Source organism: Paenibacillus camerounensis, assembly GCF_000723885.1.
Classification (GTDB): Bacteria; Bacillota; Bacilli; order Paenibacillales; family Paenibacillaceae; genus Paenibacillus_AQ; species Paenibacillus_AQ camerounensis.
This window is the reverse complement of the sequence record NZ_CCDG010000007.1, coordinates 1-57671: the sequence shown is the minus strand read 5'-3', so window position 1 is coordinate 57671 and position 57671 is coordinate 1. Positions and strand designations below refer to the sequence as shown.

General features: G+C 53.8%; 44 protein-coding genes and 1 riboswitch (1 of these 45 running past the window's edge). Of the genes, 24 read left to right on the top strand and 20 right to left on the bottom strand.

The features are described from left to right. On the top strand, nt 1–320 hold the final stretch of the coding sequence (locus BN3772_RS03050) for a histidine kinase N-terminal 7TM domain-containing diguanylate cyclase (protein ID WP_042196537.1). 1339 nt of this gene lie to the left of the window's left edge; the window shows 320 of its 1659 coding nt (coding positions 1340–1659); its start codon lies off the left edge, out of view; its stop codon occupies nt 318–320. Between the two features lie 82 nt (nt 321–402). On the opposite strand, the gene dhaK is transcribed toward BN3772_RS03050, so the two are convergent. Both dhaK and BN3772_RS03040 read right to left on the bottom strand, forming a co-directional pair. Beyond that, nucleotides 403–2163 (bottom strand): dihydroxyacetone kinase subunit DhaK, encoded by a 1761-nt coding sequence (gene dhaK / locus BN3772_RS03045; protein WP_042196536.1) that lies wholly within the window; start codon nt 2161–2163, stop codon nt 403–405. Nucleotide 2164: 1 nt separating this feature from the next. Beyond that, a complete protein-coding gene (locus BN3772_RS03040; protein ID WP_042196534.1) occupies nt 2165–3301 on the bottom strand; it encodes a glycerol dehydrogenase in 1137 nt (378 codons plus the stop codon). 177 nt (nt 3302–3478) lie between these two features. On the opposite strand from BN3772_RS03040, the gene BN3772_RS03035 reads away from it, so the two are divergent. After that, entirely contained in the window at nt 3479–4522 is a 1044-nt protein-coding gene (locus tag BN3772_RS03035) for a PocR ligand-binding domain-containing protein (protein WP_042196532.1), read from the top strand. An 824-nt stretch (nt 4523–5346) separates the two neighbouring features. On the opposite strand, the gene BN3772_RS03030 is transcribed toward BN3772_RS03035, so the two are convergent. The 3 genes from BN3772_RS03030 to BN3772_RS03020 form a co-directional block, all read right to left on the bottom strand. Continuing rightward, nucleotides 5347–5775: a hypothetical protein gene (locus BN3772_RS03030; protein ID WP_157643531.1), complete on the bottom strand. Its 429-nt coding sequence runs from the start codon at nt 5773–5775 to the stop codon at nt 5347–5349. 62 nt (nt 5776–5837) lie between these two features. Beyond that, nucleotides 5838–7349 carry a malate dehydrogenase (quinone) gene (mqo, locus tag BN3772_RS03025; RefSeq protein ID WP_042196529.1) on the bottom strand — a complete coding sequence of 504 codons (1512 nt, stop codon included), beginning with the start codon at nt 7347–7349 and terminating at the stop codon, nt 5838–5840. A 185-nt stretch (nt 7350–7534) separates the two neighbouring features. Further along, nucleotides 7535–9409: an Imm51 family immunity protein gene (locus BN3772_RS03020; protein WP_042196527.1), complete on the bottom strand. Its 1875-nt coding sequence runs from the start codon at nt 9407–9409 to the stop codon at nt 7535–7537. 188 nt (nt 9410–9597) lie between these two features. On the opposite strand from BN3772_RS03020, the gene BN3772_RS03015 reads away from it, so the two are divergent. The 3 genes from BN3772_RS03015 to BN3772_RS03005 all read left to right on the top strand — a co-directional run bounded on the left by BN3772_RS03015 (nt 9598) and on the right by BN3772_RS03005 (nt 12424). Then, nucleotides 9598–10389, top strand: a complete 792-nt coding sequence (locus BN3772_RS03015; protein ID WP_042196525.1) for an AIM24 family protein — start codon at nt 9598–9600, stop codon at nt 10387–10389. Between the two features lie 59 nt (nt 10390–10448). Beyond that, the gene (locus BN3772_RS03010) at nt 10449–11279 is read left to right on the top strand and encodes a helix-turn-helix transcriptional regulator (RefSeq protein WP_042196523.1); all 831 of its coding nucleotides are present in this window, start codon (nt 10449–10451) and stop codon (nt 11277–11279) included. Between the two features lie 113 nt (nt 11280–11392). Then, nucleotides 11393–12424, top strand: coding sequence for an ABC transporter substrate-binding protein (locus BN3772_RS03005; protein ID WP_042196521.1), 1032 nt, complete (start codon nt 11393–11395; stop codon nt 12422–12424). Between the two features lie 85 nt (nt 12425–12509). On the opposite strand, the gene BN3772_RS03000 is transcribed toward BN3772_RS03005, so the two are convergent. From BN3772_RS03000 to BN3772_RS02990, 3 genes are all read right to left on the bottom strand, one after another. Then, nucleotides 12510–12962 carry a helix-turn-helix domain-containing protein gene (locus BN3772_RS03000; RefSeq protein ID WP_042196519.1) on the bottom strand — a complete coding sequence of 151 codons (453 nt, stop codon included), beginning with the start codon at nt 12960–12962 and terminating at the stop codon, nt 12510–12512. 100 nt (nt 12963–13062) lie between these two features. Next, nucleotides 13063–13854, bottom strand: coding sequence for a GNAT family N-acetyltransferase (locus BN3772_RS02995; protein WP_244444669.1), 792 nt, complete (start codon nt 13852–13854; stop codon nt 13063–13065). Between the two features lie 142 nt (nt 13855–13996). Next, complete coding sequence (locus BN3772_RS02990) at nt 13997–16591, bottom strand: S-layer homology domain-containing protein (protein WP_042196597.1); 2595 nt, start codon at nt 16589–16591, stop codon at nt 13997–13999. Between the two features lie 189 nt (nt 16592–16780). Here BN3772_RS02990 and BN3772_RS02985 point away from each other — a divergent pair, with 189 nt between their 5' ends. Together BN3772_RS02985 and BN3772_RS02980 are read left to right on the top strand one after the other, a co-directional pair. Further along, nucleotides 16781–19087, top strand: coding sequence for an AraC family transcriptional regulator (locus BN3772_RS02985; RefSeq protein ID WP_042196515.1), 2307 nt, complete (start codon nt 16781–16783; stop codon nt 19085–19087). A 41-nt stretch (nt 19088–19128) separates the two neighbouring features. After that, nucleotides 19129–20766, top strand: a complete 1638-nt coding sequence (locus tag BN3772_RS02980) for an extracellular solute-binding protein (protein ID WP_042196513.1) — start codon at nt 19129–19131, stop codon at nt 20764–20766. Here BN3772_RS02980 and BN3772_RS02975 read toward each other — a convergent pair. Next, nucleotides 20744–22849 (bottom strand): TerD family protein, encoded by a 2106-nt coding sequence (locus BN3772_RS02975; RefSeq protein ID WP_042196511.1) that lies wholly within the window; start codon nt 22847–22849, stop codon nt 20744–20746. The genes BN3772_RS02980 and BN3772_RS02975 overlap by 23 nt on opposite strands. 342 nt (nt 22850–23191) lie before the next feature. Here BN3772_RS02975 and BN3772_RS02970 point away from each other — a divergent pair, with 342 nt between their 5' ends. From BN3772_RS02970 to BN3772_RS02945, 6 genes are all read left to right on the top strand, one after another. Next, nucleotides 23192–23908: a lantibiotic protection ABC transporter ATP-binding protein gene (locus BN3772_RS02970; protein ID WP_042196509.1), complete on the top strand. Its 717-nt coding sequence runs from the start codon at nt 23192–23194 to the stop codon at nt 23906–23908. Then, nucleotides 23901–24629 carry a lantibiotic immunity ABC transporter MutE/EpiE family permease subunit gene (locus tag BN3772_RS02965; protein WP_042196507.1) on the top strand — a complete coding sequence of 243 codons (729 nt, stop codon included), beginning with the start codon at nt 23901–23903 and terminating at the stop codon, nt 24627–24629. Before BN3772_RS02970 ends, BN3772_RS02965 begins: the two co-directional genes overlap by 8 nt. A 1-nt stretch (nt 24630) precedes the next feature. After that, nucleotides 24631–25389 carry a lantibiotic immunity ABC transporter MutG family permease subunit gene (locus tag BN3772_RS02960; RefSeq protein WP_042196505.1) on the top strand — a complete coding sequence of 253 codons (759 nt, stop codon included), beginning with the start codon at nt 24631–24633 and terminating at the stop codon, nt 25387–25389. 51 nt (nt 25390–25440) lie between these two features. Next, a complete protein-coding gene (locus BN3772_RS02955; RefSeq protein WP_042196503.1) occupies nt 25441–26103 on the top strand; it encodes a response regulator transcription factor in 663 nt (220 codons plus the stop codon). After that, a complete protein-coding gene (locus BN3772_RS02950) occupies nt 26091–27485 on the top strand; it encodes a HAMP domain-containing sensor histidine kinase (protein WP_042196502.1) in 1395 nt (464 codons plus the stop codon). Before BN3772_RS02955 ends, BN3772_RS02950 begins: the two co-directional genes overlap by 13 nt. A gap of 478 nt (nt 27486–27963) precedes the next feature. Beyond that, entirely contained in the window at nt 27964–28203 is a 240-nt protein-coding gene (locus BN3772_RS02945; RefSeq protein ID WP_042196500.1) for a hypothetical protein, read from the top strand. Between the two features lie 79 nt (nt 28204–28282). Here the strand turns inward: BN3772_RS02945 and BN3772_RS02940 are convergent, their stop codons facing one another. Beyond that, nucleotides 28283–29008, bottom strand: coding sequence for a 3-ketoacyl-ACP reductase (locus tag BN3772_RS02940; protein WP_042196498.1), 726 nt, complete (start codon nt 29006–29008; stop codon nt 28283–28285). Nucleotides 29009–29249: 241 nt separating this feature from the next. Here BN3772_RS02940 and BN3772_RS02935 point away from each other — a divergent pair, with 241 nt between their 5' ends. From BN3772_RS02935 to BN3772_RS02920, 4 genes are read left to right on the top strand one after another with little or no spacing between them, the layout of a single operon-like run. Beyond that, nucleotides 29250–30347: an iron-siderophore ABC transporter substrate-binding protein gene (locus BN3772_RS02935; RefSeq protein ID WP_425280407.1), complete on the top strand. Its 1098-nt coding sequence runs from the start codon at nt 29250–29252 to the stop codon at nt 30345–30347. Beyond that, a complete protein-coding gene (locus BN3772_RS02930) occupies nt 30340–31380 on the top strand; it encodes a FecCD family ABC transporter permease (protein WP_042196497.1) in 1041 nt (346 codons plus the stop codon). Before BN3772_RS02935 ends, BN3772_RS02930 begins: the two co-directional genes overlap by 8 nt. Continuing rightward, nucleotides 31377–32414 (top strand): FecCD family ABC transporter permease, encoded by a 1038-nt coding sequence (locus BN3772_RS02925; protein ID WP_042196495.1) that lies wholly within the window; start codon nt 31377–31379, stop codon nt 32412–32414. The genes BN3772_RS02930 and BN3772_RS02925 overlap by 4 nt, the downstream gene beginning before the upstream one ends. Beyond that, complete coding sequence (locus BN3772_RS02920) at nt 32414–33229, top strand: ABC transporter ATP-binding protein (protein ID WP_042196493.1); 816 nt, start codon at nt 32414–32416, stop codon at nt 33227–33229. The genes BN3772_RS02925 and BN3772_RS02920 overlap by 1 nt, the downstream gene beginning before the upstream one ends. A gap of 77 nt (nt 33230–33306) precedes the next feature. Here the strand turns inward: BN3772_RS02920 and BN3772_RS02915 are convergent, their stop codons facing one another. The 5 genes from BN3772_RS02915 to BN3772_RS02895 form a co-directional block, all read right to left on the bottom strand. Next, a complete protein-coding gene (locus BN3772_RS02915; RefSeq protein ID WP_042196491.1) occupies nt 33307–34692 on the bottom strand; it encodes an amino acid permease in 1386 nt (461 codons plus the stop codon). A 140-nt stretch (nt 34693–34832) separates the two neighbouring features. Next, nucleotides 34833–34912: riboswitch (glycine riboswitch) on the bottom strand. A 149-nt stretch (nt 34913–35061) separates the two neighbouring features. Continuing rightward, nucleotides 35062–36282, bottom strand: coding sequence for an MFS transporter (locus BN3772_RS02910; protein ID WP_042196489.1), 1221 nt, complete (start codon nt 36280–36282; stop codon nt 35062–35064). A gap of 377 nt (nt 36283–36659) precedes the next feature. Beyond that, nucleotides 36660–38084, bottom strand: coding sequence for an L-arabinose isomerase (gene araA / locus BN3772_RS02905; protein ID WP_042196487.1), 1425 nt, complete (start codon nt 38082–38084; stop codon nt 36660–36662). Between the two features lie 54 nt (nt 38085–38138). Next, nucleotides 38139–38834, bottom strand: coding sequence for an L-ribulose-5-phosphate 4-epimerase (locus BN3772_RS02900; RefSeq protein ID WP_042196485.1), 696 nt, complete (start codon nt 38832–38834; stop codon nt 38139–38141). A 1-nt stretch (nt 38835) separates the two neighbouring features. Continuing rightward, nucleotides 38836–40449 carry a xylulokinase gene (locus tag BN3772_RS02895; RefSeq protein ID WP_042196483.1) on the bottom strand — a complete coding sequence of 538 codons (1614 nt, stop codon included), beginning with the start codon at nt 40447–40449 and terminating at the stop codon, nt 38836–38838. 260 nt (nt 40450–40709) lie between these two features. Between BN3772_RS02895 and BN3772_RS02890 the strand changes: the two genes are divergently transcribed. Then, entirely contained in the window at nt 40710–41795 is a 1086-nt protein-coding gene (locus BN3772_RS02890; protein ID WP_042196481.1) for a GntR family transcriptional regulator, read from the top strand. Nucleotides 41796–42274: 479 nt separating this feature from the next. Here the strand turns inward: BN3772_RS02890 and BN3772_RS02885 are convergent, their stop codons facing one another. After that, a complete protein-coding gene (locus BN3772_RS02885; RefSeq protein WP_042196479.1) occupies nt 42275–43018 on the bottom strand; it encodes a glycoside hydrolase family 16 protein in 744 nt (247 codons plus the stop codon). Nucleotides 43019–43194: 176 nt separating this feature from the next. Between BN3772_RS02885 and BN3772_RS02880 the strand changes: the two genes are divergently transcribed. The 5 genes from BN3772_RS02880 (at nt 43195) to BN3772_RS02860 (ending at nt 50233) form a co-directional block, all read left to right on the top strand. Continuing rightward, nucleotides 43195–44091, top strand: coding sequence for an ABC transporter permease (locus tag BN3772_RS02880; RefSeq protein ID WP_244444667.1), 897 nt, complete (start codon nt 43195–43197; stop codon nt 44089–44091). Nucleotides 44092–44106: 15 nt separating this feature from the next. After that, on the top strand, nt 44107–44991 hold the full coding sequence (locus BN3772_RS02875; protein WP_042196475.1) for a carbohydrate ABC transporter permease: 885 nt from the start codon (nt 44107–44109) through the stop codon (nt 44989–44991). 24 nt (nt 44992–45015) lie between these two features. Continuing rightward, nucleotides 45016–46686: an extracellular solute-binding protein gene (locus tag BN3772_RS02870; protein WP_042196473.1), complete on the top strand. Its 1671-nt coding sequence runs from the start codon at nt 45016–45018 to the stop codon at nt 46684–46686. A gap of 163 nt (nt 46687–46849) precedes the next feature. Continuing rightward, complete coding sequence (locus BN3772_RS02865) at nt 46850–48688, top strand: sensor histidine kinase (protein ID WP_042196471.1); 1839 nt, start codon at nt 46850–46852, stop codon at nt 48686–48688. A 6-nt stretch (nt 48689–48694) separates the two neighbouring features. Beyond that, nucleotides 48695–50233 carry a response regulator gene (locus tag BN3772_RS02860; protein ID WP_042196470.1) on the top strand — a complete coding sequence of 513 codons (1539 nt, stop codon included), beginning with the start codon at nt 48695–48697 and terminating at the stop codon, nt 50231–50233. Between the two features lie 64 nt (nt 50234–50297). Here the strand turns inward: BN3772_RS02860 and BN3772_RS02855 are convergent, their stop codons facing one another. Beyond that, complete coding sequence (locus BN3772_RS02855; protein ID WP_042196467.1) at nt 50298–51467, bottom strand: cobalamin-independent methionine synthase II family protein; 1170 nt, start codon at nt 51465–51467, stop codon at nt 50298–50300. 463 nt (nt 51468–51930) lie between these two features. On the opposite strand from BN3772_RS02855, the gene BN3772_RS02850 reads away from it, so the two are divergent. Beyond that, nucleotides 51931–54564, top strand: a complete 2634-nt coding sequence (locus tag BN3772_RS02850; protein ID WP_042196465.1) for a family 16 glycosylhydrolase — start codon at nt 51931–51933, stop codon at nt 54562–54564. Between the two features lie 135 nt (nt 54565–54699). Here the strand turns inward: BN3772_RS02850 and BN3772_RS02845 are convergent, their stop codons facing one another. The 3 genes from BN3772_RS02845 to BN3772_RS02835 all read right to left on the bottom strand — a co-directional run. Beyond that, nucleotides 54700–56364 (bottom strand): copper amine oxidase N-terminal domain-containing protein, encoded by a 1665-nt coding sequence (locus BN3772_RS02845; protein WP_052380353.1) that lies wholly within the window; start codon nt 56362–56364, stop codon nt 54700–54702. Nucleotides 56365–56401: 37 nt separating this feature from the next. Continuing rightward, nucleotides 56402–56935 carry a P-loop nucleotide/nucleoside kinase family protein gene (locus tag BN3772_RS02840; protein ID WP_042196463.1) on the bottom strand — a complete coding sequence of 178 codons (534 nt, stop codon included), beginning with the start codon at nt 56933–56935 and terminating at the stop codon, nt 56402–56404. A gap of 13 nt (nt 56936–56948) precedes the next feature. After that, on the bottom strand, nt 56949–57671 hold a 723-nt coding region (locus BN3772_RS02835; RefSeq protein ID WP_042196461.1), incomplete at its 5' end, for a hypothetical protein.

Genomic DNA, 57671 nt, shown 5'->3' with positions numbered 1-57671 from the left:
CACTGCGTGAGCATGATATCTTGGCCCGCTATGGCGGCGAGGAATTTATTATTTATTTGCCCGATACCGGAGAAGCAGAAGCGCTTGCCATTGCCAAGCAGCTGAAGGCCGCCGTCGCCTCCAATAAAGTAAGCATCGATAATGTCGCCCATCCGGTATGGGTGACCATCAGCATGGGAGTGCTCAGCATCAATGAGTTCAGCCCCGAACAGCCGGGGGATGCTTCAGCTTACCTGAACGACCTGCTCAAAACCGTAGACAAGGCACTCTATGCCGCCAAGCACCAGGGCCGCAACCGGATCGTCTCGGTACGGCGCTAATCCTGGCGCACAGCAAAAGACCGTTACCGGACAAGCATTCCCGGTAACGGTCTTTTGCACTGCATTCCTAAGCTGCTTCTTCTTATTGCATGGCTTCCGACAGCCCGGTAAAAATAACCCCCAGCGCATAAGCACCTGCATCGGGATAACCGAGGCTCCGCTCGCCGACGGTGCCAGCCCGGCCCATACGGGCTACGATATCGCCGGTCTGCCGCGCTCCCTCAACCGCAGCCGCTGCCGCCTTCGCCGAGGCGGTGCTGAAGCCGTCGCCCTGTGCGGCGCTGTCCTTCCACGACTGCGCGTATGGAACCAGCGCGTCGATCAGCGTTTTGTCGCCGGCAACCGCGCCTCTTCCGAAGGCCCGCTCACCTGTATCCTGGATGCCCTTAACCACAGCCTCCAGCATTTCAGCCAGCTCGGCCATGCTCAGGCCGCTCCGGTCACCGGCATATTTGCCGGCCGCCCGGAAGGCAGAGCCCCAGATCGGGCCGGATGCCCCGCCGCAGTGCTCCATAATAATCAGCGAGCACGCATCCAGGAAGCTGCCTGTGTCAGCTGCATGATTCTGCGTAATATCCTTCCATTCGGTTTTGAGCTGCTTGAACCCCTTGGCCACGCTCATACCGAAGTCACCGTCCCCCGCATGGGCATCAAGCTCACAGAACGGAACCTCATTCTCGATGATGATTTCGCTCATTTTATCAATGGCATAGATAAGATTATTCAGAGTAAAGGTATCTCCTGTAACCTTGGCATACGCTGCATCTGTATCGCACTTAAACGAAACTTCCTGCTCCGTCTCAGGCTGCTGGATAACCTCGGTGTACTGCACCGGCTCGAACGGACCTTGAAGAACTAGGGCAGGGGTGTGGCACTCATCGGCAAGCAGCGACTTCAGCTCATCATCCAGCTTCATCAGCGACAGTGAAGCCCCGGCCATATCAATGCTCGTCATGAAATTTCCGACCAGTACGTTATGCACGGTAACCTGTTTCGCATCCAGCTCACGGATAACCGAGTTGCCGAGCAGATAGAGCTCCTGAAGCGGGGTTGCCCCGAAGCCGTTGACCAGCACCGTTACCTCGCGTGCGGCAGTGCCGTCTGCGCCCAGGCTTTCCAGCAGGGCGGCTACCATTCTCGCTGCCAGCTCATCCGCGGTTACAACCGGCTCCCTGCGGATACCGGGCTCACCGTGAATGCCTACCCCGTACTCCATTTCGTTATCCTCAAGCTGGAAGGTTGGTGTTCCCTTTGCAGGTACTGTACAGGAAGTGAAGGCGAACCCGATGCTGCGGATATTGGCAATGGCCTTTTCCGCCGCCTTCTTCACCTCTGCCAGAGGCAGACCGCGCTCGGCCGCCGCGCCGGCAATCTTATGCACCAGCACTGTTCCGGCCACCCCTCTTTTCCCTACGGTATAGAGGCTGTCTTCAACGGCGATGTCATCGTCTACCTTGACATAATCGACCTCAATACCGTCTTCTCCGGCGAGGAACGCCGCATTCTTGAAGTTCATCATATCGCCGCTGTAATTCTTGATAACCAGCAGCGTTCCCTTTTGGCCCGCAGTGGAGCGGATTGCCTGGTAGATTTGAATCTGGGAAGGCGAAGCAAAAATATCCCCGCAAACCGCCGCATCCAGCATCCCTTTGCCGACAAAGCCGGCATGGGCAGGCTCATGCCCGCTGCCGCCGCCGCTGATCAAAGTTACCTTATCGGGATTCAGCTGCTTTTTCTGAATCACCTTATGCTTGCTGTTGAATTCCAGGGACGGATGGGCCAGCACCAGCCCGCTGCACATTTCCCTCACTAGCGTCTCCGGTGCATTAATAATCTTCTTCATCTTATGCCCCCTTGCTCTGCTTGTAGTTGCGTCCGAGCTGATCCGCTACCCGGATTGCCGCTGCTACAGCTTCTACCGTAATAGGGAAAGGCATGGAATGGATCGACTCTTCTGCAATACAGGCCTTCCGCGCAACTTCCAGCAGCTCTTCCTGCGAAATACTGTCTACTCCGATATCCTCAAGGCAGACCGGCAGGCCGATGGACAGGCAGAAGCCGAATACCTCGTTCAGCTCGCTGGACGGGGCATTTTCAAGCACCAGCTGGGCAATTGTGCTGAAGGCTACCTTTTCACCGTGATAGTAGTGATGCGTGCCTTCCAGAGAGGTCAGACCGTTATGGATCGCATGGGCTGCAGCCAGACCGCCGCTCTCAAAGCCGAGTCCGGACAGCAGAATGTTAGCCTCGATGATATTTTCCAGCGCAGGCGTCACCTGATTGCAATCGCTGGCTACCTTCGCATGCAATCCGTCCTTAAGCAGCGTTTCATAGCAGAATTTCGCCATCATCAGGGCCGTATTTGTTCCCTTGGCCGGTCCGCATACGCCTTCACGTACTCCGCTCGGCAGGCCGGCGTTGACATTGGAATAGGAATTGGACGTCGATCTCGCTTCAAAATAAGTGGAAAGCGCATCCCCCATCCCGGATACCAGAAACCGGGTCGGTGCGTTGGCAATTACTGTTGTATCAATCATAACCACACTAGGGCTTTGTTTAAAATATGCATAATCATCAAACTGTCCGTCCGGAGTATAGAGAACCGCCGAGTGGCTTGTCGGTGCGTCAGTCGCAGCAATCGTCGGCACAATAATCAGGGCTTCGCCCTCGGCTACACATTTAGCTGTATCAATGGCTTTACCTCCGCCGAGTCCGATGGTACAGGAGCAGGAATGCTCACGGGCCAGCTCCTTCAGGCGGGCAACCTCCTCACGCGAGCATTCGCCGCGGAAGTTGCTTTCGACGAGAGTGATTTTAAACTTTTCAATGGTGGAATCCAGCTTAGCCTGCACACGCTTTACATCATCCGGATGGGCAATAAGCAGCGCAGACTGGCCGAAGGTCTGTACAAAGTAACCCAGATTGAGCAGTTCGTCCTCACCCTGCACGTATTTGGTCGGGCTGATAAAGGCTTTTCTCATCTTAATTCCTCCTAAAAATGTCGTGAGCTTCTTACGTCAAGTATAGTCTGCCCATTCTTTTTAAGCATTGTACTCTGCCTGCTACATTAAGCGTTTTCAGATTGTGTTTTCTTGTTGTATACTTATTGAATAGTATTATCTTGCACTTTATTGCCCGGATAGGAGGATCTTACACCCATGAGCAATCCGCTGTTCAAGCTGGAGAACATTATTGACCTCGAGAAATGGGATGCGCTTCAGGACTCACTCGCACGGGTTACCAAGATGGCGATCATCACCGTCAATTACAAAGGGGTTCCCGTCAGCAAGCACAGCCACTGTCAACCCTTCTGCCAGGGCGTAAGGAAGGATGACATGCTGTCCCCGTTCTGCCAGAAATGTGATGCCCGGGGCGGCCTTGAAGCCGTCCGTCTAAATGCGCCCTATATCTACAAATGCCACTTTAATATTATTGATATTGCGATTCCGATCATTATAGACAATCAATACATAGGCGCGGTTATGGCCGGACAGATCCGGCTCCGCGACTCCGACCAGCAGCAGCTGGAGCAGCTCGTCTCCCGGCCGCCAAGCGACGCTACCGAGCTTAAATTCCAGGCCCTTGAAGCGGAATATGCCTCACTGCCGACGCTGTCCTATGATGAGGTTTCAACCATTGCCGGCATGCTGTATGATCTGTGCAACTATATTGTTGAAGAAGCGATCACCAAGAATGCCACCATCCAGCTGTACAAAAAAACACTGCTCTCCGAAGCGCCGCAAGGCCCCGATGCTGAATATGCTGCCTCTCCCGTGCCGGCTGTCGGCAGCCTCCAGGCGATTCAAAACGAGCTTTCTAGCGCGCTGGTCGAGCATTCCATCAAAGAGCTGAGCGTAATGCAGTACCGCGCGGCGAACCCGCTGCTGCAGCCTGCCTTTGATTATCTCTACCAGCATAAGAACAAGAACTTCACCCTGGCTGAACTGGCCAGACAATGCCACATCAGCCCCAGCTATTTCAGCCGGATTTTTACCAGAGAGACCGGTGAGAACTTCTCCACCTTCGCTCCGCGCCTGAAGATCGAATGGGCCAAGCAGCTTCTTGTGGCAACGGAACAGCCCGTCAACCTGATCAGCGATGTGCTGGGCTTCTGCGATGCCGGCTACTTCATCAAGACCTTTAAGAAGTTTGAGCATCTTACCCCCGCAGTATACAGAAGCAGGCTGCGGGAGACGCATTAGCGCGCTTCTTGCAGATGCCTGGAGGTGAGTGGAGGTGTCTGGATGAACCGCACATTGTTAATTTAACCGCAGGTACGGGTAGTCAGCTTAGTTGCTCGCAGGCACTCGCAGTTACTTGCAGTCACTCGCAGTCACTCGCAGTTACTTGCAGTCACTCACAGTTACTTGCAGGCACTCGCAGGTACTCGCAGGCAATCGCTGTCACTCGCAGACACTCGCAGTCACTCGCAGTTACTCGCAGGCACTTGCAGGTACTCGCAGGCAATCGCAGTCACTCGCAGTCACTCGCAGTCACTCGCAGTCACTTGCAGTCACTTGCGGTTACTCGCTGTCACTTACAGACACTCGCAGGCACTTGCAGCACTCGCAGTTACTCGCAGTCACTTGCAGTTACTCGCTGTCACTCACAGTTACTCGCTGTCACTTACAGATACTTGCAGTCACTCGCAGTTACTCGCAGTTACTTGCAGTCACTCGCAGGCACTCGCAGCGCTCACGCCCATCAGATTAAGTGGAAATTCGCCACCTAATTCCCTCCAGAATCGCGAACTGAAGACATTAGTGGGAAAACGTCCATCTAATTCACTGATTTCACCTCCAAAGAGGAAAAACGCCCGGATTAAGTGACGTTTTTCCAACTAAATTTCATAAATTCCTGATTAGCCTAGAATTAAGTGATCAAAATCAAACTAATTTCCTAATCTCCCTTTGCGTCTCATATCCGGCTGAGTTAGGACTCTGACGTTGCCCGCTTCTGCCGAAATCAAAGGCATGTTTGCCCTTTATTCTGTCCGTTTGCCCGCTTCTGCCAGAATCAAAGGTATTTATTCCTTCAGTCCGCCCATTCTTCCGCTTCCGCCCAAATCAAAGGCCTCTCTGCTCTTCATTCTGTCCGTTCTCTGGGCAGCCACGGCCAGGGGATGTCTGACTATCCCAGACTCCCTAGACTCCCTAGACTCCCTAGACTCCCTAGACTCCCTAAACTCCCTAGACTCCCCAGACTCCCCAGACTCCCCAGACTTCCCAGACTCCCTAGACTCCCCAGACTTCTCCCAAGCCTTCCCAGACTCCCTAGACTCCCCAGACTTCCCAGACTCCCTAGACCCCCTAGACTCCCTAGACTTCCCAGACTCCCTAGACTCCCCAGACTTCCCGGACTCCCTAGACTCCCCGACTCCCCGCGCTATCCCGAACATCCCCGGACTTTCCCTGTCATTTCCCGAATTTCCTGCATCCTGCATCACCTTTATCACCTTTCCCCCTATCATGCAACAAAGGCAGACCCCCGCCGGACGGGGACCTGCCTTCTAATGTATTAACGGATGTTAGCCTGCTTCTGCGGCTTTTCTTCACTTAGCCCCAGCGTCTTGGTGTCCGACGCCAGAACCTCCTTCAGCAGCTCCGGCCGGGAAGCCAGCGGTGCGCCGTAAGAAGGAATCATCTCCTTAATCTTCGGCTCCCAGGCCTTGAAGTGCTGCGGGAAGCACTTCTCCAGCACCTCCAGCATGACATGCACAGCCGTAGATGCACCTGGAGACGCACCAAGCAGGGCGGCTACCGAGCCGTCGGAGGCGCTGACCACCTCGGTCCCGAACTGGAGCGTGCCTCTGCCATCCGGCGTATCCTTAATGACCTGAACACGCTGGCCGGCTACGACGATCTTCCAGTCAGCGGTTTTGGCGTTCGGAATGAACTCTCGCAGCTCATTCATCCGCTGCTCGTTCGAGAGCATCAGCTGCTGGATCAGATATTTGGTCAGAGCCATTTCCTTGGCACCCGCGGCCAGCATCGTGAACAGATTGTTCGGCTTCACCGAGCCGATCAGGTCGAGGTTGGAGCCGGTTTTGAGAAACTTCGGCGAGAAGCCGGCAAACGGCCCGAACAGCAGCGCCTTTTTATTGTTGATATAACGGGTATCCAGATGCGGAACCGACATCGGCGGGGCACCAAGCTTAGCTTTGCCGTATACCTTGGCATGATGCCGCTCGACAATCTCGGGGTTATCGCAGACCATGAACAGCCCGCTTACCGGGAAGCCGCCGATATGCCTTGACTCGGGAATCCCTGTCTTCTGCAGCAGTGCCAGACTGCCGCCGCCCGCCCCGATAAACACGAATTTGGCAGCGTGTGATTCCATCTGTCGGCTGTTCAGATTATGCACCCGAACTCGCCAATCACCGTCTGCTGCGCGCCGGATGTCTTTTATCGCATGCCTGTAATGAACCTCGACCTTGCGGCTCTGCAGATGATCGAACAGCAGCCGGGTCAGCGAACCGAAGTTAACATCCGTACCTGAAGTAATCCGGGTTGCGGCAACCGGCTCACTGGAGCTGCGGCCCTCCATCATCAGCGGAAGCCATTCCTTCAGCTTCTTGGGATCATCTGAGAACTCCATGCCCTGGAACAGCGGATTCTGTGAGAGCGCTTTAAATCGCTTATTCAGAAAAGCTACATTCTTCTCTCCCTCAACCCAGCTCATATGGGGAATCGGCATAATGAAATCCTGCGGGCGGCGGATCAGCTGATTCCGGACAAGATAGGACCAGAACTGCCGGGACAGCTGAAACTGCTCATTGATTTTGACAGCCTTGCTGATATCGACTGATCCGTCCGGCTTCTCCGACGTATAATTCAGCTCGCACAGCGCCGCATGTCCGGTACCGGCATTATTCCACTCGTTGGAGCTCTCTTCACCCGCGCCTGCAAGCTTCTCAAACACTTTAATGTTCCAGTCCGGCGCCAGCTCTTTCAGCAGGGCTCCCAAAGTCGCACTCATGACTCCTGCACCAATCAAGATAACGTCTGTTTTTTTGTGTACGCTGCTCATAAAAAACCTTCCTTATCTCTTTGAATTTGCCAAAAGAGCCGGGCCGCTGTACAAGCTGCTTGAGGCCAGGCTCTCCTAAGGAATACTATTAAAATGTTAATTAGCTGTTATCAGATAATTATATACAATTTGAAGGAAATAAAAAATCAAAAGTTCACGTGAAATGAAGGGAATTTGGACATCCTTTAATCCAGCTCTGCCCGTGAGAAAAGATCATGGATCAGCTGCTCATTCTCACAGGCCTGCTTGAAGCCGAGAATGAAGTCTTGCAGCGCCGCCCGGTCAGAGGAATAGGCACAGAACATATCGGCTTCCGGGTCAAAATGCACAAGCTCCAGCAGCTGCGGCATCCGCTCTTCAAGAAATACTGACGCAAGCGAAGCCCAATCGTACCCGTTACCCTCGAAGCCCTCATCTGCCCGTGCAGCAAACAGCTCATGCTTGTAGCTCCCGACAACCAGAATGACGGACATTCCGCCGTTAGCCTGCTCAACCAGCTTAAACGGAGCCACCGCTGCTTCCGTTACTGCAGGCCTTGCAGTCCCTGCCTCAGTCTCAGCTCCCACCTTTGCCAACCCAGCCTTAGTATCAGCGGCTATCTCTGCTGTCCCTCTGCTATCCCCAGTCCCAGCTGCCACCGCTGCTTCACCTGCTTCTGTCACCTTCACAGTCTCTTCGGATTCATCCGCTACGAGAGACGCAGCCTCCAGCTCCTGCAGTGCACGGCCAGACGCCTCGGCTGTAAAAGCCAGCTTCCCGTGGGACTTCACAATCTGCCCCTCCCTGATCCGCCGGTCCAGCCAGTCGGTGATGAAGCCGGGAGCGTAGCCGCCCTGTCCAAAAGCTCCGCCGAAAGCGATCATCTTGGGATACGCTTCAAGATATTCCTCCCGGCTTGGCTGCGGATAAGCACTCGTATACAGCGCGAACTGTACATCGTACATCAGCAGAGACAGCTCATCGGCATGGAACGAGAAATAGCCTTTCTCGCGGACAACACGGCGGCATACAGCCCTGATCTGATCCTCCAGCTGCTCTGCTTCAGGCATCCGGCTGCACAGCTCAGCGAGCAGAGGCGAGAATTCGCCCTCCTGCACCTTGCGCAAATCCTCCTCCCTGTCCTCTGCTGAGGTATCATATAAGTCCTCATGCACAAGGCCGCGGATAAAGGTCTCAAAATCCGGTGCCAGGTACGTAATTTCATAATCTGCCTCCTGATCCACATGGATTACCTCAGGCTCTCCATCCTTGCCGCAGTGCCGGTAATCCAGCATGATTACATCATGACCGGCTGACGGACAGTCGCAGATGACCACTCCGATATCAGGGTAGCCCCATTCCTCAATCATGAACGGGCTGCCGAGATCGCCGCACAGCGAATAGGATTTATCCCGCCCGATTCCCATGATTCCTGTAATCGCGGCATGATCATCCGCCCAGGAGGTCGGCACCTTTGTAGGGAAGCAGGTGTTGTGCGGAACACCGCCGTTATGCTGCTTCATCAGCGTAATATAAGAAGCGGGCAGCTTGTAGCCAAGCTCCTGCTCAACAGATGCAATCAATTCATCATCCGGCGGATCGCTGACATAGGACTCCAAGGCATAATTGCTGTCATCCCAGAAAGCCTTAAGGTCCATTCCTTCAAAAGGTATCCCTGTACGCTCCTGTGTCCTGCTCTGCTCGCGGTTAGCCGCAATTATCCGCTCCTGCTCCAGCTTCCTCCGGCTCCAGTCCAGCAGCATCGCCGAATGCTCATCGCCCGGATTAAGGGCAAGCGCAGCACGGAAGGCCTGCACAGCCTCCTCGTGTCGGTCCAGATAATAATAGGAGTACCCGGTACGGAAATGCCATAGCGGGTCCTTCTGCCCTTCTTCCGCTATCAAATGAAACTGCTCCAGACCTTCCTCATACAAGTCCAGGTTGTTGTATGCCCTGCCTAGGCTGCTAATCATCCCGTAATCACGTTCTGAAGCGGGAATTTCCAGTATCACATCCACAATCCTCTGATGCTCGTCATTCTCATGCCACTGTGCCAATTGTGAGGTTAGATTCATATTCATAGTCTGCGGACTTCCTCTCTGTAAATATAGGATTCTCTTATTTTACCAGAGAGAGGGCAGTGAATGAAAACGGGAGGCTGCCCCGCCGAAAGGATAATGGGCTTTTTTGTCGAATAGATAGGCCTTGAACGGAGATTTGGCAATACGCACTACCTACACTGTTAACATGACGGGAGGAAGAACTCACTATGGCTTTTACCATTAATAATCTCAAAGATAACAGCAACGTTATTATCAAGGAACAGCTTGGCGGATTCACAGTAATTGAATATAAAGAGGATCTGAGCAGCACCACCATGATGGAGGCGCAATTAAACTACTTCATGAGCAGAAGTAATATGCGCAACAAGCAGCTGATGATTGAGCTGAATAACAGCGAGGTTGTGCTTAGCGCAGGCGCTATGCAGTATATGGTCGGTAACATTGAAATGACCTCAGGTGTTAAGGGTGTCGGCGGGCTGATGCGTAATATCATGTCCAGTGCGGTAACCGGAACTACAGCCATCAGGCCGCAGTACAAAGGAACCGGGACAATTCTGCTGGAGACCACTTACAAATATCTATGGCTGATTGATGTCGACAACGATCATATTGTTATGGATGACGGCATGTTCCTGGCCTGTGAGAGCTCACTGGAGCTGTCTGTTTCTGCCCGCAAAAACCTGTCCTCTGCCGCACTCGGCGGAGAAGGCCTGTTCAACTTAAGCGCCCGCGGCAAAGGAATTCTCGCGCTCGAAGCACCGATTCCTTCCGAAGAAGCCGTTGTGGTAGAGCTTAACAATGATGTACTGAAAGTGGACGGAAATTTCGCGCTGATGTGGTCGAGTAGCCTGGACTTCACGGTCGAGAAATCCGGCAAAACCAAGCTTGGCTCCGCCGTCTCCGGCGAAGGCCTGGTCAACGTCTACCGCGGAACCGGCATGGTCTGGCTGGCGCCGCTGATGCAATACAAGAACAGCATATTCACACCTAACGCCTAAAGTTACGATAGCTCCCTGCTAAGTCTGATAAGTATTTTATATGGAGGGAGGTTGCATAAATGCCGCGGACCTATGAAGAGCTTGCCCAATATTTTACTGCTACGCCCGTCCAGCTGTACGGTGTGTATCAGACCTGGCTGGAGGGCAGCCGGATTTATGGCGGGCATGTCCACAAGCCGACTACAAAATGTGCGGTGATCATTGCGCTTAAGGGAGAAGCCCTGTTTGCCTTCGATGGCGGGGAGCATTACCAGCTGAAGCCCGGCCATATTCTGATTGGAGGTGCACACAGGCATCTCGAAATCACTACGGGTACAGATGGCTTTCAGTATTTCCTGGCCCATTTCCTGCCTGATGAACCGGCTGGTGCAGAGGGACAACGCCGCAAGGAGGATATTTCCCGTCTGGAAGCTGCGCTGAACCCGGAGCTGCTGCCTCTGATGGAGCAGCTGCTGGATTCAGCCTCTGCCCCTGATGTGCTCGGACGGCTGAATCAGCGGTCACTGTTCTACCAGCTGATTACGCGGGCTCTGCAAGCCGAGCGCCATCACCAGAATAAGGACAGCTATCTCCTGATTGAGGACGCGATGAAGTATATTCAGACCCATTACACGGAGCCGCTGACGCTGTCCAAGCTTGCCGGGCTCTATCAGCTGAAGCCCAAATACTTCTCCTATTTATTCACCAAGTATACAGGCACCGGGCCGATTGACTATCTGATTCACTACCGGATGAACAAAGCGCATGAATGGCTGCTGACCAAGCAGTTCTCCGTAGCTGCGGTCGCCAAGAGCATCGGCTACTCCGACCCTTACTATTTCAGCCGGCTGTTCAAAAAATATAAAGGGATCGCGCCCAGCCAGGTCGACTTTGACAGCAAGGAAGGCTGAGGCGAAATTGTCCATCATTCGATCAGGAATCTCTTCATTCTCATTTGCGCAGGATGGTGGTACTATTGGAAATGCAATTGATAATCATTTTCAATAGAGGAGCCATCTAACCTATGAAAGCACAACGAGCCACATCGTGGTCTGCCCTTCTTGCAGGAATGTTCAGCCTGCTTCTGCTGCTGAGCGCCTGCTCAAGCAATGCCAATTCCGGTACAAGCGGGGCTGCTGTCAGCCCTTCACCGGCTGCGCCACAGCAGGAAGCTGCTGCTGCCGAAGACCCGGCCTTCCCGCGGACAATAGAAGCGGCTAACGGAAGCATTACTATTGACGCGAAGCCGGAACGGGTTGCTGTAGTCCACTGGGGTTACGTCGATTCCCTTCTGCTGTTCGATCTGCCGTCTGCCGGTCTCGCGCTGCCGTTCACGGAAGACACCTCATCGCTCGGAACGGATACGTACAAGCCCTATGTAGACCGGATCGGCGAGCTGGTGATTGTCGGCGAGAACACCACCGTCAATATGGAGGCGCTGCTGGCTTACGGGCCGGATCTGATCATCGCGGGCAACACCGTGAACGCAGAGGTAACGGAGCAGCTGGAGAAAATTGCAGCCACTGTTGTGATTGATGAAGCAGCAACCGATGTATGGAGCAACTGGCCTGCCCTTGTTACAGCGTTCGGCCAAATCCTGGGCCAGGAAGAAACTGCAGAGCATTTCATCAGCGGCTATCAGGCCAAGGTGGCGGAGGCCAAAGAGAAGCTGGCCGGCGTGGAGGGCAATATAGCCTTCCTGCAGGTGCGCAACAACGTTGCCTATCTGGGCGGCATCAAATATCTGACTCCTTACTATGATCAGGGAATCGGCCTGACCCCGCCGGATGATCCTGCCATGGCAGACGGGGCCGAGATGTCGCTGGAGACGCTGGCTGCACTCAATCCCGATCATCTGATTCTCGGCTACTTCAACTACGACAGCCCGGAAACAGCCTCCATTACGGATGAATGGGAGCAGACGGAGGTCTGGAAGAAGCTGAAAGCCGTAGAGAGCGGACAGACCTACGCGGTTAACGGCGCTCTCGCCATGGGTTACGGCCCGCTGGCCAATACTTACGGTGTAGAAGCGGTACTTGAAGCTTTGGATAAATAAAGCGCATCAGGCGCATAGACAAAGGGCAGCCCCGCAGGCCGGAAACGGCTTGACAGGCTGCCCTCTTTTTTAGATAAAACCTGCTTCAAATATACTTGTCCTTCAGCTGATCGCTCCCGACTCCGCCGCCTACCATCAGAACCAGCGGCAAAAAGTTGGTAACCGCCTTTGGCAGACCCTCAAGAATCTGAATGTCAGCATTTGTGAAATGGTTCAGCCCAATAATCACGATTTTGACAACCAGCAGAAATCCCCCCAGCAAAAACACACTGTCAAACAGCGCCTTCCACTTCGGGTACGCCAGCTGCCTGCTGTCCTGGATAACCTTCTCCTTCAACCCGTCATCCCCCCTCAACAGCTCATCTATCGTAATACCGAACAGATCGCTCAGATCTATAATGACCTCGATACTCGGATAGTTTTTGCCTGTCTCCCACTTGGATACGGACTGGCGGCTAACATGCAGCTTTTCAGCAAGCTCTGCCTGGGACCAGCCCAGCTTTTCCCGTTCGCGTTTTAATTGTTCACTGAAAATCACCGGTTGCACGCCCTCTCCTGACAGTTAGATTATTGGGGGTTCTTCAGCTTGAAGTAAAGCTAGTTGTAGGCGCATCAAGGGGCAACCTTAGGTTGCAGCCTCATTTCAGGCCTGATCTGGCGGCTGTCCAGTACGTGTTCAGAAAAGCTGTCCTGAATCCGGCCCGCTCCATATTGGCATGGCTGGCTGAGCCGAATTCCACATCGGTATACACTCTCTTGATGCCAAGTCCGGCGGCCTCAGCCAGCCGCTTGTTAATCAGTGAGGTCTGGCAGCCCCTGCCCCGGTACTCCGGAAAAGTATAGTCATTGGCCAGATAGCCCTCTTCCCCGCTAACGAACATAGAGCCCATCGAGGCAGGCTTTCCGCCGATACTTAACATATAATTCAGGAAATCTTCTCTGTAAAAATACTCCCTGGACCGCGCAATCATCTCCCCGGTGACTCTAAGCCCGCCCGCTGATTTCCTGATCCATTCGATGAACGTTTCAGCCGTCTGCTCCGTTACCCGCTCAATCTGAAACTCCGCAGACGTTACCGCAGAACGCTCATCCAAGTGCACATACAGAAAAGCGAGCTGCTCAGCAGGCAGGTAGCCTTTGCCGCATAACGCCCGGGTTACCTCTTCTGTCATATGATCCGGAGACAGATCAAAGCACGGGGCAGCATCCGGATAATGGCTCAGCAAGGTATCGAGCTGGTTCAGATCATCCGGGCCAAAGCCTTTGATGCGGTTATAGTAAGCCGATGCCGAATCCGTGTGGTCACGCAGCAGGGTAGTCCGGCCTGAAGACGTGATCTCCAGCCTCCGCGGTACATTAACCAGAGAACGTGCGGCATTCAGCCGGGTAAGCTCAATTTCAATTTGCTCGATATGATTCACATAATCCATCGGTTTCACAGGTTCAGCATCCCCTCTCTGCTACATTATATAGCCCATACTTGCAGATTTACATACAAGAAAGCAGCACCGCCCCTGTAAAAGAGGAAGTGCTGCTCTCTGCCGCGCGCGGTATTATCCGGTACTATACCTGTTACAAATTCTCAATCAGCGCCTTGATCGAGCTGTCTGTCTCAAGCGCACGGATAATGAGCGTTACCGCTTCGGCGCGTGTCGCATTGTGGGCCGGTGCGAAGGACGAAGCGGATACGCCTTGAACCAGATTGGCTGAGGCTGCCTGCTTAATTGCCGCTGCTGCCCAATAATTACTGCTTACGTCTGTAAAATTAGCTGAGCCGCCGCTTTCCAGCACGCCGAAATTCAGCACACGGGAGAGAATGGTGACCATCTCGGCGCGGGTGATGGTAGCTCCAGGCTTAAAGCTGCCGTCCGCATAGCCGGTTACAATCCCCTTATCCGCCAGGGCGCCGATATAGCCAGCCGCCCAGCTTGAGCCGGTATCCGTGAAATCAGCTGCTGCCGGACTTGCAGCCAATCCGAAGGCGCGGGCGATCATAGCTGCGAACTCGGCTCTGGTAACCTGGGCATTCGGACGGAATGAGCCGTTCTCATAGCCGCTGATAACCTGCAGCTTCACTGCAGCCGTAATGGCGCTGCTGCCCCAGTGCCCGGCAGTATCACTAAATGACGTATTCACGTTCTTCGTAGCGGCGATGGCATCGTTCACCGTCTTCAGAACAGACTCCTGGCTGATTACAGCCGACTGGAACGGATTCACGGCTGCTACCGGATTGGCAGTGCCCGGCTGTTCAACCGGAGTTACAGGATTAGTCACTCCTGCATTCCCTCCAGTAGTACCGCCTGTGTTATTGTTCGTGCCGCCGGGAGCAGTGCCTCCGTTACCCGGATTGCTGGCTGTTGTGTCTGTAACAATCAGGGCAATGCTGTTGTTCTGGTATATAAGCTGGGCGCTGCGTGTGCTTGGCAGCCCGTTAATCTCAACCGAGGCGAACTGGCCGGTCCGCTGGCTGTCTGCATAGGTAATCAGCGGAAGTACACCGCCGGCAGGCACATAGCTGTTCTCAAAATCCACCTGCAGCTTTCCGTCTGCTGCTACTTTTCCCTTAACCTCAAGCACATCACCGGAGCCCGTAACATTCAGTTCCAGTGTGCCGCCGGCAGCCTGCGTGAAATCTCCGCCGATGGTCATTTTACCGTACACGTTCTCCACTACGGTACCGTGGGTATTCACGACATCGCCGCTGCCGAAGGCTGTAGCTGAATCCCCTTCCAGCGTACCGCCGTTAACCTCAGTACCGCCAGTATAGGAGTTGCTGCCGGCCAGCGTCAACGTACCGCTGCCTTCCTTAGTCAGCGCGCCGGAGCCGGAAATGTCGTTCCGCCAGCGGTCTGCTGCATGGAAGCCGCCTTTGCCGGCATCCAGAGTCACCGTCACATCAGAATTGAATGCGCCGTAGCCGTCAGCTGCGGCGAACAGGTTCAGACGGCCCCAGCCCTCAGGATCATCCAGCAGTGGGTAGCCGGACTGAATCGCGGTTGTTGCCAATACCCCGCGGCGCTGCTCTGCGCTCAGATAAGGCAGGCGGGTCTCCAGCAATACTTCTGCGCCCTTGGGAACCACTGCAGGCTCAGCTGCAGAACCGATCTGCTGGAAGCTGTACGTCAATCTCTGGTTGAACTCCGCTTTATTCTTGGCATAATCACTGAACCGGTCCTCTGCTGTTCCGGTTTCCTTCAGCAGAACCTCATGGGCCTGATCGTAAGCCTTCTGCTTAAGCCCGGCATTCTCAGGATCGGCAAGCGTTGCTGCTGCCAGCGCCGTCGCCATTACCCGGCCGCCCATCACATCGAACGGCGAGTGCATCCCGGCTACAATCCGGTTGTTGCCCATTTCCGAAGCGCGTGTCAGCAGCTCCTGGAACCGCTCCGGAACAGCATAGGCCAGCGACAGGGCAGCGAGATAAGAGGCATTAGTATGGCCGCTCGGGAATCCGCCGTCCGTAGCAGGCGTACTGCTCATCGCCGGAACCAGCGTCGGCACAATTACCGAGGTATCGAGCCAGCGGAACGGGCGCATGTAATTATAGAACGCTTTTGACGGATTACTTGAAGCATAATTGCCGCGGAGCTTCCCGATCAGATCAACCATTGCACCCAGCTCGGAGTCGGAGTTTCCGCCTTTATTAGAACCTTTTTCATCGTTGTATTTCACTTTGGTGGCGTCAGCCGGAATCTCAGTAATCGAGGTGTATGTTTCCGATATCGTGCGGTAGACTTCAGACAAAGAACCAAGCCCGTCGACGGCACCGTAGGTCTGGCCTCTCCGGTCATCGAAGTAAGCCATATCTTCCTCTGCTTTGGTCCGCTTGGCTGCAACATCTGCTACATATTGAATGTTGGCATTCAGCACGCTGCTGTTCAGCTTGGTGCCGTTATCCCAGGAGGTGCCCGGTGTCCACAGCTTCAGGAAGCCGGAAAGAACACCGATAACGGGGTTGGAGTAAACCGCCATATTAACGGAAGTGCTGTTCTTGTAGTTGTCAACGAAATGTCCCCACTCCGGGGCAGCCGGGACCGGGACTGAAGAATCCGCGGGAGCAGCCGATGCAGGCGGCAAGGCAACAGAGCTGGAGAGGATGGCGAAACCGGCGGCAACAGATAATAGCTTTTTGGCAGTCTTTGTGTTCAAGTGGTTAGCTCCTATCATCATTTGTAGTCGATTCGAATCGGTCTCAATGTAGCATCAGGCCGCACAAACCGGCAATAAGACGATTTCTCCTTTCTATCACTTTGGGAGCATTAAGGGCGATCCGGCTGATTTAATATTCTGTTAACACAAATCGTGAATAAGCTTGTCAGAGGGTAGTGTATAATCCGCCTGGGAGGAGAATACACCGTGAAAAAATGGAACTCAGCATTTACCAGCCTGGCCGTGTCCTATCTGTTTGTCGTTCTGGTTATTGTTCTTTTGCTCTGTTCAGTGTTCTCGATTTATTTCTCCGGCCGCTATAAAGAGGAGCTGCGCAACAGCAGCCGGCTGATTCTGGAGAACACCGCAGGTACAGTTGAGGCCTCGGTGCTTCAGCGCGTGCAGCAGATCTACCTTGAGCTGTCCCTGGACCGGACATCTGCCCTTCGTCTGTTCAGCGATGCTTCTTTTCAGCATAATCTCAGTAAGGTAAGCGAGCTGCAGAATCTGCTGAAAGCCGAGGTAGCCGGCAACTCGGATATTGTCCAGGCCGTACATCTGTACGCACCCAAGCAGCAGGTGATGCTCTCATCGCTTCATGGCCTGATATACGATGCGGATCAGGGGGAGGGCGCCGCCTATTTTGCCGGCTGGATCGGCGGTATGCGCAATAACCCGCACAGCAGCCTGTGGACTCCTGCCCGCGAGGTGCCAGAGGATATCTACTCCAGCGTGCCGGGCGGCAAGCACAGCACCCTGATTACCTATGCCCGCAGCTATCCCTTCCAGTCTTCAGGCGCTGACAGTGATCTGATTCTGGCCATAGATATCAAACAAAGCGCGATCAGCGCTATTATCGGGAATATGATGCCTTTACAATATGAAGATACTTATATCATTGACCCTTCCGGCGCCCTCATTGCCGGAGAGGTTCTGGCGCACGCCGGCAGCCCCGGCTTCAGTGCAAACGGGCTGCCTGCAGCTGCGGGAGAAGCCGGGAGCTTCAGCAGCATGATCGGGGAGACCTCTTATGTCATCTCCCATCAGCCCTTGCCCTCTGCCGGCTGGACGATCGTCAGCGCTGTGCCTGCGAGCTTCTTCTATGCACCGTCTAACGTCATGCAGCAGCTGATCCTTGGCCTGTGCCTGCTGGCCCTCCTGCTGGGCTTCTTATTGTCAGGCGTTCTGGCTAAAGTTAACTACAAGCCGGTTAAGCGCCTCACCGCCAAGATCAGGGATCTGTCCGGCCCTGTTCCGGAGCCGGCGGCCAATGAGTACAGGCTGATTGACACGGCCTTCACCCGGCTAAGCCAGCAGGTCAGCAGCCTGGAGGAGAGCCTGCAGGCGAGCGCTCCGGCCATCAAGCGCAATGCCGTTCTGAGCCTTCTGGACGGCGGCTTGAACCGCGGGGAAACCGCTGAGGCGCTGCAAGTCCTGGGCATTACCCCGCAGTACAGCCGGTACTGCTGCCTGCTCATCCGTCCGCAGGAGGCATGGGCACACATGAGCTCCGCCCATATACAGTCCATGGTAGGCGGAATCATTGAGCACCTTGAAGACTTAGGGCTGCCCGGCTGCCGGATTATCGCCGAGGAGCTGCCGGACAGGCAGGTTGCAGCCCTTGTATGTGCTGCCGGTCCGGCCGGCCCGCTGCAGGAGCAGCTCTCGCAGCTTTTGTCTCCAGCGGGAGGCCGGCAGCTTCAGGCCGATATTCAGCAGGCCTGGGGCAGCTGGGTTGCGGAGATTCCGCAGCTTCACAGCAGCTTCTCCGAAGCGCAGACACTGATGAAGTATGCTTATTTTCTGCCGGAGCAGCCGGTTCTTAATGCTTCCGGTCTGCTGGAGCGCGAGAACAGCCTGGATGAGATTCCGCAGGCCCTGCTTGTGAAATTCAAGGATAAGCTGCACTCCCGGCAGCTGGATGAGCTTATCTCGACAGCCGGACAGCTTATTACTGCAATGCGGGAAGGCCCCTATCCTGCTGATTACTGCCACTTCATTCTGGGCAATACCGTATTCATCTACTCGGATTATCTGAAGAGTATCCGCTATAAGCCCGAAGACGGCGGGTATCCGGATCTGTACGGCCAATACATCGGAATGTCTAATATACTCCGTTTTCAGGATTGGCTTACCTGTTCACTGGCCGCCTTCATTACAGAGACGGATAAACGCAACAGCGGCAGGGCTTTATCCACGGTTGAAACCGCCAAGGAATATATCACGCAGCATCTGTCTGACGATCTGTCGCTGGATGCCGTATCTTCCAAGGTGTTTATCAGCCCTAAATATTTAAGCAGGCTGTTCAAGGAAGAGCTCGGAATGAACTATACGGACTATGTCACCGGACAGCGGATGGAGCACGCCCGAACGCTGCTGGAGGGCAGCAGCATGACTGTCGAGCAGATCGCCGGCACTGTCGGCTACGGGACGGCGGCGTATTTTATCAAACGGTTCAAAGAGAGGTATGGCTGCACTCCGGGGAATTATGTGCGCACGGTTAAAGAAGGCTAGTCTTTAGCCTAAGGTCTGCAGCTGATAAGGAGGATAATGGAATGAGTGTGAGTTGCCGGCGGTATGCCGCCCTGATTGCAGCACCGGTAATTGCCGCAGGCCTGGCTCTGCTCAGCGGCTGCAGCCTGAAACCTAGCAATTTGTCCGCTGAGACGGCTGAGCAGCCGGCACAGGCTTCCGCTCCCGGATACACCATCTCCTGGACGATGCACCAGAACCTCCCGGTTCCTGAGGATGCAGCAGTCGTGCGTGAAATCGAGCAGAAATTTGGCGTCAATCTTGATATCTGGAATATGGAGAACAATAAATATGAACCGCTGCTTGATCTGAAGCTTGTACAGGGGAATATCCCCGACCTGTTCCGGATCAGGCAGACCCAGGATCTGCTGAAATATCAGCAGCAGGGCGTGCTGGCGGAAATTCCGCAGGAGCTGCTTAATACCTATGCGCCTAATATTATGAAGGCAATCCGGGAGAACGCCCCTGCTTATCAGAATTATGGCGTCATTGACGGCGCTTACTATGGTATCCCCGTTGTTAATCCTACCAATATCTATCGTATCCCGGTTGTCTACCGCCAAGACTGGCTGGATACACTCGGCCTGACTGTACCTGATACGCTGGCTGATTTTGAGAAGGTAATGTATGCCTTTGCTAATGAAGATCCGGACGGCAACGGCGTGAAGGATACCTACGGCCTGTCGCTCGAAGGGATGAATGTGGTTTTTGGGGCATTCGGGCAGATTGTTTTTGCCGACCAGCTCTATTTCAGCAGGCAGGAGCAGCAGCTGGTCATCGGTGCCCTGCAGCCAGAAATGAAGGAAGCGCTGCGTTATCTGCGCAAGTGGTATCAGGACGGGGTCATTGATCCTGAGTTTGTAACCGGGGAGAACAAGGGCGGCTATAAGCATTTGTCCCATGCCTTTACAGGCGGCCGGATCGGCATGACCTCGATGGGCAATTACTATCACTGGATTCAGGAAGGCGATTATTCCACATGGACGACGGATGAGCTGGGAAAAACCGTGGAAATGCCGGTTGCAGCCACCTTCAACGCGAAGGAGCTGACGGCCAAAAACCCGGACGCCCGGATCGTATTCGGGCGTCCGGTAAGCGGACCGGAGGGTAAGCGCGGCTCCAAGGCCTACGATATGCTGATGAGCTTCACCGCAATCGGGGCAGATGCCGTGAAGGAGCCGGGCAAGCTGGAGACCATCCTGCAGATTCTCGACTACGTCAGCGCCAACCCCGACCGGCAGGAGGATACAGCGATGAAGTTCGGCATTCAGGGGGAGCACTGGGATTGGGCGGACAGCCTGAACAAGGAAGTGGTAGTGCTGCCGCCGTATGACCGGACCTTCAGCTATCAGAACACCATCGGTGCCAGCCTTGGCATGACGATACCGGTGATGCCGGATGACCGCAGGGAGCAGTGGGCGGCTACACTTGGACTGGAGCAGGACGGCATCTACAATGCGCTGGAGGTCGCAACGCCAGCTCTGGTGAAGAACGGGCCGGAGCTGCTCCAGCTGCGGAACGAGGCTTATATCGCCTTCATCACCGGTGAAAGACCGCTTGAGGAGTTCGACAGCTTTGTGAAGGAATTTATGGCAGCGGGCGGGGCTGAGGTGCTGCGGGAGGCGAACGCATCTGCGCTCACACCACATACTCAGCCATAATCTGCTCAATATCGAACGGAGTCAGTCCCTGCTCTACCGTGAATACAGTATCCGCATGGCGCGGCGATCCGGTAAGCTGTCCCCGGGCCTTGACGTGTAGCATGAACAGATCGTACAGATCCGGTTTTTTGAGCTGGGTCATCGCTTTGCCGATCAGCATCATCCCCTTCTGGTTACCCTCCACATTGTTATAATAATTAGGATCTCTTGTCAGCGACAGGTCCGTCCAGATCACCGCCCGTTCCACCAGATCCAGTATGACGGGGATGGCAATCCGTGTATCCGCTGTGACGTCTATTTTATTTACTACGGTCGAAGGCTCATAAATCTCGCCCGAGCCGGGCTTCCTCCGCATCATCCAGCCGGTAAAGCATTCCGGCAGATTACAATACGGCTGCTCCGTGAAGGAATTCAGCGACGCCACCACGTATCTTCCGCCATACTCCATAATAGAAGGGATATGCAGATCAATGAACTCACTGGCTCCGAGAGGTGCCGATACAATGTCCCCGCTGTGATGTGCCAGATACTTTGACGAGCGCAGATTTGTGTACGAGATATGCTCTACATAATTCCAGTTATGATCATACATGACCGCAGAGAGGTCAATATCCACCCGGCCTGTAGACACCCCATCTACCTTCCCCTCCTTCCACCAGCTGAAAAAGCGGATCGTATCCCCTTCCCCCATCGGCAGCCGGCTTCCCCGGACTAAGGTATGCAGCGCTTTGCTGGCGGATCTTTGGGAGAACGGTACATGGTAATTTTTGAGCCGCTCATCCACGTACGCACTGCCCAGAGGCGGCAGCTCTGCAAAACGTCTGATTAACGCCTGCTCGCATATGCTTACGATATTCTGACAGACCCCGGCCTCAATCTCCGGCAGCGTATCAGGCACAGCAAAGGCCTTGGCTACATTTCCTTTCGGGAAAAAGACCCGCAGCTCCCGTTCCTCCAGACGGCGGGAGAAATGGTTCTTCACCTGCAGCAGCACCGGAGTCGATACCTGCTCTGCCGCCTCGCCAAAGGCCAGCACCACGTAATCCGTGTGTTCCGTTCCGCGCAGCAGATGATCCAGTCTCCGCGCGAATTCACCCGGACGCTTAATCAGCAGATCCAGTGCATTCCACACCTGCTTATACTTCAAAGCCAGTTCTACGCTGCTGTTAAAGGATGTACAAGGCTTGTTGTTGCGCAGAATATCCCAGGCCTCCTCACAGCGCGCATACCGCAACTTGTACTCGGACGGATGCAGAATCTCGCCCAGGCGGATCCAGCGGTCCTTATGTCTCAGCATATCCTCTGTCAGCGGATGGCATTGCTCCAGCAGGCCAAGCAGCAGACGGCGTTCGCTGCGCTTGAATTTGCGGAAACGAGCCGGTGCCGCCAGACTGGCATCACCATCCGACCAGGCTACGGCCAGGCGCAGCACATCGGTCGCTGTTTTGAAGTACCGCCCCAGCCGCGCCAGGTTCGCCTTGTCATGCTTCAGCAGCGATGATGTCACGAAAGCGGTATTTTCCTTGAACGGAATGTCCGCCGGCAGAATCTCCTCCAGCTCCTCCGGTTCAAGCGCCGCTATTACGGCATCAATATCCTCTTTATCGGCTGCAGAGATTGAGCCTTTGGCCTGAATAAGCCGGCGGATCATCAGGAAGAAATCCCCTCTGTACCCAATCCCAACCGTCTTCAGCTTCACCTGCTCCTGCAGCGGCTCTCTCTCCGTAGACCCGTCGTATACTGGAAGATCCCAAGTATAGTAGTGGTACATCGCATTTAAATACAGAATGGCCTCATGCTCCAGCATGACCTGCTCCGGAAACCCGGGATACATCGGTTCATACTTTACATGCGCACCAACCATAACCTTCAAATCTGCAACCAGCTGCTCGTACAGCACCTCAAAATCTTCCTTCGGCAGCACGCTCACCGCACGGAACAGGTCAGGAGACAGGGCAAAGCCCAATGCTTCCAAATTACGGGCCGCCGCCGCCAAATATCCGGCCGCCAGCCGCCCGTTTCCGGTGTGCTTCCCCACAATGATCTTGCGTGCTCTACGTAAATAAATCGTGTTTATGTTCATATTAAGTGTCCAGGAAAGCCGTAGCCCTAATTAGAATCATCCTCATGGTTTAGAAGGAAGGAACTACGATAGCCTGGACGCCTCCTCTCTAGGATAAGCATCCTTCAGGAAAGCTGCGGCCCTAAATCATTTACAGTGAGTTAGAAGGAAGGACTGCAATAGCCTGAAGGCTCAAGCGTCGCGGATTCGGATGATCCCGGCCGCTTGATGTCCTTATCATCGCATACCATACTGCGGGCAAACAGGGCGGAAGTATTACGACGATGGAAAAAACGGGAAGGTCACCCTTATAAATCCCTTATAACTCCCCTTTACACTGCTAAGTGGAAAGGATGATATAATATGCCGGACATTATTTTGGAAACCAGTAATCTATGTAAAAGCTTCAAGAAACAGCCCGCGGTAGACAACGTATCGCTGTCTGTGCCCCGGAACTCCGTCTACGGGCTGCTTGGGCCGAACGGTGCGGGGAAATCAACGACACTGAAGATGATTGCGGGAATGCTGCGGCCGGATTCGGGGAGTATCCTCTATCAGGGGCAGGAATGGACACGGAAGGATCTAGGCGGGATCGGCGTCCTGATTGAATCGCCGCCGCTGTATGAGAATCTGACAGCCCGGGAGAATCTGAAGGTGCGGACGCTGGCACTCGGGCTGCCGGAATCGCGGATAGCTGAGACGCTTGCCATCGTTGATCTGGCCCATACCGGGAAGAAACGGTCCGGACAGTTCTCCATGGGCATGAAGCAGCGGCTGGGCATCGCGATTGCGCTGCTGAATAAGCCGAAGCTGCTCATTCTGGATGAGCCGTCGAACGGGCTGGACCCTATCGGAATTCAGGAGCTGCGGGAGCTGATCCGCTCTTTCCCGGCGCAAGGGATTACAGTTATTCTGTCGAGTCATATTCTCTCCGAGGTGGAGCAGGTGGCTGATCAAATCGGGATTATCGCCGGCGGACGGCTGGATTATCAGGGGGCTGCACCGCATGGTGCAGAGCTCGAAGCTCTATTCATGCAAGTAGCCGCCGCACACCGGAAGGCAGGTGAAGCCGGTGCTTAGACTCATTAACGCCGAACAGCTGAAATGGCGGCGCACCTTTATTCCGCAGCTGGTGTGGATTACCCCGCTGTTCACGCTGCTGCTCTGTGCCCTTTTGATGGGCGGGAGTTATTTTCAGACCGGCGCATATAACTGGTGGTATACAATGCTACTGCCGGGCGCACTGACCCTGGTCTGCTCGCTCGCAGTTCAGAAGGATGCCAGGCTGAAGTACCGCTCTCTGCTGGCGCTTCCTCTCTGTCCGCAGACACTCTGGTCGGCTAAGATTGCCGCCCTGACCGGCTGGCTGCTGGCGTCCTGCCTGCTCTTCTTCACCGGTGTTTCTTCCAGCGGCTGGCTGTTCGGCCCAACCATACCGCTAATAAACAGCGCGGCCGGAAGTCTGCTAATCTTCGTCACCTTGTTGTGGCAGATTCCGCTCTGCCTATTCCTGGCCGCGAGGCTGGGACTGTTTGCCGCCGTTCTGGTCAATATTTCCTTTAATATTGCAGGCGTGGTCACCTTTGATCTCGGCGGGCTGTGGAATTTCATGCCTTACACGATTCCGTTCCGGCTGATGTGCCCGGTGCTGCATATCCTGCCTAACGGCCTGCCGGTCCCGGAGGGCAGTCCGCTTAGAAGCACAGACACGATTCTCCGGGATGTGCTGGCCTCTCTCGCCTGGTTTATCAGCCTATTCCACCTGACAGCACGCAGATTCCGCAGACAGGAGGCGGAATAGGATGGCCTCCTTAATCGGACTCTTCAAAGCCGACCTGCTAAAAACCCGCCGCACACCGTTTCTGCTTGTTCATCTGCTGGCTCCGCTCATCGCAGCAGCCATATTCCTGGCCTATTACTCGTACTCCCTATGGAGTGCTGCCGATAAGGTAATGGCTTATCTTCAGGTGCTGGGCTGCGCCCTTCCAACTGTAATTGCCCTGGTCTGTTCGATGGCAGCGGAGCAGGAGGCGCTGGCCGGGCAATTTCAAGGGATGCTGGCACTGCCGTCCCGGCGTATCAAGGTCTACGCCAGCAAACTGCTGCTTCTGCTGATCTGCGGCCTTGGCGCCATTCTGTTGGCTGTCAGCCTGTTTGGCGCCGGATTCCGGTATGTCCTGGGCCAGGAGAGCTCCAGTATGGCTTTCTACTGGTGCAGCGCCTTTATTTTGTCGGGAAGCACAGTATTTCTTTATCTGCTGCACGGGTTTATCAGCCTGCGGTTTGGCCGGGGCCCGTCGATTGGAATCGGCATCGCAGGCAGTCTGATTGCGGCCCTGCTGCTTACCGGGCTGGGTGAGGGTATATGGCCTTATGTCCCTTTTGCCTGGGCAGCGCGCTTCACTTCCATATGGACGGTCACCAGTTCGGGGGCTGCGCTATCTCCCGCCGTATCACATACGGATACCGGAAGCCTTGTGTGTGCCGGGGCAACACTACTGGCTGCTCTTCTCTCCTGCCTCTGGTTTCAGGGCTGGGAAGGGCGGCCAGCCGATAACTAGATTAGATATAATTTTCTGATAGACAACTATTATTAAATAGAGGGAATGTATATGGCCAAAATACTTGCTGTAGACGATGAGCCTGCCATCCTTGCGCTGATCCGCAGTGCCTTGGTCACCGACCGTCATCTGGTAACAACCATTCAAGATTCAACCCAAGTGCGTCAGGCCAATCTCGGCGCCTATGATCTGATCCTGCTTGATGTAATGATGCCGGGCGTTGACGGCTTTACGCTATGCAAAGAGATACGCGATGCGGTTGACTGCCCTATCCTGTTCCTAACGGCCAAAACGCTGGAGAGCGATTTGCTCTACGGTCTGGGACTGGGTGCTGACGATTATATTATGAAGCCGTTCAGTATCGGCGCGCTGCGGGCGCGGATTAATGCCCATCTGAGGCGGGAAACCCGGGAGCGGCGGAAGGTGCTGTACCTGGAGCATGTCCACTTTAACCTTTCGGGCAGAGAGCTGTCTGTCTATGGCAATAAAGTGCCACTGACCAAGAGCGAATACGACATCTGTGAGTTCCTGGCAAGGAGCCGCGGGCAGGTCTTCTCTAAGGAGCAGATATACGAGGCGGTTTTTGGATTCAGCGGGGAGAGCGACAGCAGCGCCATTACGGAGCATATCAAGAATATCCGCGCCAAGCTGGGCAGAACGGATACTGATGCCATTGAGACGGTCTGGGGGATTGGTTACAAGTGGAAGCTGTAAAGAGAGTACCGGGGATGCGCCTGCGCACCTTTTTTCTGCAATATCTCCTGATTCTAAGCGGGGGGACGATAGTGCTGCTGATACTTCTGCTTGGCCTGTTCACAGCGGCTTTTTCGGCTAATGTTATTCTGCCCGCCAACTATGCCGAGAAGGAGATCGATGCTGTTAAGGATACCCTGGCTGCCGGAAAAGCTGTAACTCCTGCTGCTATGCCGACACTGGCGGATTACGCTGTATTTACAGCCGAAGGAAAGCTGCTTACGGGCAGTCTGAACGGGAAGGGGGCAGCCCGTGCACGCGAGCTTATACAGCAAGGCAAAAACCAAGGTTCCTATTACTATAGCTCTGCCCTTAACGGAGAGGAGCTCTGGATCTTCCGCTATACGTTAAAGCCGCAGTTTGCTTCTCCGCTGCTGCGCAGCTGTCTGCCTAACCCGCAGCTGCTGGGCGTGCTGCTGTTCATCCTGAGTGTACTGGTTCTCGCAGCTACGCTTGCCGCCCGGTTCGGCCGCAGGCTCACACAGAAAATGGCAGGCTTACAGGAGGCGACCGATAACATCCGGCAGGAAAATCTGGAGTTCACCGTCCAGCCAAGCGGTATCCGGGAAATCGACGAGATGCTGGCCTCGCTGGAGCAGATGAAGGAAGCGCTGCAGGCTTCACTGAAGCGGCAGTGGGAGCTGGAAAGGTCACGAAGAGAGCAGATTTCTGCGCTGGCCCATGACATCAAGACGCCGGTGACGATCATCCGCGGAAATGCCGAGCTATTACAGGAAACCCGTCAGGATCATGTCCAGCAGGAGTACAGCCGGTATATTCTGCAGAGTGTAGGCGATATTGAAGCCTTCGTGCAGGAGGTCATTGATCTCTCCAGTCTCCAAGCTGCTCCAAGGCACCGGAAAGGGCCGGTGTGCCTGACGAGTTTCCTTGGTGAGCTGGAGAGCCAGCTGCAGGCTTTATCCTCAGGCAAGGACATTTCCGCACAAGTTACTATAGGCGACACGCTGCCTGAAATAATTGTTATAGATAAGGAGCTGCTCCAGCGGGGGATCGTCAATATCCTTGCCAATGCAGTGGAGCACACGCCTCCGCAGGGCCTTGTGGCCCTGGAGATCCGCCTGGATCAAGCAGCGGCCGTTTCCTTCATAATTACGGACACGGGCAGCGGCTTCTCTCCGGCTGGTCTGCGGGAAGCGGCTACCCAGTTCTACATGGGCGACCTGAGCCGCAGCTCCGGCAAGCATCACGGGATGGGCCTGTACATTGCCGAATCTGCCGCTCAGCAGCACGGGGGAACGCTGACACTGGAGAATGCGGCGCCTTCCGGCGGAGGGAGAGTGACGGTGAGGATCACGCCGGATAGCCGCATGGATTCGAACTGATCCTCCGGGCACAGACTGGATCAACAAACTAAGCGGAAATCCTCCACCTATTTTCAGGGAAATCACCGAAATAAGGTTGATAGGTGGAAAAAGGCTAGTTAATTCTGCTGAATTTAGATATATGGAGCGTTTGCTGCCCGAATAAATGGCGATTTTCCACCTAATGTCTATAAATCTTGAGAAACCACAGATTTAAGTAGCGAAAATCCAACTAAATTGCTAAAACCCTCCTATTTGCCTTATTAAAAGAATCAAATAGTAACCCGCCGCTAATCCGGCACAGTATATTAACCGCCTAATGCCCTCCCGTCAAGAAATAATCCGAAAATAGACGGCCGCACAGATAACTCCCTATCAGAGCTCCTCAAAAAGAAGTTATACCGCAACATGTGCGGCCAGGCCGCTTTTTTCAACTCCCGCCATCTTCCTGTACAATGGAATCCAGAATGCTGATACATGACAGGAAGGGAGTACCCTGATGCACAGTGTGGACAAAATCAGATTTACGCTCTTTTATGGTGAACCTCCTCAGCCAGACAGCTACGGCTATATGGAACTCAACCGGGAGGGCAATATGATTGCGCTTTACACCAAAGACGGGGAGGAAATGGACATCTATGGCGGGCATGAATTCATCAGGGTGGGGACGCTCGGCAAGTTCGATGATAAAGACCGTGATCATTTCTATACCTTATTAGAAAAGGATGGGGTTGGGTAGGCTGTCCGGCAGGCCGGTAACCGGCAGCTGAAAGAGGCCACCCCTCCCGGGATGGCCTCTAGTATCAATTATTCTCTGATCAGAACGGATTCGTAGCAATAAAGCTCGCCGTCTTCACATACACACGCGGGTTCAATTTCAGCTGGTCGATAATGAACTCTGCAATATCCTCAGGCTGAACGAACTTCGCGTCATTGTTCTCCTTGATCAGGTTCAGATCGAGCGCCAGGTCCGTTGCGATGGTGCTCGGAGTCAGCGCCGATACGCGGATGTTGTTGCGGCGGACCTCCTGGGCCAGCGATTCGGTCAGGCCGATCATAGCGAACTTCGAAGCACTGTAAGCACTCGAGGTAGCTGCACCGTTCAGTCCGTTAGTTGAGGAGATGTTGATGATGTCTCCGGCATTCTTGCCGATGAGCTGCGGCAGCACAGCCCGGGTTACATAGTAGGTTCCCATCAGGTTGACGTCGATCATGCCTTTCCACTCTTCCGGGTCCATTTCCAGCAATGTGCCAAACGTTGCGATCCCTGCGTTGTTAATCAGAATATCCGCAGCTCCCAGCTCATTCTTGATTGCTTCAACTGCCGTATCTACCTGCTCTTTCGAGGAGATATCTGCAGCTGCATAAGCAGCCTTAACCCCGTAAGTCTCGATTTCAGCAGCCAGCTCCTTCAGCAGCGATTCTGTTCTGGCCAGCAGGCCTACATTTACGCCTTCCTTGGCAAGCGCAATAGCCGTTGCCTTTCCGATTCCTCTTGCAGCTCCGGTTACGATTGCTGTTTTTCCTTGCAGTGATTGTGCCATGTAAGCAGGCTCCTCTCTATTTTTCTTGGAAATATCCTCATTTATTATACTATGCCCGGACTGCCAGAGCTAAATGCTGCACGTGATTGTGATAATCTAAATAGGCCAAAAGCCGAGTCAGTCCAAATTTTATTCACCATTTTTTTATTGACACCAGTCCCGATTGCATATATATTGTTCGATAATGAGAATCGTTATCAAGTATTGTTAAATACACAATAAAAAGGATGGGGTCACACAAATGAAACACATGCACACAACAAGAAAGTATACTTTCAGAACGCTGCTTGCTCCGCTTGCGCTTACACTTGCGCTGGTAGGCTGCGGTAACAACAATGCTTCAAATAATGCTGCTTCCCCAACAAACGCTGCGGCGACTACTGCACCGGCGGCTACCGAAGCCCCTGCTGCTGCAGATGCCGTTCAATATCCGCTCACAATCAAAACTGCACTGGGTGAAGCTGTACTTGAGAGCAAGCCTGAGCGTGTTGTTACCATTCAATGGGGTAATCAGGACGTTGCCCTCGCACTGGGTGTTGTTCCAGTGGGCTTCTCGGCAGCAAACTTCGGCGTTCAGGACGACAGCGGACTGCTTCCTTGGACCAAACAGAAGCTGGACGAGCTGGGCGTAACCGACCCTAATGTATTCCAGGATACAGACGGCCTTGATTTCGAAGCGATCTCCGATGCTGATCCGGACGTCATACTTGCTGCTTACTCCGGCATCACACAAGAAGACTTTGACACACTGAGCAAGATCGCTCCGGTGGTCGCTTACCCGGTTTCCCCTTGGACAACCACATGGCGTGAGCAGGTTAACCTGATTGCAGAAGGCATGGGCATGAAGGCCGAAGGCGAGCAGTTGATCAAGGACACCGAGGACCTGGTAAAAGAAAAGCTGACTGCTTATCCGCAAATCGCCGGCAAAAAAGTCGTATGGGTTAACTTCTCCGCCGACGACCTGTCCAAGCTGCATATCTATGCGCCACTTGATTCCCGCGTCGCCTTCCTGTACGAGCTGGGAATGGAATATCCGGAAAGCATCACCAGCCAGATTACGGATCCGACAAGCTACTCTCTGAGCCTGAGTGCCGAGAACGTAGAAGCACTCAACGATGCAGATTTGATTATCGGATATGGCAATGACGAGCTACTGAAGACTCTCCAGGCAGATTCCCTGCTGGGCAAAATCCCTGCGATTGAGCGCGGTTCTGTTGCTTTCATCGACAGCGATACACCGCTTGTTGCTGCCGGAACACCTAACCCGCTGCCTATTGCCTACACTATCGATGAATATCTCAAGCTGATCGGCGGAGCTATCGACAAGATAAATGAATAGTTCTGATACTTCTGAATATAAAAAGCCAGCCCTGCATACCCCGCGGAATTTCACGCTGGTCCTGATTATCTGCTTCATCCTGCTTGGCTTATGCGTTGTTGCCTCGCTGGCCTTGGGCTCGCGTGTGACCAGCCTAAGAGAGCTGCTCGACGGATTATTTCATCCGGATGTACAGTCCTTCGGAGCCAACGTAGTCCGTAAGCGGATATCCCGGACAGTATTCAGCATAATGTGCGGTGCAGCGCTCGGCGTATCCGGGGCGCTTATGCAATCGGTCACCCGCAACCCTATTGCGGACCCGAGTATACTGGGAGTCAATACCGGCGCTGCCTTATTCGTAGTGTGCGGAATTGCCTTTCTAAACATAAGCTCAGCCAGCCAATTCATTTGGCTGGCTTTGGCCGGAGCTGCGCTTACCGCAGTATTCGTATTCGGAATAGGTTCAATGGGGCGTGGCGGAGCCACCCCCATTAAGCTCGTTCTGGCGGGTGCTGCAACAAGCGCGGCCCTTTCGTCTCTCGTCACTGCCATCATGATCCCGCGTTCCTATGTTATGGATAAATTCAGGTTCTGGCAGGTAGGCAGCGTCGGTTCAGGAAGCTGGGATAACATCTCCACCTTCATCCCTTTTCTGATCGCCGGCATGCTGATTGCCGTGCTGACAGCGCCTGCGCTGAATGCGCTGGCCCTGGGCGATGATGTCGCCACCGGACTCGGTGTCAAGACAGGCTTTCTGCGGTTTACCGCCGCTCTCGCAGGGGTTGTCCTTTGCGGTGCAACAACGGCGCTTGCAGGCCCGATCGGTTTCATCGGCCTTTTATCCACCCATGTGATCCGCCTTATTCTGGGCCCTGATCTGCGTTTTGTCATTCCCATGTCGGCGATTGCCGGAGCTATTATTCTGACCGTAGCCGATGTCGGCGGCAGGCTGCTCGGCAGCCCCGGAGAGCTTGAAGTCGGTGTTGTGACAGCGTTCATCGGAGCACCGATATTAATCATATTAGCTATGAGATCGAAAGTGCGGTCCTTATGACAAATCATCTTCCTTCAATCCAATTTATCATGGCCGGCAGACGGCAAAGACGCCGCCGCTGGATATTGGTTACCAGCCTTTTGGGCGTTCTTGCCTGTGCGCTCTGTATAGCTATGCTGCTGCTCGGCAATACCATCTACCCGCTTTCGGAGGTAATCCGGGCCCTTTCGGGAGAGCAGATCAAGGGAGTCTCCTTTGCTGTGAGTACAATCCGTCTTCCGCGGATGCTGGCCGGGCTGTTTGCCGGATTTGCTTTTGGCGTTGCCGGCTACACCTTCCAGACCATGCTCCGTAACCCCTTGGCTAACCCGAATGTTATCGGGATTACGTCCGGTTCCAGTGCGGCTGCTGTGTTCTGCATCGTTATCCTTCATGCCAGTGGAGCTGTCGTCTCTCTGGCCGCTGTGCTTGCCGGTCTGGCCACTGTCATTCTGATCTATATCCTGTCCAGAGGAAGAACCTTCTCCATCGGCCGCCTGATCCTGGTCGGAATTGGCGTACAGGCGATGCTGGATGCGGTGATTTCCTATCTGCTGCTGATCAGCTCGGAAAAGGATGTCCCTACAGCTATCCGCTGGCTGACAGGCAGTCTTAACGGCTCGCAGATGAGCGAGCTTCCTCCGCTTGTGCTTACAGTGATCATTTGTGCGCCTATCCTTATTCTGCTGGGCAAGCACCTTGATATTCTGGAGCTCGGAGAACAATCTGCATCCTCACTTGGCGTACATACGGACAAGACGCGGATCCTGCTGATTGTCGGCTCTGTCTGCATGATCGCTATAGCCACTGCAACAACAGGTCCGATAGCCTTTGTCTCCTTCCTTTCCGGACCGATTGCCAAAAGGCTGACCGGGGCCGGCTTCTCCGGCATTGTCCCTTCAGGACTGGTTGGCGTTGTTCTGGTTCTGGCGGCAGATCTGATCGGCCAGTTCGCCTTCGTGACCCGCTTCCCGGTAGGTGTAATCACCGGGCTGCTCGGAGCGCCGTATCTGATATACCTGCTGATCCAGATGAACCGGAAGGGAGAATTATAATGAATCAGGCGCATACTTTTCAAGTCGAACGCCTCGTAGCAGGCTATGAGAATAAAACGGTCATCCAGGATGTCAGCCTTGTACTGCCAAGCAGCAAGATTAGCGTCATTATCGGCTCCAACGGCTGCGGCAAGTCCACGCTCCTGAAGACGATGGCCCGGCTGATTAAGCCTTCCTCCGGCACCATAACGATTGACGGAAAGCCGCTTGCCAAAATCGCCTCTAAGCCCCTGGCCCGCACGGTCGGAATGCTGCCGCAGTCGCCGATTGTTCCGGAGGGGATTTCCGTAGCCGATCTGGTCGGCCGGGGAAGATTTCCGCACCAGTCGCTCTTCGGCAGCTGGAGCAAAAAGGACTATGAGGCCGTTGCCGAAGCGATGGAGATTATGAAGATTACGGAGTTCGCCAATCATCATATTGATGAGCTGTCCGGCGGCCAGCGCCAGCGCGTCTGGATCGCCATGGCACTTGCGCAGCAGACCGATATCCTGTTCCTTGATGAACCGACAACGTTCCTGGATATCACCTACCAGGTAGAGATTCTGGACCTGCTGACCGATCTAAACCGCAAGCACGGTACTACCATTGTCATGGTACTGCATGATATTAACCTGTCGGCCCGTTATGCCGACCATATCTTTGCCCTTCATTCAGGCAAGCTGGTTGCTGAAGGCACGCCGGATAAGGTAATTACGAGCACCCTGGTCAAAGACATCTTCGGACTGGACTGTGCAGTAATCAAGGACCCGGTTGCCGGCTCCCCGATGATCGTGCCTAAGGGCCGTTATCATGCGGATTATGTGCCTGTTCCCTAAGAAGCGTATACAGCTTATGATGCAAAATAAAACCACCCCGGCTAACGGAGTGGTTTTATTTGTGTTCCGAAGGAAGGTTAAATTTGCTTCCCCGCCTCAGCCTTAATACTGATCTCCTGGCTGCTCTTCTGCTTTTTGCTTCTAATTGAATACAGTACGAACAACAGGATGAACCAGACAGGAGTGAACAGCAGCGCCGGGCGGGTCTCCTCGGCAATCAGCATAATGATCAGGATTGCTGCGAACAGCGCCAGAACAATATAGTTCACTGCCGGAGTAAACGGTGCCTTGAATTTGGAGGCAGCCTGCAGGTCCGGACGGTTCCGCTTGTATTTGATGTGGCAGACCAGTACAACACCCCACACCCAGATGAAACAGATGGCGCTGACCGTAGTCACAATGCCGAAGGCCTGCTCGGGAACCAGCTTGCTCAGCAGCGCACCGGCTGAAACAACCAGTGTGGAGATGAACAGCGAATTAGCCGGTACATGATTCTTGTTCAGCTTGCCGAACCGGGCAGAAGCCTGATCCTTGCGGCTCAGATTGTAGAGGATCCGGCTGGTCGAGAACATCCCGCTGTTGCAGGCCGATGCGGCAGAGGTCAATACGACGAAGTTGATAATTCCCGCCGCAATCGGAATGCCCACCAGACTAAAGGTTCTGACAAACGGGCTCTCGGCCGGGCTGAGCTGAGTCCAAGGGTTAACGCACAGCAGAACGAATAGCGCACCAACGTAGAAGAACAGAATCCGCAGCGGAATTTTGTTAATCGCTGACGGGATATTTTTCTCAGGATCAGCGGTTTCTGCCGCCGACACCCCTACGAGCTCTACACCGACATAAGCAAATACGACCATCTGGAAGGAGAACAGGAAGCCTGTGATGCCGTTCGGGAATACCCCGCCGTGCTGCCACAGGTTGCGGACCGTTACCGTTCCTGCATCTGTTTTGAAGCCCATAACAAGGAGGACAATCCCGAGCCCGATCAGGGCAAGGATCGTTACCACCTTGATCAGTGCGAACCAGAACTCCAGCTCGCCGAAGCTTTTGACGGTCAGCAGATTAAGTCCCAGCAGAATAATCAGACAGATCACCGCCGGAATCCACTGCGGAATATCGAACCAGTACTGCACATAGACACCCACCGCAATGACATCGGCCATCGCCGTCATTATCCAGCAGAACCAGTACGTCCAGCCTGTAACAAACGCAGCCTTCGGCCCTAAGTAATCCTCAGCTATATCCGTAAAGGACTGGTATCCCGCCTTGGACAGCAGCAGCTCCCCCAGTGCCCTCATCACAAAAAATACAGCAATCCCCACAATCAGATAAGTGAACATGATCGACGGACCTGCTTTTTCAATAGCCCGTCCTGATCCCAGGAATAATCCTGTGCCAATGGTTCCTCCGATTGCGATTAACTGAACATGCCGGTTAGCCAGCTCTCTCTTTAACTCTGCCATGCCTGTTTCCCCCTTATGATTGCAACCTGTTGCTGCCAATAAAAAAAGAGACTGGATAACATCATCCAATCTCCCGGCTCATAAGAATATCAAACACTACCCGCCCTGCGGGCAGCGGCCCGCCAAGGCAGATAAATATTCAGTACTCTTCTGTCCTTTTGCCTGAGATTGTGAACCCTTCGGCGCTGCGGTAGCCCGCAGTCTCTCCAGAAGCTGCTCCTGCTATAGTGTGATCCATAGCATTCATAGCCTGTAGTGTATTAAGTTGGTGAAGCGTTAATGCATTCTGATATTCTAACATATTACTCGCGGTGTGAGTATTAGAGCTGTGAAAAAAGTCTCATTTCCAATTTTATACTTAATGTGCGCCTAACCCTGTATCTGCTCCTCCTCTGCTTTCCCATAGAACTTAAGAAAGACAACCATACCGATCAGCGCTACAACGATGCCCGACCAGAAAAACCATACCTGCACCCCGTACCGCTCAGCAACCGGCCCGGCCAGAGCCAGCCCGATTGGCGAAGACAGCATACCGATGCTGGAAACGAGCGAAATGACACGCCCTAACGTTTCCGGCTCATAAGCCTTCTGGATCATCGCCATATAGGGGCCGTTGAACAGCGGTGCAGCAGCGCCCATGAGGAAGGACAGCACAGCAAAGGCTACGAAGGCCCCGCTGCCGACTACTCCGCTAAGCAGGCAGGTCAGGCCGATAATAACAAGGCTTACGCTCATATAGGTGGAGTCACGCCACTTGGAGGATAATACCGACAGCAGTACGCCACCCAGGATCATGCCAATGCCGAATACCGCCTCTATAATACTCGCGCTGTATCCGCCCCGGCCGAAGTGCTCCAGCGTCATCAGCGGGAACAGCATCGCCAGCGGCATAAAGACAACACTGAAGCCGGCCATGGCAATCGTAATAAAGACGATCGGCTTTACAGAAACAAAGGTCCGCCAGCCGAGAATGAACTCCTGCCGGAAGGACGGTGCCTGCACCGCCTCCGGCTTCGGCTGATGGATCTTTACCATCAGCAGCATGACGTTGGCAATCAACGCACCTGCCACATCAAGCAGCAGCACGGTTCCCAGTGATGTAGCCGAGTATACGGCGATCCCCAGCGCCGGTCCCAGGATGCTGGAAGCCGAGAAGACCATCTGCTGCCAGCCCGCTACCCGGGTTAACTGGTCCTCCGGGGCGATCAGCGGGACGGCCGCCTGGAACGACGGCGCGTGGAATGAAGAGGCCACGGAGCGGATAAACAGGACGACATACACGACCCACAGGCCAGGATCACCCCACAGGTAATAAGCGCCCAGGACCAGGCTGGTTACAGCAATCAGACTGTCTGAGATAATCATGGTCAGCTTACGGTTCCAGCGGTCCAGCCAGACGCCGATGAACGGTCCCAGGATGGCCTGCGGCAGGAAGCCGACGAGGCCGGCAATCATCAGTACCGAGGCCGACCCTGTCGTTTCAGTTAAATGCCAGATAATCGAGAACTGCACCATCGATGAAGTCAGAATCGAGAAGATCTGACCGCTGAAGATGAAGGCAAATGTCCTCTTCCAGTGCATATGATTCATAAATTGTACCTCCCCTAAATGAAATTATTATTCTTTTGAATGTGCCGTTAATCAAAAAAACAGACCCAAGTCCAGTGGGCTTGAGTCTGCTTGCTTTACGTGTCGGAACAGGGCATAGCCAAATAAGGCTCTGCATATAAACCGTCAGGATTACGGCCTATGTCCATACGTATAGATAAGCAACCCAAAAAAGCCCACCTTAATGGTGAAAATTGCTCTTTCGGGTACTCATCTCAAGCGCATGGATGGGGTCATAGCCGCAAGCCTCCTTTTCATAGTTAGCCGTATCTTATCATCGGGAACAGAGGCTGTCAAACCTAAAAAAGCGACAAAAAAAGCGGGCAAGCCAACGCTTACCCGCTCCTCTGACTAATTGATTATTTGATGATTACATATTCCAAGCCTACGAGCTTAGCGTAGCTGACGATCTGGTCGGTAGTCAGGTTCAGGGAAACCACCGTGTGGTGACCGCCGCCGTTCTCGATCCAGGCCTTCACTCCGTCCTGGAAGTTAGGCTTAACCTTCCACAGCACACGCGCTACCGGAAGGTTAGGAGCAGCAACCTCTGGCTCAAATGCTTCCACTTCGTTGATCAGCAGCTTGTAGTGTGTGCCGAAGTCTGCCATCGATACCACTACGCCTTCGCCGGATTTGCCGTCAAATACGAGACGGGCCGGATCTTCACGGTCGCCGATACCCAGCGGCGATACCAGCACCTTAGGCTTGCTGCTTGCCAGGCTTGGATCAACCTCAAGCATGTGGGACTGCAGAATGGCTTCCTTGCCTTCTGCCATTTCATATGTGTAATCTTCCATGAAGCCGGTGTTCACGTTGTGGGCCATTACCTTCAATAGGCGGTCAAGGGCAGCGGTCTTCCAGTCGCCTTCGCCGGCGAAGCCGTAGCCTTGCGCCATCAGGCGTTGTACGGCAAGACCCGGAAGCTGCTTCATACCGTGCAGGTCTTCAAAGTTCGATGTGAACGCATTGTAGCCGCCGTTATCCAGGAAACGCTTCAGGGCGATTTCGTAGCCGGCCTGAACCTTAACGCTTGCTTCCCATGCTTCCTTGCTGTAGTTACCGTAATCGAAGTCGTACTGCTCTGCATATTCAGCGAACAGGGCGTTAATCTCTTCTTCCGTTACTTCGTTTACATAAGCAACCAGATCGCCGATGCCGAAGTAGTCAACGGTCCAGCCGAACTGGATCTGCGCTTCGACTTTATCGCCTTCAGTAACCCCTACATTGCGCATGTTGTCGCCGAAGCGGGCAACCTTGATGTTGAAGCTCTCGTTGTAAGCCACCGCAACATCCATCCACTCGGCAATCTGCTTCTGGACATTAGGGCGCTGCCAGTAGCCTACTACCACTTTGTTCTGTTTGTTCAGGCGGGCATTGATGAAGCCGTACTCACGGTCACCATGGGCAGCCTGGTTAAGGTTCATGAAATCCATGTCGATCGTTGCCCAAGGAATGCTCTCATTGTACTGGGTAGCCAGGTGAAGAAGAGGCTTCTGCAACAGCTTGGTGCCGCGAATCCACATTTTGGCCGGGGAGAAGGTGTGCATCCAGGTAATTACACCGGCAACCTCATCACGGTAGTTAACTTCCTTCATGATGGTGGTGATTTTATCCGCACTGACTGCCAGATCCTGCAATACAAGCGGGTAAGGCAGAACGCCGCTGTTGTTCAGCGCATCGACCATTTCCTGGGCGTGGGCTTTCACTTCTCCGAGAGCCACTTCTCCATACAGATGCTGCGATCCAACAACGAACCAGAACTGCTTGTCACTAACTGTTGTCATTTATATTCATCCTCTTCTCTTGAATTGTGGTAATAGGCTAATCCTTACCCAATATTACTTCTGGCCGTAGTAGGCATCCTTGCCGTGCTTGCGCAGATAGTGCTTATCCAGAATCCGCTGCGGCAGCTCCTCGGCGAAATGATTCAGCTCACGGGCAAAATGGTTCATCTTAGCCACTTCCTCCAGCACCACACTGTTCATGACTGCGGAATGGGCATCCTTGCCCCAGGTGAACGGTCCATGACCCTTCAGCAGTACACCGGGAACTGCCATAATATCAATGCCCCGCTGCTCAAACGTCTCGATGATCACATGTCCTGTCTCTGCTTCATACCCGCGGTCAATCTCCTCCTGTGTGAGGAACCGGGTACAAGGTACAGCGCCGTAGAAGGTGTCAGCATGTGTAGTTCCCATAACCGGAACATCAAGGCCCGCCTGCGCCCAGACCGTAGCCCACATGGAGTGCGTATGCACAATGCCGCCGATTTCCTTGTAATGCTTATACAACACTGCGTGAGTCGGTGTATCCGAGGAAGGTCTAAGCTCGCCTTCAACCACGTTACCGTCAAAATCGACAACGACCATATCGCTGGCTTTCATTTTCTCATAGCTGACTCCGCTTGGTTTAATGACGAACAGGCCCTTCTCACGGTCAACCGCGCTGACATTACCCCAGGTGTACTTGATGAGTCCTTGCTTAGGCAGATCCAGATTGGCCTGGAATACCTCTTCCTTCAATTGCTCTAACACATTAACCCCTCCCGTTCTCTACCAGATGATCTACAGCAGCCTGCTCAATCGCCAGTCCTTCCACATACCGCTCCATGAAGAGCTCAAAGCCCTTGACGTCAGCTGCATCCGGATGAATGACCTGTCCTTCTGTATCCTTAAATACCTTGTTATCGAGAAAATCGTCCAGACGCTCCTGCTGCTCCCTGTTCTGCATGAACGCAGCCAGAATCGCCATCCCCCAGGCCCCGCCCTCGCTGGCTGTTGCCATTACGGAGACCGGTACGTTCATCGAGGCAGCCACGATTTTTTGACCGACTACAGGTGTTTTGAATAATCCGCCGTGCGCCAGAATGCTGTCGATTGCGACATTCTCCTTCTTGGTGAGGATGTCCATCCCGATCTTCAGCGCGGCAAAAGCGGTAAACAGGTGCGTGCGCATAAAGTTAGCCAGATTGAAGCGGCTCTCAGGCGAGCGGACGAACAGCGGGCGTCCCTTCTCGATGCCTGTAATATTTTCTCCTGAAAAATATCCGTAGCTCAGCAGACCGCCGCCGTCGGCATCCGCCTCAAGCGCCTTACCAAACAGCACGCTGAACAGCTTGCCGGAATCTGCCTCGATGCCCATAGCCTCCGCAAACTCGCGGAACAGGCCGACCCATGCGTTGATGTCACTGGAGCAGTTATTCGCATGCACCATCCCTACCGGACTACCGTCCGGCGTGGTAACCATATCAATCTCCGGATATACCGCGGACAGATCGTTCTCAAGCACGATCATCGCGAATACGGAGGTACCTACCGAGATGTTACCGGTGCGTTTTCTTACACTATTGGTAGCGACCATGCCTGTTCCGGCATCGCCCTCAGGAGGACAGAGCGGAATACCTGCCTGCAGATCCCCGGACACGTCCAGGAGCTTAGCCCCGTCTTCAGTTAACACGCCTGCCTGCTCGCCTGCATGATACACCTTTGGCAAAAGCTCACCCAGCTTCAAAGAGTAACCCTTGGCTGCTGTCAGCTCGTCGAACTGCTTAACCATTGCCGGATTGTAATCCTGCGCCGCCTCATCAATCGGGAAAATCCCCGAAGCATCGCCGATGCCGATCGCTTTCGTTCCGGTCAGCAGCCAGTGAATATACCCGCCCAGCGTCGTTATAAAATCAATGTTCGGCACATGTTCTTCCTTGTTAAGAACCGCCTGATACAGATGGGCAATGCTCCACCGCTCAGGGATGTTGAACTGGAATGCCTCAGTAAGCTCCTTGGCCGCAGCTCCTGTTGTCGCATTACGCCAGGTCCGGAACGGAACCAGCAGCTCTCCCTTGCTGTCAAAAGCCATATATCCGTGCATCATGGCCGAGAATCCGATCGACCCCACCTTGCTCAGGGTGACTTCGTATTTCTGCTGCACTTCCTGCTTCAATTCACTGTAGGCAGTCTGCAGGCCCTTGATGATCTCGTTCAAATCGTACGTCCAATATCCGTCAACCAGCTGGTTCTCCCACTCGTAGCTGCCGGAGGCAACTGTCTCAAACTTCTGGTCAATCAGTACCGCCTTGATACGTGTGGACCCAAATTCGATACCCAGTGAGGTTCCTCCCTCAAGTATCGCTTGCCTGATGTTCTGATCCATGCCCACGTTACTCCTCCCTAGCCAACCTGTTATAATTGCAATAATAAAAAGAAGGCGCTTCCCTATTAACAGCTCCAGTATAATTTTTTGTTCGTACATTTGTCAATACAACTTGTAAGATATACATACAAATTAGCTTTATATTCATACATATGCGCCGCTAGATTATAATAAGCTAATATCTGTGTTACAATATGTACGTACAACTTTAACATAAGCTTTACATTCCGTTCTGAACTACCTCGAAAGAAGTGAGTCCTATGAAGACGAAATACCAGATTATTTTTGATGATATAAAAAGCAACATCCTTTCGGGTGCCTACAGTGTGGGGGAGCAGATTCCGACCGAGCTGGCCTTGCAGGAGACTTATAACGTCAGCCGGCAGACGGTGCGCAAGGCGATTCTGGAGCTATCTAATGAGGGTTTTTTGCGCAGCGAAAAGGGCTCGGGCACCTATGTCAGCAGCCAGTTCCGCTCCAAAGCGGCAGGCGGCTCCAGCAAGCGGACGATCGGCGTGATTACTACGTATCTCTCGGATTATATCTTTCCTTCTATTATCCGCGGGATTGAGGGCCGGCTGAATGAGGATAATTATTCGCTGCTGCTGGCCAGCACCAATAATGATGTAGCCCAGGAGAAGAAGGCGCTGGAGATGATGCTGTCCTTCGGGGTCGACGGCCTGATTGTGGAGCCAACCAAGAGTAACCTGTACAACCCCAACATCGCCTACTACCTGTCCTTTAAGGAGCAGGACGTGCCGTTCATCATGATCAATGCGTATTATGAGGAGCTGGAGGTGCCGTTCTTCTGCCTCGATGATGTGCAGTCCAGTTATCTGGCGACCAAAGAGCTGATCTCCAAGGGCCATACCCAGATTGGCATCATTGCTAAAATGGATGACCTGCAGGGCAAATACCGGATGAAGGGCTACATTAAGGCGCTCGGCGAAGCGAAGCTGCGGTTCCATCCCGAGCAGGTATTGTCCTTCGATACCGAGACGAAGCAGGAGCTGTCCGCCAGCCTCAAGACATTCCTGAGCGACAATAGAGACATGCTGACAGCCATCGTCTGCTACAACGATGAAGTTGGGCTGGAAGCCGTAAATGTATGCCGACAGCTGGACATCTCCGTTCCGGGGGAGCTGTCGATCATCGGCCAGGACAATTCCTACATTGCCAAGAACGCCAACATCAAGCTGACGACCCTGACCCACCCTCAGGAGCAGATGGGCCGCGACGCCGCAGAATGGGTGATCAAGAAGCTGCAGGGCAAGAAGGATCTGCGGAACAGCACCTACTATCAGCCGGTGCTGGTGGAGGGGGAGACGGTGCGGGAGTTGGGGTGAGGGTTTGATGTGTGGAGTGTAAAAGGTACCCGGAGGGGTACCTTTTTGGTTGGGCCGTGCAAGCCGGGGGATGGTATAGCCGAAATCAGAGGCACTTTTGACCTTCATTTCGGCTATTTGGCCGTATGAGCCGAAATCGGAGGCACTTTTGCCTCTCCTTTCGGCTATTTGGCCGTATGGGCCAAAATCAGAGGCACTTTTGCCTCTCCTTTCAGCTATTTGGCCTTCCGGGCCGAAATCAGAGGCACTTTTGCCTTTCCTTTCGGCTATTTGGCTGTCTGAGCCGAAATCAGAGGCACTTTTGCCTTTCCTTTCGGCCGTTTGGCCGTCTGGGCCGAAATCAGAGGCACTTTTGCCTCTCCTTTCGGCTATTTGGCCTTCTGAGCCGAAATCAGAGGCCCTTTTGCCTTTCCTTTCGGCCGTTTGGCCTTCTGGGCCGAATTCAGAGGCACTTTTGCCTTTCCTTTCGGCCACCGGCCTCATTCATACAGCCAAATCCCCGCCACCGTCATCACCCCCGGCAGGCTGTCCTCATCCACCGCTGCATTATTGTCGTACCAGCCGCCCAAGGCCATGTTGAGGATCAGATAAAACGGCTGGTCGAACGGCATGCCGGGCTCCAGCCGGCGCTCGGCGAAGCAGTGGCCGTCCACCAGCCAGCGGATGGAGTCGGCGCTCCACTCCAGGCCGTAATCACGGAACTGGTTAATGGTGCCGTCCGCAAGCTCGTAAGTAAACTCCTCGACCACCTTGCTGTCCATATCCTTGCCATAGTGCAGCGTACCGGCAATCTCCCGGGGCAGGCGGCCCTTGGCCTCCAGCATGTCCAGCTCGCCGGACGCCGGCCACGGACCGTAAGCGTAATCCTGCGGCATCAGCCAGATTGCCGGCCACAGGCCCTGGCCGACAGGCAGCTTGGCCCGGATAACCAATTTGCCGTAGCAGAAGGAGAAATGGTTTCTTGTATCAAGGCGGGCCGAGGTGTAGCCGAAGCTCCGCCCGTCCTGCTCTATTTGTTCACGGCATGCCCGAAGGTTCAGCCCTTGCTCATCAAAGTACAGATTATCGGCACGGCCTGTATAAAACTGCTGCTCATTATTGCCCCAGCCCGGATAGACGGGCTTATCATTCAGATCGAGCAGATCATTGCCCGTCCGGATGTTCCAGAGGCTGAGATCGCCTCCGTTCTTTACAAAATCCTGCTCCCACACCAGCCTGCTCATCGCTTGGCACACTCCTCTCATGTAAACACAGCATACTGCATTTCGGAACACGCATATCGGAATCCAAAAAATTGGGATGGCGGCAAAAACGGTGGCCTTTTTTTCCTGCGTCTTTTTTCTTACGATGAAGAGGAAAGGGGGGGACATAAGACATGGTTCGATTCCGGGGGGAACAAATGAAAGCGTTTTTTAGACAGTGGCAGCTGCAAAGCATGGTTATTCCGGGCATTGTCTGGATGGTTATTTTTTGTTATCTTCCGATGTTCTGGCTCGTTATCGCCTTTATGGACTACAGTATCGCGAAGCCCATGCTCGAGTCACCATTTGTCGGGCTGAAGCACTTTGAGGCCTTCGTGAGTGATGACCGGTTCTGGCGCTCAATCCGCAATACGCTGGGGATGAGCAGCATCAAGCTGATCTTAGGCTTTCCGATTCCGATTCTGTTCGCGCTGCTGCTTAATGAAATCCGCAGTTTGCGCTTCAAGCGTACGGTGCAGACCATATCGTATCTGCCGCATTTTATCGCGTGGACGATCTTCGGCGGGATTGCGCTCAACTGGCTCGGCGAAGGCGGGGTGATCAATCAGCTGATGATGGCTATCGGGCTGCAGGACCGCGAAATTCTTTTTAACAGTGATGCCAAATATTTCTGGTGGATTACCTTTTTTACGGATACGCTGAAGGAAACGGGCTGGAGTGCCATTATCTACATTGCGGCCATCTCGGGCATTGATCCCGGATTATATGAAGCTGCGGAGCTTGATGGTGCAGGACGCTGGCAGCGGATGTGGCATATTACCGTACAGAGCATCCGTCCGACGATCGCCATCCTGTTCATTCTCGCGGTGAGCGGTATTCTGGGCAGTAATTTTGAACAGATTTTTATGCTGAAAAACAATATGAACATGAAAATGGCGGAAAGCCTCGACCTGTACATTTATAACATGGGGCTTGTGTCAGGGCGGCATTCCTTCTCCACAGCTGTACTGTTTGCCCGTTCCATCGTGTCGCTGGGGCTGCTGTTCATGGCGAATCAGACATCCAAAAAACTGACCGGGGACAGTATCTTCTAGAAAGGGGGCAGACCGGTGAAAAGACGCACAGGCTTAAGGAGCATCGGCGTATTTGAAGTCTGCAACACCCTGCTGATGCTGGGGGTATGCTTTCTGACGCTGTACCCGATGTGGTTCGTGCTGATTAACTCGCTTAACGCGCCGGAGCAGGCGCTGCTGGGCACCGTCAACTGGTTCCCGGAGCAGCTGTCGCTGGCCAGCTACAGTGTTGTTTTTAATGATAAAACGATGATGAACGGGTTCCTGATTACCACGCTGCGTACCCTAATCGGCTCGGCGGCACATGTGCTGTTCACCGCCATTATCGCCTATGGCCTGAGTAAGACGACGCTGATCGGACGCAAGGTGTACATGAAGGTGGCCCTGGTGACGATGCTGTTCTCAGGCGGACTCATCCCTACGTTTATTCTGATGACGAAGCTGGGGCTGTATGATAACTTCTGGGTGTTCGTCATTCCCGGTATGTACAGCTTTTTCAATATGGTGATCTTTATGAGCTTCTTCCGCACCATTCCTGATAGTCTGGAGGAGTCGGCCAAGGTGGACGGGGCATCGGACTATGGTGTGCTGTTCCGGATTGTACTGCCCAACAGTATGGCTGTAATCGCTACCATCTCGCTGTTCTCGGCCGTCTATCACTGGAATGACTATTATCAGGGTGTTATTTATATCCGTTCACAGGACATTCTACCGCTGCAGACGATCCTGTACAAAATCATTGCCGAAAACTCCATGTCGTTCATGCAGCAGCAGGCGATGGCCCAGTTCGGGGCAAGGCTGCCCGGCAACTCGATCAAGTTCGCCTCCATGATGGTAGCCACACTGCCGATCCTGCTGTTCTACCCCTTCATTCAGCGTTATCTGGTCAAAGGGGTTATGATCGGCGCAATCAAGGGATAACCAAACCGAAAGGATGATTTTCTAATGAAGCGTAACTCCGTTAAAAGAAGTCTGACCCTGCTGCTGACGGCAATGCTCTCGCTGTCCCTGGCCGCCTGCAGCGGCAATTCCGCCAATAACGAAAGCGCACCGACGGCGGCACCTCCGGCTGACGCTACTGCTGCACCGCAGGAAGAAGCCACACTGAATCCCGATGAGCCGGCATGGAAGCTGGACACCAGCCCGATTGACCTGACCTGGTTCGTCGGAGCCAACTGGTACGCCCATTCCTGGGGGGAGAGTCTGACCTCGAAATACGTTACGGAAAAAACCGGCGTCAACGTCAAGCTTGAAGTGCCTTCCGGTGAAGCGAATGAGCATATCACCCTGATGATGACCTCCGGCCAGTTGCCTGACCTCATCTCCATGGGCTCCTGGGAAACCGCTGTTAAAAAGCTCTGGGAAGGCGATCACGTCTTCGCCCTGAATGAGCTGGCCGACCAGTACGATCCTTATTTCTACAAAGTAGCCGGCGACGGCACGCTGAAATGGTACCGCCAGGAGAACGGCAACACCTACGGGGTACCCAATGACTCCTACAGCCCGAATCTGATGCATGAGACCGGCATGACAGCGGCCAATCAGACCTTCCTGGTGCGGAAGGACCTGTATGAGGAAATGGGCAGCCCGGACCTCAGCACACCGGAAGGCTTCCTTGGCGCATTACAGCTGCTGAAGGATAAGTATCCTGAATATAAGGGACAGCCGATGAGCCCGTTTTTTGCCCAGGGGAATGTGCCTTACGGGATGACTGAATATCTGCAGAATCTGCTCGCCGTCCCGCATGAAAAAGACGGCAAGGTATATGACCGTGTTACCGATCCTGAATACCTCACCTGGCTGAAAACCTTCCGCACCGCTTATGAGCGCGGACTGATCAATGTCGACTTCCTCGTGGATTCCGATACACAGGTGGAGGAGAAAACGAACAACGCCCGCTATTTCATGATGATCCGTGAATGGACCGGTATGACAGCGGTGAATCCGCTGCTGGCTGCAAGCGCCAACCCGGATTCCTACTATATCGCTGTAGACGGCCCGCAGAACAGCAAAGGCGACAGCGCCAAGCTGTTCCCCGGCAACATGGACGGCTGGATGGTCACGATGATCAGCAAATCGACCAAAAACCCGGAGCGGGCGATCCGCTTCCTCAGCTATCTCGCCAGCGAAGAGGGGCAGCAGGATCTGTTCCTCGGCAAGGAAGGCGAAACATGGGAGACTGTGGACGGCAAGCCTCAGCTGAAGGCGGATATGGTGAACCTGATTGCAAGTGATATCGAAACACTGGAGAAGCAATACGGTGTGCTGGATACGTACTGGATGATGCGTAACCCGGTTATCGTGAACCAGTGGAGACCGGAGAAGGCACCGGTAATCAAACAGATGGAGGACTTTGCTAATAGCCAGGCTGATATTGACAGCGGCATTTATAAAGGCCTAGACCCGCTGGGCGATTCCGAGGTTGCGGTAGCCTGGTCACGGATCTCGCAGAACTGGGAAGAAGTGCTGCCGGAGCTGATTACAGCCAAGGATGAGGCTGCTTTTGACAAGGTGTTTGCAAGCTTCCTGGAGCGCCGTGACGATTACGGCTTCCAGCAGGTCGTGGAATTCCGCCAGGCCGGGCTGGATGCGCGGAAGACCAAAATGGCGAATTAATTGATAGAGATACCGGCTGCCCGAGGGCGGCCGGTATTGCCTGCTTATGCAGAGCTTTTTGTAGCGCCTGTTATTGTGCTTCCTTTGTATAGGTGCATTTTGCTGATTACCTGCCTGTATTTTTGTAATACATGGTATATTACAAATATAGGGAGGTATGGGAATGAAGGCCGTACAAACAACAATAAAGAAGCTTTACCGCAATTCACGGATCTCGCAGAAGCTGTTTCTGGCCTTCAGCCTGATGATTGCGATCCCGGCCATTGTGATATCCTTTTTGTTCATCCGCACACAGGAAGCCCAGCTGTATAAGGATGCCATGGCCGAGGGCAGCAGTCATGTGTCCCGCCTGGAGGGGCAGCTGCGCAGCCGGCTGACGATGCTTGAGAACGCTTCCTCAACTGCGCTGACGCAGAAAGGCTTCGTAGATTTCATCCACTCTGACATGCAGGCTGACGGTCTGCAGCTGGTAAAGTTCCGGCAGAACCAGTATGAGCAGATGCATAATATCATCCAAAGCTACGATCTGGTCAGCCAGCTCAGCTTCTATGTCGATAACCCCGGCCTGCACGAAATATGGCCGGAAATCTACCGCTATGACCGGTTCTGGCCTCAGGATTACTGGATAACGCTGCGCGAGGAGAACGGGGCGGCGTTCCGCCTATTTTCCCTGCAGGAGGGAGAACACACTTTATCTTACTATAGGCTGGTCCGGCTTCAGGGCAAGCAGAATGAGCGGCCGACCATTATGGAAATCCGGGCCCGGCACAGCGCGATTTTCAGCGATTTACTGGAGGAGAGGGACGGCAGCTTTTTCTCCGTCGTTATGGATGGAAGCCAGCCTTCCCGCAGCGTATATAATGCCGTGCATGCGTCGGCTCTCGTCGCAGACGGGCAACTGGACGATATCCTTACCCGCGTCCACAGCCGGCTGGATGTGCTGCAGCATGATGAACCCGTTCAGATCACTTCCGGCGATCAGACTTACTATGCATTGTACCGGTACATCGCACCGCTGGATGCCTATATTGTGGACATTGCCTCCCATCAGGAGCTGATGAAGGGGCCGCGGAACTGGTATTTTCTTGTGGTGGCTATTACGCTATGCGTCCTGCTGATGATGATGGTCATGATCTCCTATATGACCCGGCGGATCTTCCGCCGGCTGGAGATGGTGCTGGCCTCTATGCGCAAGGTGCGTCAGGGCCAGTTGGATGCCAAGATTCATACCGGACTCAGCGATAGTGATTCCGGTGATGAAATTGATTATGTCGCTGTCAGCTATAACAGCATGCTGGACGAAATCCAGCGGCTGATGACCCAGGTGGTTGATAAGCAGCTGATCGCCAAGAATGCGCAGCTCCATTCGCTGCATTCGCAGATCAACTCCCACTTCCTGTACAACGCGCTGGAATCGATCCGGATGCGCGCGGAGGTAGAACGGCAGCCGGCCATCGCCGGAGCGCTGGTATCGCTGGGCTCACTGCTGCGCTACAGCATGCAGTGGCGCGGGGACACTGTCAGCCTGGGCGATGAGCTGGCCAATATTCACAGCTACATCCGCTTCATTAACTTTATGGAGGGAAGCAGCTTCGAGCTGCGGGCCGAGCTTCTGCCTGAGGTACTGCGCTACCCGATCCCCAAAATGTGCATGCAGCCCATTGTCGAGAACGCCGTACATCATGCGGCGCAGCCGGGAGGGGGCGTAGCCATTGAAATGAACGTAAGCGTGGAGAACAGCTTCATGCTGCTGATTGAGATCCGTGACAACGGCACCGGCATGGATCCGCAGACGCTCAGCCGCCTGCAGGAGGAGATGGCCGATGAGTCCGACCGGCCGATTGTCGCCAGCCGTAACGGGCTGGGGCTGGCGAATGTGCATAAACGGCTGCAGCTGCATTACGGCAAAGGCAGCGGGCTTTCGATTGAAAGTGTACAGGATGCCTACACCAGTGTCACCATACGTTTGCCTTGGGAGCAAGTCAATCTGGGAGGATGGTAGAAGCTAATGAACCTGCTGATTGTGGACGACCAGAAGCATATCCGCGACGGGCTGCAGGCGATGGTGAGCCAGTTCCCGCAGCAGCCGGACAGTATCTATAGCGCAGCCAACGGCATTGAAGCGCTGCAGCTGCTCCGCCAGTACAGCATCCAGCTTGTCATTACCGACATCCGCATGCCCGATATGGATGGTCTTGAGCTGATGGCCCGGACCCGGGAAGAGCAGCTGACCGTCGATTACCTGATTATCAGCGGCTACGGCGATTTTGCTTATGCCCAGAAGGCGATCGGCCTGGGAGCAAAGGGTTACCTGCTCAAGCCTGTGAACCGCGAGGACCTGCAGGCCTCGGTGGAGCATGTATGGCAGGAGATCATGACCCGGCAGGCGCTGTCCCGCGATAGGGAGCAGCTCTCCCGGATGGCCCGGGAGACGGACCGCAAGGAGCTGAGCCTGTACATGCAGGGCTCGGCCTACGACGAAGCGTGGACTTTCGGGACGGAGCAGCAGCATCCGGAGCTGTGGGCCAGCTACCGGCTGTGCCTGCTCAGCGAGGAGCGGCGGATCAACCAGCCGGGCGCGAGCAGCGCCCACAGCATGGAGTCGCTTGCCTACAGCGTGTACGGCAGCGAGGGCTGCCTCTGCCTGCAGCGCCGCCCGCATCTGATTCTGGCGGTGGACGCCGCCGCAGATACGGGGAAGCTGCCCGAGGCGCTTAAGGCTGCGCAGATCACGGCGGCAGCAGCCATAACCGGGCCGCAGCAGGGCTTAAAGGCGCTGCCCGCTGCCTACACCGAGGTGCAGGAGCTGCATAAGCACAGCTATCTTTTTCCTGAGCTGCGCTGCATTCTGCCGGAGAAAACGGCCGGGCTGGTGCAGCAGTGGCAGCTCCCCCATGAGGAGCTGTACGCCCTGTTCCGGTTCATCGGAGCGGATAGCGGCAGCCGGATCGCCGAAGGCATCTCTATGCTTTTTCATAAAAATGTACTGCAGCGCTATCACATCGGCTATACGGAACGGCTGTGCCGGGCGGTAGTGCAGATGCTGGAGGAGTACGAATGGGTGATCCGCCCCTACATGGGCGAGGCTGCGCTGGATCTCGATCCGCTGCGCAACCTCTATGATCATCCGGGTATCCGCGAATATATTCAGGCGCTCCAGCAGCAGATGCTGCGTCTGAGCCAGTTCTATCACGAATTCAAGTGCAGCTACCGCAACTCCCAGGACCTGAACGAGGCGATCCGCTTCATCCACGAGAATTACCACAAGCCGCTGGATCTTGCGATGGTGTCCAACCATGTGTCGCTGAACTATGCTTACTTCTCCAACCTGTTCAAGAAAAACGTCGGCAAGGGCTTCGCGGAATACCTGCGCGATGTGAGACTGGATAAGGCGCGCCGTCTCCTGGCCGAAACGGAGTACAAAATCGTTGAAATTACGCCGCTGGTCGGCTACGAAAGCTACAAAAGCTTCACCCGCGCCTTCCGCGAGGTCATGGGCATGCAGCCCACGGAGTACCGGCAGATGGTGCGGCGCAAGCAGGGGTAGCGCACGGTTTGCGCAGAAAAAAAGGCCTTAATCCAGCGAAATGCTGGGCTAAGGCCATCTTTTTTTATACAGACTGGGTCTGCCAATATTGCTTGGCAATCCGCTGCCCTTGATTGATCTTCGCCCATTGCTCGACTTCCGTCAGCTCATTACCGCCGTCGCAGGAGGCAAATCCGCACTGATGGGAGAGGAACAGCCGGTCTTTATCAATAATCGCCGATGCTTCATTCAATAGTCTGACTACGCGCTCTTCATCATCCAGTGTACTCGTCTTGGAGGACAGCAGGCCGAGTACAATCTCGGTGTCCGGGCGATCCTTGAAGACAGCGAGAGCTTCAAGCGAACCCGCACGCTCATCATCCCACTCCAGGAAAAAGCGGTCATACTTCAGCTGCTTCAGGAACAGGTTGGCAATCTTAACGTACGAGCCCCCGCCCATGTTACGGGAATCATAATTGCCGCGGCAGTTGTGCGTCCACACCTTAAGGCCCAGACTATGGCCGTAATCAATCACGGTGTTGTTAATATCAATGAATTCAGTAGCAAGCGCCTGTACTTCCTCCTGATTGATATTTTCGCCGGTATACGGGGAGTTCGGGTTATCGTCTGCAAAAAGCTCCCACAGGCAGTCGTCGAACTGAATAATTTTGCCGCCTGTAGCCGCAAATTCGCCTACAAATTCCTTATAGGCCTTAACGAGGCCATCCTTCAGTTCCTGTCTGTTCTTGTAAACGGCATCCTTGCCGCCAATGTTGTCAGACCAAGACAGCTCTCCGAAAATATGCGACGGGGATGGAACACACAGCTTCGTCTCACGGTCACCGGCATGCTCCTGGAATTCCTTGAATATTTTGATAAAATGATGATTCTTCCCGCTCAGCCCGCCTGTAATCCTCAGGCCGATATCCTTGCGTGTCTCATATTTAGAAGTGCCGTCTGTATCCCGGAAAAAGTACCCGTGATCCGCGATATAACGCTCAACTCCTTCAAAGCCCCAGACAAAATCCAGATGCCACATCGACTTGGAATACTCACCGTCCGTGATTACCGACAGACCGTGCTCGATTTCCTTGTTCACTACATCCTTAATCGCTGTAGCCTCACAGCTCTCATAGCCCGCAAAATCCTGATAAAACGGATAGCTGATATCATCGCGGTGCTCAATCTGTGTTTTATATTTTAACAGTTCAGACGGCCGCAGCAGGCTGCCTACAATTTGAAATTTATTACACATGATAAAAACCTCCTCATTTATGCTCGCATCAAGTTCTTCGTGCTGTGATTGTAGCATGCGGCTGAGGCCGGCCGATAACACCTAAATGTCATATCTGGTTATAGCGAGGGGCTATAGCTCCTTTATACAGATTGAACTAGTTTTTCTATGTTGGGATTAAATGTGACTCCAGAGAATGTTTGGACTTCCGGCCGCTGTTGTCTGCAGATTTCTTGATTAGAACCGCTACTCGCGGTTGAAATCCGCAGACAAAGGCGGACGCTCCCGCTCCTCCAGTTCCAAAATTCCCCTCCGCCACTTTTCCCATACTATACTTTTTATGTTCAATCTATATAAAACCAAAATATTGGGCCGTTATATAAAATTCTGCACCTTTTACCAGTCCAGCCCATTCGCTAGAATGAAGATGTACTATATTGTAAGCGGTTTCCATAATGCCAGACTATTCTAAAGGAGGGCAAGTATGAAACGAATGTATAAGGCTGAGCCCCGGTTCTCGCGCAAGGTATGGAGTCTATTTCTCGCACTCGTAATGTTATCGGGCATTGGGCTGCTGCCGGCTTCTAAGGTTCAGGCGGCAGCGACTACGGTATCGTCCATGGCTTATTTCTCGGCGGCAGACGGGCCGGTCATCTCCAAATCGGGTGTGGGACAAGCCAGCTACGGGTTTGTTATGCCAATATTCAATGGCGGAGCAGCAACCTGGAACGATGTATCCGGCGATGTCGGTGTCAAAGTGAAGAAAAATGGCAACTGGGTAGACATCGACAGCGCAGGCGGCTTCGTCTATAACCAGAACTGGGGGCACTGGAGCGACAGCGGTGCGAACGGCTACTGGTTCACTCTCAGCGCAACCACTGAAATTCAGCTCTACTCCAAAGCCAACAGCAGCGTTACACTGAATTACACACTGGCGTTCCAGAACGTCAACACGGCGACCATTACGTCGATGGCTGCCACACAGGGGCCGGCGCTTACTGCAGGCTTTACCGGAAGTGCGGGCTTTACGTATCCGGTGTTCAACAATGATCCGAATCTCATCTATGCCGCTGTAGCCCAGGATCTGAAGCTGTCCGTCAAGCCGGTCAGCAGCAGCCAGTGGGTTAACATCGACAACAATGCGGCCAGCGGCTGGATCTACGACAGCAACTTCGGCCAGTTCACTGAAGGAGGCGGCGGCTACTGGTTCACCGTAACGGAATCCATCAACGTGAAGCTGGAATCCAAAACCTCCGGGGCCAGCCTGGTCTACACCATTACCTTCAATCAGCCTGTCCGTAATTCCTATGTACTGTCCGCTTACGACAATAATACGACTTACACCGCCGACAACAGCGGCTCCATCGGCTTCCCGCTCCCCAAAATTGACGGAGGCGCGCCAATTGGCAGCGAGCTGGGCAAGTTCGTCTATCAGATTAAAAAAGCCGGTGTATGGGTCGATCTCAGCAGCTCCGCCCAGAGCGGCTTTGTCTATGCAGGCAACGGATACAATAACATGTCCGCCGCCAACCAGTGGGGCTACTGGGCTGACTATATCTACGGCCTGTGGTTCCAGCCCATCCAGGAGAACATGGAAATCCGCATCGGCTATCCGCTGAATGGACAGACCGGCGGCAATGTCGGCAGCAACTATGTCTATTACAACTTTATCGGCAATCCTAACGCTCCCCGTCCGGATGAATCTGACCAGGAGGACATCGCTATCGGTACGCCAAGCGACCCGGCCATCGCCGGCATGAACCTCATCTGGCAGGATGAATTCAGCGGCACCGCCCTTGATACAAGCAAATGGAATTACGAGACCGGCTATTACATCAGCAATGACGTTAACAGCTGGGGCTGGGGCAACGCCGAGCTGCAGCATTATACGGGCAGCACGCAGAACGTGTTCGTCTCCGGCGGCCAGCTGAATATCCGCGCCTTGAACGACCACCGTTCGTTCCCGCAGGACCCTAACCGGTATGCGGAATATTCCTCCGGCAAAATCAACACCAAAGATAACCTGTCCCTCCAGTACGGCCGGGTAGATATCCGCGCCAAGCTGCCTACCGGAGACGGTATCTGGCCGGCGCTCTGGATGCTGCCTGAAGATGCCGCCTACGGCGCCTGGGCTGCTTCCGGTGAAATTGACATTATGGAAGCCAAGGGACGGCTTCCAGGTACAACCAGCGGCGCGATCCACTTTGGCGGCCAGTGGCCGGTAAACCGGTATATTGCAGGAGAGTATCATTTCCCGCAAGGGCAGACGTTCGCGAACGATTACCACGTCTATACAATGGTATGGGAAGAGGACAACATGAAATGGTATGTGGACGGCCAGTTCTTCTTCAAGGTCACCCGCGAGCAGTGGTATTCGGTAGCCGCACCGAACAATCCGAATGCACCATTCGACCAGCCGTTCTACCTGATCATGAACCTGGCCGTCGGCGGGCATTTTGACGGCGGACGTACGCCGGCAGCATCCGATATTCCGGCTACAATGCAAGTGGATTACGTACGTGTGTATAAGGAAGGCACCGGCGGTAATCCGGGTAACCCCGGCAACGTTGCGGTCAGCGGAGTCACGGTGACACCGGCCTCCTCGCAGATTGAAGTCGGGCAGAACGTTCAGTTATCGGCTAATGTTGCACCTTCAAATGCTACCAACAAAGCAGTCAGCTGGTCCGTCTCCAACCCGGCGGTTGCTTCCGTTAATGCCAGCGGCAGCGTAACCGGACTTGCGGCGGGCACCGTTACAGTAACCGCCACAACCGCAGACGGCGGCAAAACCGCCTCCAGCACCATCACCGTCGTAACTCCGCCGCCCGTAACCGTCGTCATCGGCGACAGCGTGCGCGGCCTGAAAAAGACCGGCAACAACCTGCAATTCTACGTCAACGGCGCAACCTTTGCCGATCTGCATTACAAAATCAACGGCGGCGGCCAGCTTAATGTAGCCATGACCTCCACCGGCAACGGCAACTTCACCTACCCTGTGCTGAACCTGCAGCAGGGCGACACGGTAGAGTACTTCTTCACCTACAACCCGGGTCAGGGAGCACTCGACTCCCCTTGGCAGACTTATGTGCATGGGGTGACGCAGGGGGTGCCACAGTAAGGTCCGCGGCTTCGGGCAACAAACTGCTGTAAGGCTAAAAGGACCTCAATTCCGCTCTACAGCGGGGATTGAGGCCCTTTTTTCTAATGCTCAATATTCTATTCGCCTTCGCCGTTAGGCTCTCCAGCAGAACGTTTAAGGTCTAAGGCTCATGATTTTTAACCGCCCGTTTTTGACAGCCGCCCAATACACAGCTCCATCATAATATACCGGACGCTCAAATGAGTTGAGCGGTTGTCCGCCTAGCGAGGTTGCAGGGGTGATCACTGTTCCATCTTCAGATAACACCATGTAGAAGGTATCCTCATCGGTAGACCATAATATAACAATGCGGTCATTAGCTGATACAACCTGCGGGGCAATAACATCTGTATCGTTATAATTAGTAAGCCAGTGCACACCGTAGTCCGTTACACTTTCGAGCGGTGAATTATCCCTGTCATTAATATCTGTTGAAAGAGCACCGCTGCGAACTTCTCCACCTATGAACATAGAAGCAGAGACCTGATCTGCTTGCGGGTCAAATAGTTGTACAAATAAATTTTGTTTCTCACTCTTTGCCTTTTCGCTTATTGACTTAGCAGATGCGCCAACCAAAGCGACACCTTTACTTGTCTCTGCAAGCCCTCCAAGCTGGGCAAACGTTGTATTCACTATATACATATCATAGTTTGAATTTGCTTCAAGATAGAAATGGAACAGTATTTCTGAGTCATCGCCATATTTTCCGGAGCTATTATTAACTCTGAACCCGCGGGCGTACGCATCACCATGACTGGCAAACAGAAAACCCGATGATTTCTTGCTGTAAATCAGGCTTTGGTTAAAAGAATGTCCGCTATAGGTATCATTAGGCAATGAATATGCCGACATATCGGCTATCTTTACAGCAATGACATTATCACTCTGATGCCCGTCGTATCTCTCTTTGGAATGATAATTGACCAATATGCCATCTGATATAACAGATACGGAGTTGCCGCTATCAAAAGGAATCTTCGTTTTTGCTGAATCCGCATCGCGCCATGGTGTGGATTTTCCTACAAACCCGGTTGTTTTCAGCTCTTGTCCTTCTGGCGAATATTTTGAAATAAAGACCGTTTCAATTGCAGCATTTTGTGTATCATTTGCTTTTCCCCAAACGACATAAAAGTTACCGTCGTCATCTGAAATAACGTCCCCCAGAATAGGATACTTCACTCCTAAGGTTAACGTTTTGCCGGGAGTGGTTATCTTAAGCTGATTATTATCGGTATAGGCGTAAGCAAGACCCTCCCCTTTATAGGAAAATTGATGGACTGAGGAAATTTGTGCCCAATTAGCTACTCCATACGCTTGTGTATTCTTCAGATCATCCACGATAATAGCGCCCTCTTGTTCAATGGAAAGGATCTGCTTAGCTGCGTTCCAGGTTACTTCATACCCCAGATTCTCAACTACTGCACGTATGGGCAATAATGTACGTCCGTTATAAATCTGTGGCGGAACATCCAATTGCACCGGAGCTCCTCCGCTCACTTGCATTAGCTGGCTGTCAATTTGTAAGCTTAGCGTTTTATTACCTTTAATTACAGTCGTAGTCTGGGTACTTACATCCCACTTGATGGTTGCGCCGATCTTCTCACAAACCGCACGAATGGGAACCAGGGTCCGGCCTTCAAAAATAACAGGGGGCTGATCAAATTGGACTGATTCCCCTTCAACGTTGACCTTTATACCCTTACTGTCCGCAAATGCGGTTGTACTTATCGCCGGCAAACATAACGATAATCCTAATAATAACGCCAGACACTTCTTCAAATCCTTCAGCCTCCAATATTTAAGTTAAACCTATTTTTTAATTCCCGATAACCCATTCTCCTTCGCCCTTTGGCTCCTCGAAGCCGTTAAGAAAGGTATTTAACAGCTCCTCCGTAATCGTAAAAGCAGCATTTGCATCAAAGCGCTCACTCCGTACCTTCAGCCGCCTCCGCAGCTCCTCCGGGTGCACCTTCAGGTAGATCAGCTTCCACCGGCCCCCCGCCTCTTCAATCAGCCTCTTATACCTGTCTCTTTCCGCCCTGTTCCAGAAGCTGGAGTCCACCACAGCCGGCTTGTGCTCTTTAATGCAGTTTACAATCTGGTTATGCAGACTGAGATGCGCCTCATTCAGATACTCCCGGTACTTTTCCACAGGATAATCAATCCCATAACGTCCATGGACCGCCCACACCTCTTCATCAATAGACAGGCGCGTGAAGCCGTACGGCTCTATTTGCTGCGAAAAGGTCGTTTTACCTGAGCCCGCAATCCCGCACATCAGCACAATAAGTGGCTTGTCAGAATCGTTGTCTGGGCCGAGCAGCTGCTCTAGGTCTGCTTTTTGTAACATTGTGTGTTCCTCCTTATCTGGCAGTAAGCTTGTTAGCCATGTTTCGTATCTCCGTACTTAGTCTTGGATTGGCAGGATACACCTCTTCAATAAACTCTAAAATGCATAGTGCCGATTCCGGTACACGATCATATCCCTGCAGCATACCGCCAAGCTTTTCGGCAAAACCGGGGTACCTCTTCTCTAAACGGCGCTCATTCCCGAAGGGATCGGGAAAATAATCCACCTCAGGCTCCAGCAGATGAAGCACCGACAAAATCCGGTCGATCGCATGCCCCTGAATAAACCGCGCAGCCGACAGACGCTCTCCCCTGGCATACCGGCCCAGCCCCACATACAGATTGGTCAACGCTTCGTTCAGCGGAAAGTCCAGGGAATTACACTTTTGACTCGGCAGCGGTCTGCGCGGTTTGGCTATGGCCGTGTTGCTGTACAGCGGAGCCTTCCACACCACCCGGCCCTCCGTATAGGAGGCATCCGTCAGCTCCCGCTCCTCAAATATCGCGTATTCGCCGTAAATCCCATCCTCGAACAGGATTTTGCAGCCCGCATCAGAGTTTTGAAAAGCATACGCAAGCGGGTACGTCTCCTCCAGCCAATCCAGGTGGTCAATATATCTGTCCTTCTGCCCTGCTTCCACAATAACAAAAAAATCCAAATCTGAATACTCATCCATCCGCTCCAGCTCCACCCCCACCGACCCCACACCCAGCAGCAATAGCGCCCCACCCTTACG

Excerpts from the sequence above, each read along its gene's own strand:
- BN3772_RS03020 (WP_042196527.1), bottom strand. The coding sequence starts at position 9,409 with ATGAATATGAATCTAACCTCACAATTGGCACAGTGGCATGAGAATGAC.
- BN3772_RS03015 (WP_042196525.1), top strand. The coding sequence starts at position 9,598 with ATGGCTTTTACCATTAATAATCTCAAAGATAACAGCAACGTTATTATC.
- BN3772_RS02970 (WP_042196509.1), top strand. The coding sequence starts at position 23,192 with ATGCCGGACATTATTTTGGAAACCAGTAATCTATGTAAAAGCTTCAAG.
- mqo (WP_042196529.1), bottom strand. The coding sequence starts at position 7,349 with ATGAGCAGCGTACACAAAAAAACAGACGTTATCTTGATTGGTGCAGGA.
- araA (WP_042196487.1), bottom strand. The coding sequence starts at position 38,084 with ATGACAACAGTTAGTGACAAGCAGTTCTGGTTCGTTGTTGGATCGCAG.
- BN3772_RS02955 (WP_042196503.1), top strand. The coding sequence starts at position 25,441 with ATGGCCAAAATACTTGCTGTAGACGATGAGCCTGCCATCCTTGCGCTG.
- BN3772_RS03005 (WP_042196521.1), top strand. The coding sequence starts at position 11,393 with ATGAAAGCACAACGAGCCACATCGTGGTCTGCCCTTCTTGCAGGAATG.
- dhaK (WP_042196536.1), bottom strand. The coding sequence starts at position 2,163 with ATGAAGAAGATTATTAATGCACCGGAGACGCTAGTGAGGGAAATGTGC.
- BN3772_RS02870 (WP_042196473.1), top strand. The coding sequence starts at position 45,016 with ATGAAGCGTAACTCCGTTAAAAGAAGTCTGACCCTGCTGCTGACGGCA.
- BN3772_RS02890 (WP_042196481.1), top strand. The coding sequence starts at position 40,710 with ATGAAGACGAAATACCAGATTATTTTTGATGATATAAAAAGCAACATC.
- BN3772_RS02910 (WP_042196489.1), bottom strand. The coding sequence starts at position 36,282 with ATGAATCATATGCACTGGAAGAGGACATTTGCCTTCATCTTCAGCGGT.
- BN3772_RS02895 (WP_042196483.1), bottom strand. The coding sequence starts at position 40,449 with ATGGATCAGAACATCAGGCAAGCGATACTTGAGGGAGGAACCTCACTG.
- BN3772_RS02960 (WP_042196505.1), top strand. The coding sequence starts at position 24,631 with ATGGCCTCCTTAATCGGACTCTTCAAAGCCGACCTGCTAAAAACCCGC.
- BN3772_RS02995 (WP_244444669.1), bottom strand. The coding sequence starts at position 13,854 with ATGGATTATGTGAATCATATCGAGCAAATTGAAATTGAGCTTACCCGG.
- BN3772_RS03035 (WP_042196532.1), top strand. The coding sequence starts at position 3,479 with ATGAGCAATCCGCTGTTCAAGCTGGAGAACATTATTGACCTCGAGAAA.
- BN3772_RS02975 (WP_042196511.1), bottom strand. The coding sequence starts at position 22,849 with ATGAACATAAACACGATTTATTTACGTAGAGCACGCAAGATCATTGTG.
- BN3772_RS02920 (WP_042196493.1), top strand. The coding sequence starts at position 32,414 with ATGAATCAGGCGCATACTTTTCAAGTCGAACGCCTCGTAGCAGGCTAT.
- BN3772_RS02865 (WP_042196471.1), top strand. The coding sequence starts at position 46,850 with ATGAAGGCCGTACAAACAACAATAAAGAAGCTTTACCGCAATTCACGG.
- BN3772_RS02880 (WP_244444667.1), top strand. The coding sequence starts at position 43,195 with ATGAAAGCGTTTTTTAGACAGTGGCAGCTGCAAAGCATGGTTATTCCG.
- BN3772_RS02935 (WP_425280407.1), top strand. The coding sequence starts at position 29,250 with ATGAAACACATGCACACAACAAGAAAGTATACTTTCAGAACGCTGCTT.
- BN3772_RS02925 (WP_042196495.1), top strand. The coding sequence starts at position 31,377 with ATGACAAATCATCTTCCTTCAATCCAATTTATCATGGCCGGCAGACGG.
- BN3772_RS02850 (WP_042196465.1), top strand. The coding sequence starts at position 51,931 with ATGAAACGAATGTATAAGGCTGAGCCCCGGTTCTCGCGCAAGGTATGG.
- BN3772_RS02885 (WP_042196479.1), bottom strand. The coding sequence starts at position 43,018 with ATGAGCAGGCTGGTGTGGGAGCAGGATTTTGTAAAGAACGGAGGCGAT.
- BN3772_RS02990 (WP_042196597.1), bottom strand. The coding sequence starts at position 16,591 with ATGATAGGAGCTAACCACTTGAACACAAAGACTGCCAAAAAGCTATTA.
- BN3772_RS03010 (WP_042196523.1), top strand. The coding sequence starts at position 10,449 with ATGCCGCGGACCTATGAAGAGCTTGCCCAATATTTTACTGCTACGCCC.
- BN3772_RS03040 (WP_042196534.1), bottom strand. The coding sequence starts at position 3,301 with ATGAGAAAAGCCTTTATCAGCCCGACCAAATACGTGCAGGGTGAGGAC.
- BN3772_RS02930 (WP_042196497.1), top strand. The coding sequence starts at position 30,340 with ATGAATAGTTCTGATACTTCTGAATATAAAAAGCCAGCCCTGCATACC.
- BN3772_RS02915 (WP_042196491.1), bottom strand. The coding sequence starts at position 34,692 with ATGGCAGAGTTAAAGAGAGAGCTGGCTAACCGGCATGTTCAGTTAATC.
- BN3772_RS02860 (WP_042196470.1), top strand. The coding sequence starts at position 48,695 with ATGAACCTGCTGATTGTGGACGACCAGAAGCATATCCGCGACGGGCTG.
- BN3772_RS02980 (WP_042196513.1), top strand. The coding sequence starts at position 19,129 with ATGAGTGTGAGTTGCCGGCGGTATGCCGCCCTGATTGCAGCACCGGTA.
- BN3772_RS02945 (WP_042196500.1), top strand. The coding sequence starts at position 27,964 with ATGCACAGTGTGGACAAAATCAGATTTACGCTCTTTTATGGTGAACCT.
- BN3772_RS02855 (WP_042196467.1), bottom strand. The coding sequence starts at position 51,467 with ATGTGTAATAAATTTCAAATTGTAGGCAGCCTGCTGCGGCCGTCTGAA.
- BN3772_RS02940 (WP_042196498.1), bottom strand. The coding sequence starts at position 29,008 with ATGGCACAATCACTGCAAGGAAAAACAGCAATCGTAACCGGAGCTGCA.
- BN3772_RS02840 (WP_042196463.1), bottom strand. The coding sequence starts at position 56,935 with ATGTTACAAAAAGCAGACCTAGAGCAGCTGCTCGGCCCAGACAACGAT.